The 57146-nt window shown below is 58.3% G+C and carries 39 protein-coding genes and 7 pseudogenes; 17 read left to right on the top strand and 29 right to left on the bottom strand.

Annotation, left to right across the window (positions count from 1 at the left end; translation table 11 throughout):
• Positions 1-1046: 1046 nt before the first annotated feature.
• A complete protein-coding gene (locus EOA33_RS00525; protein WP_256748481.1) occupies positions 1047-1502 on the bottom strand; it encodes a transposase in 456 nt (151 codons plus the stop codon).
• A 793-nt stretch (positions 1503-2295) separates the two neighbouring features.
• Between EOA33_RS00525 and EOA33_RS00520 the strand changes: the two genes are divergently transcribed.
• The gene (locus EOA33_RS00520) at positions 2296-2811 is read left to right on the top strand and encodes a DUF2285 domain-containing protein (protein WP_224570032.1); all 516 of its coding nucleotides are present in this window, start codon (positions 2296-2298) and stop codon (positions 2809-2811) included.
• A 786-nt stretch (positions 2812-3597) separates the two neighbouring features.
• On the opposite strand, the gene EOA33_RS00515 is transcribed toward EOA33_RS00520, so the two are convergent.
• From EOA33_RS00515 to EOA33_RS00485, 7 genes and pseudogenes are all read right to left on the bottom strand, one after another.
• On the bottom strand, positions 3598-5073 hold the full coding sequence (locus tag EOA33_RS00515; protein ID WP_095486045.1) for an NAD-dependent succinate-semialdehyde dehydrogenase: 1476 nt from the start codon (positions 5071-5073) through the stop codon (positions 3598-3600).
• Between the two features lie 412 nt (positions 5074-5485).
• A pseudogene (locus EOA33_RS41440) lies at positions 5486-6211 on the bottom strand (pitrilysin family protein); the annotation flags it as partial.
• A gap of 549 nt (positions 6212-6760) precedes the next feature.
• Positions 6761-8060 (bottom strand): annotated as a pseudogene (locus EOA33_RS00505) (pitrilysin family protein); the annotation flags it as partial.
• Positions 8061-9993: 1933 nt separating this feature from the next.
• Complete coding sequence (locus tag EOA33_RS00500) at positions 9994-11322, bottom strand: HAMP domain-containing sensor histidine kinase (protein ID WP_126063917.1); 1329 nt, start codon at positions 11320-11322, stop codon at positions 9994-9996.
• Entirely contained in the window at positions 11319-11978 is a 660-nt protein-coding gene (locus EOA33_RS00495) for a response regulator transcription factor (protein ID WP_024505389.1), read from the bottom strand. The genes EOA33_RS00500 and EOA33_RS00495 overlap by 4 nt, the downstream gene beginning before the upstream one ends.
• 619 nt (positions 11979-12597) lie before the next feature.
• Positions 12598-13030, bottom strand: a pseudogene (locus EOA33_RS00490) (helix-turn-helix domain-containing protein); the annotation flags it as partial.
• Positions 13031-13274: 244 nt separating this feature from the next.
• Positions 13275-13733 (bottom strand): response regulator transcription factor, encoded by a 459-nt coding sequence (locus EOA33_RS00485; protein WP_224570033.1) that lies wholly within the window; start codon positions 13731-13733, stop codon positions 13275-13277.
• 754 nt (positions 13734-14487) lie between these two features.
• Between EOA33_RS00485 and EOA33_RS00480 the strand changes: the two genes are divergently transcribed.
• Positions 14488-15609 carry a DUF418 domain-containing protein gene (locus tag EOA33_RS00480; protein WP_024505387.1) on the top strand — a complete coding sequence of 374 codons (1122 nt, stop codon included), beginning with the start codon at positions 14488-14490 and terminating at the stop codon, positions 15607-15609.
• 794 nt (positions 15610-16403) lie between these two features.
• On the opposite strand, the pseudogene EOA33_RS40125 reads toward EOA33_RS00480, so the two are convergent.
• Positions 16404-16620 (bottom strand): annotated as a pseudogene (locus EOA33_RS40125) (transposase); the annotation flags it as partial.
• A gap of 524 nt (positions 16621-17144) precedes the next feature.
• Between EOA33_RS40125 and EOA33_RS00475 the strand changes: the two are divergent.
• The gene (locus EOA33_RS00475) at positions 17145-17357 is read left to right on the top strand and encodes a cold-shock protein (RefSeq protein WP_008874821.1); all 213 of its coding nucleotides are present in this window, start codon (positions 17145-17147) and stop codon (positions 17355-17357) included.
• A gap of 228 nt (positions 17358-17585) precedes the next feature.
• Here the strand turns inward: EOA33_RS00475 and EOA33_RS00470 are convergent, their stop codons facing one another.
• The 6 genes from EOA33_RS00470 to EOA33_RS00445 form a co-directional block, all read right to left on the bottom strand.
• Entirely contained in the window at positions 17586-18056 is a 471-nt protein-coding gene (locus tag EOA33_RS00470; protein ID WP_024505385.1) for a MucR family transcriptional regulator, read from the bottom strand.
• A gap of 894 nt (positions 18057-18950) precedes the next feature.
• Positions 18951-19493 (bottom strand): tetratricopeptide repeat protein, encoded by a 543-nt coding sequence (locus EOA33_RS00465; protein ID WP_081714429.1) that lies wholly within the window; start codon positions 19491-19493, stop codon positions 18951-18953.
• 53 nt (positions 19494-19546) lie between these two features.
• Complete coding sequence (gene sctV / locus EOA33_RS00460) at positions 19547-21610, bottom strand: type III secretion system export apparatus subunit SctV (protein ID WP_024505383.1); 2064 nt, start codon at positions 21608-21610, stop codon at positions 19547-19549.
• A 232-nt stretch (positions 21611-21842) separates the two neighbouring features.
• Positions 21843-22733, bottom strand: a complete 891-nt coding sequence (locus EOA33_RS00455; RefSeq protein ID WP_024505382.1) for a hypothetical protein — start codon at positions 22731-22733, stop codon at positions 21843-21845.
• A 117-nt stretch (positions 22734-22850) separates the two neighbouring features.
• Positions 22851-23093 carry a nodulation protein NopA gene (locus EOA33_RS40120; protein WP_224570034.1) on the bottom strand — a complete coding sequence of 81 codons (243 nt, stop codon included), beginning with the start codon at positions 23091-23093 and terminating at the stop codon, positions 22851-22853.
• Positions 23094-23164: 71 nt separating this feature from the next.
• The gene (locus tag EOA33_RS00445) at positions 23165-23494 is read right to left on the bottom strand and encodes a hypothetical protein (protein ID WP_081714433.1); all 330 of its coding nucleotides are present in this window, start codon (positions 23492-23494) and stop codon (positions 23165-23167) included.
• A gap of 1348 nt (positions 23495-24842) precedes the next feature.
• Here EOA33_RS00445 and EOA33_RS00440 point away from each other — a divergent pair.
• Positions 24843-26957 carry a hypothetical protein gene (locus tag EOA33_RS00440; RefSeq protein ID WP_245454733.1) on the top strand — a complete coding sequence of 705 codons (2115 nt, stop codon included), beginning with the start codon at positions 24843-24845 and terminating at the stop codon, positions 26955-26957.
• A gap of 525 nt (positions 26958-27482) precedes the next feature.
• Here EOA33_RS00440 and EOA33_RS00435 read toward each other — a convergent pair.
• The 12 genes from EOA33_RS00435 to EOA33_RS00380 all read right to left on the bottom strand — a co-directional run bounded on the left by EOA33_RS00435 (position 27483) and on the right by EOA33_RS00380 (position 37034).
• Complete coding sequence (locus tag EOA33_RS00435; protein ID WP_024505378.1) at positions 27483-28286, bottom strand: hypothetical protein; 804 nt, start codon at positions 28284-28286, stop codon at positions 27483-27485.
• A 356-nt stretch (positions 28287-28642) separates the two neighbouring features.
• Complete coding sequence (locus EOA33_RS00430) at positions 28643-29680, bottom strand: EscU/YscU/HrcU family type III secretion system export apparatus switch protein (RefSeq protein WP_024505377.1); 1038 nt, start codon at positions 29678-29680, stop codon at positions 28643-28645.
• Positions 29677-30495, bottom strand: a complete 819-nt coding sequence (gene sctT, locus EOA33_RS00425; RefSeq protein ID WP_024505376.1) for a type III secretion system export apparatus subunit SctT — start codon at positions 30493-30495, stop codon at positions 29677-29679. The genes EOA33_RS00430 and sctT overlap by 4 nt, the downstream gene beginning before the upstream one ends.
• Positions 30496-30503: 8 nt before the next feature.
• Positions 30504-30779, bottom strand: coding sequence for an EscS/YscS/HrcS family type III secretion system export apparatus protein (locus EOA33_RS00420; protein ID WP_024505375.1), 276 nt, complete (start codon positions 30777-30779; stop codon positions 30504-30506).
• 2 nt (positions 30780-30781) lie between these two features.
• On the bottom strand, positions 30782-31447 hold the full coding sequence (gene sctR / locus EOA33_RS00415) for a type III secretion system export apparatus subunit SctR (RefSeq protein WP_029354851.1): 666 nt from the start codon (positions 31445-31447) through the stop codon (positions 30782-30784).
• Positions 31440-32468: a type III secretion system cytoplasmic ring protein SctQ gene (sctQ, locus tag EOA33_RS00410; protein ID WP_095769044.1), complete on the bottom strand. Its 1029-nt coding sequence runs from the start codon at positions 32466-32468 to the stop codon at positions 31440-31442. The genes sctR and sctQ overlap by 8 nt, the downstream gene beginning before the upstream one ends.
• Before the next feature lie 89 nt (positions 32469-32557).
• Positions 32558-33070, bottom strand: a complete 513-nt coding sequence (locus EOA33_RS00405; RefSeq protein ID WP_032899688.1) for a hypothetical protein — start codon at positions 33068-33070, stop codon at positions 32558-32560.
• A complete protein-coding gene (gene sctN, locus EOA33_RS00400) occupies positions 33046-34404 on the bottom strand; it encodes a type III secretion system ATPase SctN (protein ID WP_024505372.1) in 1359 nt (452 codons plus the stop codon). The genes EOA33_RS00405 and sctN overlap by 25 nt, the downstream gene beginning before the upstream one ends.
• Complete coding sequence (gene sctL / locus EOA33_RS00395) at positions 34401-35024, bottom strand: type III secretion system stator protein SctL (RefSeq protein ID WP_024505371.1); 624 nt, start codon at positions 35022-35024, stop codon at positions 34401-34403. The genes sctN and sctL overlap by 4 nt, the downstream gene beginning before the upstream one ends.
• Positions 35021-35659 carry a nodulation protein NolU gene (locus tag EOA33_RS00390; protein WP_306462680.1) on the bottom strand — a complete coding sequence of 213 codons (639 nt, stop codon included), beginning with the start codon at positions 35657-35659 and terminating at the stop codon, positions 35021-35023. The genes sctL and EOA33_RS00390 overlap by 4 nt, the downstream gene beginning before the upstream one ends.
• Positions 35652-36515 carry a type III secretion inner membrane ring lipoprotein SctJ gene (gene sctJ / locus EOA33_RS00385; protein WP_024505369.1) on the bottom strand — a complete coding sequence of 288 codons (864 nt, stop codon included), beginning with the start codon at positions 36513-36515 and terminating at the stop codon, positions 35652-35654. The genes EOA33_RS00390 and sctJ overlap by 8 nt, the downstream gene beginning before the upstream one ends.
• Positions 36516-36524: 9 nt before the next feature.
• A complete protein-coding gene (locus EOA33_RS00380; protein ID WP_024505368.1) occupies positions 36525-37034 on the bottom strand; it encodes a nodulation protein NolB in 510 nt (169 codons plus the stop codon).
• A gap of 187 nt (positions 37035-37221) precedes the next feature.
• On the opposite strand from EOA33_RS00380, the gene EOA33_RS00375 reads away from it, so the two are divergent.
• Together EOA33_RS00375 and EOA33_RS00370 are read left to right on the top strand one after the other, a co-directional pair.
• Complete coding sequence (locus EOA33_RS00375) at positions 37222-37920, top strand: secretin N-terminal domain-containing protein (protein WP_024505367.1); 699 nt, start codon at positions 37222-37224, stop codon at positions 37918-37920.
• 301 nt (positions 37921-38221) lie between these two features.
• Positions 38222-40156 carry an HrpF/NolX family T3SS translocon protein gene (locus tag EOA33_RS00370; protein WP_127404722.1) on the top strand — a complete coding sequence of 645 codons (1935 nt, stop codon included), beginning with the start codon at positions 38222-38224 and terminating at the stop codon, positions 40154-40156.
• A 1137-nt stretch (positions 40157-41293) separates the two neighbouring features.
• Here the strand turns inward: EOA33_RS00370 and EOA33_RS38785 are convergent.
• On the bottom strand, positions 41294-41494 hold the full coding sequence (locus EOA33_RS38785) for a hypothetical protein (protein WP_024505365.1): 201 nt from the start codon (positions 41492-41494) through the stop codon (positions 41294-41296).
• 100 nt (positions 41495-41594) lie between these two features.
• Here EOA33_RS38785 and glyA point away from each other — a divergent pair.
• From glyA to EOA33_RS00315, 9 genes and pseudogenes are all read left to right on the top strand, one after another.
• Positions 41595-42915: pseudogene (gene glyA, locus EOA33_RS00355) on the top strand (serine hydroxymethyltransferase).
• Between the two features lie 55 nt (positions 42916-42970).
• Positions 42971-44146, top strand: coding sequence for a methionine adenosyltransferase (gene metK, locus EOA33_RS00350; RefSeq protein ID WP_063169265.1), 1176 nt, complete (start codon positions 42971-42973; stop codon positions 44144-44146).
• Between the two features lie 100 nt (positions 44147-44246).
• Entirely contained in the window at positions 44247-45260 is a 1014-nt protein-coding gene (locus EOA33_RS00345; RefSeq protein ID WP_126063919.1) for an adenosine kinase, read from the top strand.
• Positions 45261-45325: 65 nt separating this feature from the next.
• A complete protein-coding gene (gene tdh / locus EOA33_RS00340) occupies positions 45326-46360 on the top strand; it encodes an L-threonine 3-dehydrogenase (RefSeq protein ID WP_126063920.1) in 1035 nt (344 codons plus the stop codon).
• Positions 46361-47074: 714 nt separating this feature from the next.
• A pseudogene (locus EOA33_RS40115) lies at positions 47075-47243 on the top strand (transposase); the annotation flags it as partial.
• 812 nt (positions 47244-48055) lie between these two features.
• Positions 48056-48742 carry a response regulator transcription factor gene (locus EOA33_RS00330; protein ID WP_024505585.1) on the top strand — a complete coding sequence of 229 codons (687 nt, stop codon included), beginning with the start codon at positions 48056-48058 and terminating at the stop codon, positions 48740-48742.
• Between the two features lie 71 nt (positions 48743-48813).
• Positions 48814-50235, top strand: coding sequence for a type II and III secretion system protein family protein (locus EOA33_RS00325; RefSeq protein ID WP_050580548.1), 1422 nt, complete (start codon positions 48814-48816; stop codon positions 50233-50235).
• A gap of 12 nt (positions 50236-50247) precedes the next feature.
• Positions 50248-50808: a CpaD family pilus assembly lipoprotein gene (locus EOA33_RS00320; protein WP_063169261.1), complete on the top strand. Its 561-nt coding sequence runs from the start codon at positions 50248-50250 to the stop codon at positions 50806-50808.
• Between the two features lie 83 nt (positions 50809-50891).
• Positions 50892-52763, top strand: a complete 1872-nt coding sequence (locus EOA33_RS00315; RefSeq protein WP_126080682.1) for an acyltransferase family protein — start codon at positions 50892-50894, stop codon at positions 52761-52763.
• Positions 52764-53245: 482 nt separating this feature from the next.
• On the opposite strand, the gene EOA33_RS00310 is transcribed toward EOA33_RS00315, so the two are convergent.
• Positions 53246-54385 carry a porin gene (locus tag EOA33_RS00310; RefSeq protein ID WP_126063922.1) on the bottom strand — a complete coding sequence of 380 codons (1140 nt, stop codon included), beginning with the start codon at positions 54383-54385 and terminating at the stop codon, positions 53246-53248.
• Between the two features lie 682 nt (positions 54386-55067).
• On the opposite strand from EOA33_RS00310, the gene EOA33_RS00305 reads away from it, so the two are divergent.
• Positions 55068-55424: a hypothetical protein gene (locus EOA33_RS00305; RefSeq protein WP_024505577.1), complete on the top strand. Its 357-nt coding sequence runs from the start codon at positions 55068-55070 to the stop codon at positions 55422-55424.
• Positions 55425-55894: 470 nt separating this feature from the next.
• A pseudogene (gene hemN / locus EOA33_RS00300) lies at positions 55895-57146 on the top strand (oxygen-independent coproporphyrinogen III oxidase); the annotation flags it as partial.

Raw genomic sequence — 57146 nt, 5'->3', positions numbered from 1 at the left:
ACGATTGTTGCGCCGCATCTTCCGCCCATGCCAGCAGCTACGCCGCCAGAGCGTCATCCGCAGCCTGCTTGATCAGCCATTCGATGTGATTTGACCACATCTGCAACACCTCGCGCTTCTCCTTGACTTTGCTATAGAGATTGTAGATTTCGCCAATGTCTGTCAAGGACGCCGCCTTGTGATTCAGTATGTGCTCGATGACGTGTGGCAATACCTGCCGCCTGCCGAGATTTGTCGCGAGCGTCCTGCGCAGATCGTGAAGGGTCCAGTTCTCCAAAGCCACCCCGTCAGTATTGACCTTGCCGTCTAGAGCCTTCTTGCCCTTCGCGTAGCCTGAGAAGTGGCTTCTTTCGTTGCCCCTCGCAGGGAAAAAAACGTGTCATTGGTCTTCGGTACCGTCTGGGGGACCGACACCGCCAGTGTGGGCAGCGGAATAAGCGTAGGCTCTTCGTTCTTCGTGCGGTCACCCGATAGTTCCATGTTCCGGCTTCAAGGTTGAGGACCAACGCATCGCGGCAACTTCCGTACGCCTCTGTCCGGTCAGAATGAGCAGCTTGACGATGGAGCCGAACGAATAGCCGATATCGCCCGGTTCGGGCTCACAGCCCGTTCATATAGCCGCCAGTTCGGCATCGTTCACCACTCGCTTGCGCTTGACGATCGGGGCCGGATCCGGATTTTCCAATCCCTCGCGGGGAAACCGCGGATGAGCCGTTGCGGCGGTTTGCGACACCAGTTGAAAAATGCCCGCATACACCAGAAGGCCGTGTTAGCCGCTTGCGGGTGACCCCCGGCGACGATCTTCTTGGTGACGTTAGCAATGTCGGTGTCGATCACATGGTGGATAGAGCGACTCCCGAGGGCAGGCACAAGATACCGGTTCAGGCTGGCCTCGACCAGTGCGGTGTTTTGAGGGTCGTTACTCGGCGGCCTGGAGGTGACCGCCATCGCCGTCCTCGGTATCGTCAGCGCTGATATGCGCCTGATCGGCAAGGAAGGCTGGCAGTTCCGATGGAGCTATGCTGGAATTTGGGTGACGAGGCTGATCAAGCGGCGCTCTGCGGCTTCGTTTCGATGACCTGGATTCCGTCCAGGAACCTGGCACCTGCGATGAGTTTCGGCAACTGATTTTGTCCTTTCAATCGTCGCCACTTCCTGGCCGCGGCCAACAGCTTGAAGACCATCAGCTGGGCGGTTTTCGAGGATAGCGAGCCCTTGGTACGCACCGTGCGATAGCGAACGGTTGCAAAGACGCTTTCGATGGGATTGGACGTTCGCAGATGATCCCAGTGTTGGGCGGGGAAATCGTAGAGCGCCAGCGACGCAATATGATCTTTCGTCAGGCAGTCGACCGCCTTGGCATACGCCTCGGCCTCCATCTCGATCGCATGCGCAAGCAATTTGCGCGCGCCGCTGCGAAGTACATCCGTCAGGGTATCATCGATTTCGTCGGGCTGACGAAGGCGAACAATGTGTTGATAGTCTCGTTCATGGCGTATCACTCTCCTTGAGAGGTACTGGCAGGCTTCATCACCCGCCTCGATACGCCGCTCTCCTCAAGCCGCCATCATCCAGTTTCCGCCATGGCTCCCCCTGATTGATCCGCTTCACCTGTGCAACTGCACAGGCTGCCCTAGCGGGGAGATTGGCCTCCAATGGCGAAAGCTTGCCGCAGGAGACCCTCCGATGACCGTGCCTATGGCGCCGCCGCTACGACAACTTGCCGACAAGCAGCGTGCGATCCACTGCCGCGCTACTGCGCCTTCAAGGGACGTCTGGATCGCGACGCAGGAGCCGATGACTGTTACGGGATCAATTCCAGGTCGCGCTGGCCGTCGCTGTGCCAGTTCGACGGTCTGGTGGCAATTTGGGCACATCTTCTGTCGCCGACAGTGGCGATGGCTGACGCTTCAACGAAACGGGGTCTTCGACGTCTGCTGCCTACGCCGATGCTTTGCGAAGTGGCATAATGTTTCGACGCACGCAGGCGCGGGCAGGGGATGTCAGTCATGAATCTCCTGACTGGCGCGGATCAGGCCGATTGGCGGGATGAAAGATCATACGACTACACCGCTGGCCTGACGCTGCGGGAGTGGGCTTGGGAGTTCTTACGCCGCAATCCAGCGTTCCAGCGCGATCTGACCGCTGCGCGCCAGCATTGCAAGACTTGGTCTCTCCAATCCTTTCTCGATATGGTCGCGTCGGCCGGCGACCTGTCACGCTGGGGTGTTCTGTTTCGCGGAGTCTTGTGGCCGCGCTTCGGTCGTATTCTGGTGTCCGCTCTGGTGCGTCCATGTGCTGCCGGTCATTGCGGAACGGTTGCCTGCCTCGTCGCCGACACCGCCGTTCGAACTCTCGGCATTGCCCTGTCGTGCAATCGTCCTGCTGGCGCCCGACAAGAGCCAGCATGTTCTTCTTCGCAATGCGGACCACGCGCTGCAGCTCGCCGTCTCGGGCGCGAATATCCTCCACCCTGTTTGCCTGCATACGCAAGCCATCTGGCCCGCGGTGCTTTTAAAGCATCGACTGAGGGGACTGGAGTGCCTCAATGCTCTCAGTCTAGGGCAACAGTTGCCCCCCCGCTTGTTTGCGCCGGAAAAGCGCGGCGTTCGTTTGTCCTTCGTTCTTCGTGCGCTCGACGGTTCGCTCGCCGGAGCACCTCATCGCGAGCTCGCCGAAGTTCTCATCGGTCAACGGCGCGTCCATGCCGACTGGGCGGATCCTCGCGATCATCTGCGCGACCGCATCCGTCGGGCCGTCTCGCGTGGCCGCGCGCTCATGAATGGTGGCTACAGAGATTTCCTAATTTGAAAAGCGACAGTCCGCGCTGTGCGTCGGTGGATGAACGTTCGCTCGCAGCTGTACCCGTCACCAACAGTTCGCCCGCCGACAGGACTGCATGGCGCCTTGCAAGTGCGCTCTGGTCTAGCTTGTCGATGCCGAAAATGAGATGGGCGAGGGTGCCAAGGCGGTGGTTCATTAGGGCCGGCCTCGACCTGGACGCACATCATTGGTCGGAAAGCGGCGTGCACCGCAATGTCGCCATAGCAGCCAAGATCCTTTGAGTCCGGACCTGCAGTCCTGTTGGACCGGCGGGTGCAACAATATGGAGGGATTTGAGGCCTCACACCGTTCCCTGGTCGACAGCTCGGTCAGACATAGCACCCACCGCTTGATTATGGAAATGGTGTGCCTGGAGTGCAGCGAGTAGCGGCTTGCTGCGCACTGTCCTAAGAATAGCAGTCATGACCCGTCTGGGGTTCTGCAACACGACGATTCAACCGCTTGGGCATTGTCGCATATCCCACAATGTAGAATGCGCAACAGGGCAAAAGCTGATCCATCGGCGGTTTATCAATGCTTTTTGGCTTGGCACGGCACATGCAACGCAATCGGCAAAAGGCGCACGAACTGAGTGGCCCATCGGCCCTAGGAGCGCTGATTTATGCCCTCCCAAGGCATGTCCGGCCCGGCAGCGAGCTCAGTCTCCTGCCGGGCATCCGTGTTTCAGGTCAACGGCGTTTGGAACTTCCAATTAGGTGGCGGCATTGACCGCAGGCCGCCCCCCGGTGGGGCGGAGAGACAGTGCAGCAGGTTTCAAATCCCGCCCATGCAAAGATATTTCATTTCCAGATAGTCCTCGAGGCCATGACGGGAACCCTCCCGCCCGATGCCGGATTGTTTGATCCCGCCAAACGGTGCCGCCTCCGAGGACATGCGTCCCGTGTTGATGCCAACCATGCCATATTCCAGAGCCTCTGCCACACGCCAGACCCGCTTCAGGTTTGAGGCATAGAAGTATGCGGCGAGGCCGTAGATCGTGTCATTGGCCTCGCGCACGACCTGATCCGCATCGTTGAAGCGAATGATCGGCGCGAGCGGCCCGAATGTCTCCTCTTGCGCGACTGCCATGACGCTGGAAATCTCGGTGAGGACCGTGGGTTCGAAAAACGTGCCATTCTTGCCGATACGCTGGCCCCCGCATCGTATTGTGCCGCCTTTCGCAATGGCATCTGCGATGTGAGACTCGATCTTGGCCAGAGCATGCTTGTCGATGAGCGGTCCGATGTCCACTCCGGCATCGAATCCGTCGCCAACCGACAAGTGCCGGATTCTTTCCACGAATTTCTTGACGAACTCATCGTGAACGCTCGATTGGACGTAAATGCGGTTCGCGGAAACGCAGGTCTGGCCGGCATTGCGGAACTTCGCCTGGACCGCACCGTCAACAGCACCGTCAATGTCGGCATCATCGAAGATGATGAAAGGTGCATTGCCGCCGAGTTCAAGGCTGACCTTCTTGATCTGGTCAGAGCACTGACGCATCAGCAGCCGTCCGACCTCCGTCGAACCGGTGAAGCTGATCTTTCGAATCTTGGAATTGGTGCAGAGTTCACGGCCCACGCGATCACCTTCGGACGCATAGATCAGGTTGACCACGCCATCGGGAAAGCCGGCCTGATGGGCGAGGGCGAACATTGCGCCAGCCACAAGCGGCGTCTGTTCAGCGGGCTTGAGCACGATTGTGCAGCCCGCAGCCAAGGCCGGCGAGATTTTGCGCGCCACCATGGAGGCCGGGAAATTCCATGGCGTGATCGTGCCAACAACGCCGATGGGCTGCTTGATCACTAGCATTCGGCGGTCTGTCGAGGGTGCCGAGATCGTCTCCCCATAGACGCGATTGGCCTCTTCGGCATACCATTGCAGATACGCCGCCGCATGCGATACCTCTGAAATGGCTTCGGCAAGCGGCTTGCCCATTTCCGCAGTCAGAATCGCGGCGAGATCGCCTGCATGGTCGATGATCAGCTGATGCCATCGCCAAAGAACGTCGCTACGTTCTCGGGCCGTCAACGCGGCCCATCCCGACTGCGCAACATAGGCCTTGTCTACCGCAGCACGTGTCTCCTCCACGCCCATATCGGGAAGCTCTGCCAAAACTTCGCCGGTCGACGGATTGACGACCTCGAACGTCTTATTGCCAACTGGTCTGCCGAGTGCCGGCAGGCGGTCGATGGCTCCAAACAGGTGCGGGGATTTCAGGCGACGGATCATCGGCAGGCACAGGGGCAATACCGGATTCCTCCTCAACGCAGCGAACATCCAGGTCGACGGGCCGTCAGTGTGTATTCTGCACCAGTGGGTTCGTCGTAGGGCCTCGGCAAAGCAGCTGGTAGACCACGCTAGCCCGATGAAAAGACAGCAGTTTCGTTAGTTTGAGTGCCCGCGGTTCATCAATTGATGGATTAAGCAGTCGGATGTTTGCTTCATCCACCATGCCTGCTGGTGGCGTGCGACTGAATTCTGCAAAAAGGCGGCATACATGCTGAGGAGCGCCATTTCGGCGAGAGGCCGCCGGACCGCCAATGCCGCGCAAGGTCGGCGAAAACGACTCCGCGCGTCTGCATGATCTGCTTGGCCCACGGGCCTCCAACGCTCTTCCCACGAGAAGCCCCGATGAAGAAGGAAGGTGTGATGAGTTTCTTTACTCATCCTTGCCGCCCAGCGGCGGGCCGACCACCAAAATGGCGGGCTCGGCCGAAAGCAGCTTTTTGGCCGCCGCCTTGACCTGTTTGAGCGTCACCCGACCGATGCTGCGGGCGCGACGCTGGTTGTAGTCGACGTCGGCCTTGTGAATCTGCAAATCCAGGAGCCGGTCTGCAATCGAGCGGGTCGAGCCCAGTTGGTCGATGGCATAGGCGCCGATCAGGTGCTTCTTCGCCGCCTTGAGCTCGGCCCCGGTCGGTCCTTGCTGCGCCATCTGCTTTACCACATCTCGCACGATGCTCAGTGTTTGGGCAGCGCAGTCCGAGCGTGTCTCTGTCGTAACCAGAAGCGAGTCAAGGGTTAGTTCAGAGCTGACGTGATAGGCAAGGCCGCGTTTTTGACGTACCTCCTCGTAAAGGCGGGAAGTCAAGTATGAGCCGCCAAGGATGTCGTTCAGCAGCACGGCCGCGTAGAAATCCGGCGCGCTAGGCTTCACGCCAGGCCAGGCCAACGTCAGCGAAGTCTGCGGCAGGTCGTAGTTCTCCTCCACCAGTTGACCGAGTTTCGGCGCGACATCGTAGACGGGGACGAGGGTTTGTTGCTCAGGCAAATCACCAAACAGCTGGTCAAGCCTTTCCCTCAACGTGTTCGCGTCAATGTCACCCACCACGGCAATATGGAGCCCGTCGCGAGCGAAAATGGCCTGGTGGAAGGCGCGGAGGTCGGACGGCGTGATGCCGGGGAGGCTCTCTTTTGTGCCTTCTCCCGGCCTTGAACAAGGATGCGCGCCATAGATCGCGCGCAGCCATTTGCGCTGAGCGATGGCGTTAGGGTCTCGCTCGCTGCCGACGATGCGGGAGACAATCTCGGCGCGGACGCGATCGATCGGCCCCTGCTCGAAGCGCGGCGCGTTCAGCGCGAGCCGAAGCAGGCCGAACGCCGCGTCCTGCTTTTTGGAAAGCATGCACATCGATCCGTAGATGTCGTCGCTTTGCGCGTCCAAACTCATTTCGGCGCCGGCATGGTCGAGCTTCACCTGGAAGGCACCGCTGTCGTAATGGCCAGCGCCTTCGATGAACAGGCCGGCCATCAGTTTGGCCATCCCCTCCTTCCCGACCGGGTCCTGCTTGGTGCCGCCCTTGAAGGCAAAGCCGATGTTGACGATTTCCACTGTGTGGTCCTCCACCAGCCAGGCGATGATGCCCTTTTCGGACTTCACCTCCTGGATGTTCATCGCAGCATGGGGCCGAGCGCCGAGCGTCATCTCTTGATTCTCCGTCTTGGGCAAGAGATAGCCCGTGGTCGAACGGTCGAACGCGAGATAGCGGGCGGCAACTGCTTTGATTTGCTCGGGGGTAACCTTGCGGATGCGATTCGGCCGTTCCTCGACATCCTTCACGGTACCGCCGGTGGCCAGCGTCGAGCCGTAGATGCTGGCGAGCCAGTCCAGGTTGTCTTCCGCAAAGATCATATTGAGCAAATAGTGGTCCTTGGCCTTGCCTAGTTCCTCGTTGCTGACACCATCCTCGGCAATGCGGGCAACTTCGGCAGCGGCCGCCGCTTCGAGATCAGCCAGCTTGGCATCGCCGCGCGGTGCGCCATAGATGGCGAACTTGGTGTCGTCGAGCACAGTGCCCTGGAAATAGACGCGGGCGCTGGAAGCGATACCTTGCTGGACAGCGAGCGCCTGGTAGAGCCGGCCGCGGTTACCGCCGCCGAGAATTTCGGCCAGCAGGTCGAGCGCTTCGGCCTCGCCCGGCTTGGCGGTGTGGTAGGACGGCACCACCCACTGCGTCGAAAAACTGGGCACGCTGACGCGGGCGTCTGAGAGCGTGACGGTGCGCCTGGTGTTCTGCTCGGGCTCAACCGGCCGGATGCGCGGCGGCAGGTCAGGTCCGCGCGCCACCTTGCCATAGGTCTTTTCGGCCAGCGCCCGCACCGTGTCCGGTTCGACATCGCCGGCCACGATCAGCACGGAGGGGCCAGTAGTACTTTTCATAGAAGACGGTGGCGTCGACGCGGTTCAGCTGCTCGATCTCCTGCATCCAGCCGATGATCGGGATGCGATAGGGGTGGTTCTGCCACAGCGTCGCGTCGATCTCCTCATGGAGAACGTCCTGCGGGTTGGTGTCGGTGCTTGAGCGGCGCTCCTCGATGACCACATCGCGCTCGGTCTTGACGACATCGTCGGTCAGGATGAGGTTTCGCATTCGGTCGGCCTCGAAGCTCATCATCAGCTCGAGCGCCGACGGCGCCACTGTCTGATAGAAGGCGGTGTAGTCGGAGGAGGTGAAGGCGTTGTTGGAGCCGCCGATCTCGAACACTGCGCGGTCGAATTCGCCGCCCGCATGGTTGGTCGTCGCCTTGAACATCAGATGCTCGAAGAAATGGGCGATGCCGGATTTGCCCGGCGGCTCGTCGGCGCTGCCGATCTTGTACCACACCATGTGGGTGACGATCGGCGCCCGGTGGTTGGGAATGACGACCACCTCCATGCCGTTGTCGAGCACGAAATCCCTCGCCTTGCCGTCCTCCCATGCGACGGGGATCGGAGCCGGCCCCGCGCCGACCAACTCGGACGCAACGGACGTCCTGCGAAGCCCATGAGTGCGGGGCTTGCTTGGTAGTTCTGGTAGGGAGAGTGGGGTTATGGGCTGCGTTCCTGGCAAAGTGATCTGTTCCTCATTTTGAAGGATCTATGTCTCCCGAACGCCTATTGGGAGAAAGTGGATCGGCACGCGACGCCGAGCCACATGAGCCGTCAGCGTGTTGCTGGGCCTGACGCGAGCCTCATCTTTGGATGCGTCCGGGAAACTTTCGGCATGGTGAGGCCATGGGAAGTCTGCTCGTTATCCATTGGGTGTTTGCGGATACCTGAGCATGCCCCGTGCCAAGTAAGAAAGCCCCGATTCGCAAGGTTTGATCCAACCTTGATACTTGCGATATCCGACATTGTCGGGCATCCGACAGAAAGCGCCTTTCGCCGGCGCGCCGGCTATGACGCTCGCCTCCTCCGGCGTGACGACGATCCTTTGGCGGGCGCCGCGCACACCGATCTGCCCGCCTATCAGCACCGCGACATCGAAGGACAGCGCGATCGTGACTGGATGGGTCTTACGCAAACATGCAGCAGTGCCACCGCGATCAGGACTTCATCCGCCCCACAAAGACCCGAGCGCGAGGGACGACGTGTAAGGCTAATGATGCCGCGCATAAAGAGGTAAGGTCCCTCGTCGTACCGGCGAGCCCCTTCGCTGGGTCTCGCGAGGGTCTGGTTTGCGAACGTCGACCGACAGCATCACGGCATGGGCGGCCCCATCGGTAGGCAAGCATTGACCGTGCCATCAGCGTTGAGGCAGCGCAGAGCCCAATTTCCCGGTGCCAGCCGGTACGTTGGAGCTTCAACTGTGGCCAGCCAAGCGGGCCGAGGCCGTGAAACTCCTGATACCCTGGACCGTCCGGATTGCAACGCACGACGCCTTGGTCTCGCGCCAACGTCCATTGACGCTCAGCGAAGCATCATGCGGACGAGCTGGGAAAGCTTGGCCGGGCCGGCGCCTTCCCAGGCGCATGGGACGCGCGACGACCCATGTGGACCTTGGATTTCACTACGCACTTACGCTGCTTTGGCCTTGTCAGCAGCCTGAGCATAAAGCGTGCTCAGCTTTCAGGGCGAGCCTCTTTCATGTTGATAGCATCTGTCGTCATTCAGGATCGCCCCATTTTCGCATGCCGCTTGCAGCTTTCAGACTGTTGTCAGCCAGGGCCGCCATAAAGGGTCTCGTTTAACGCATTCGGGAGGCTTCATCACTCGACCACATTAATTTCGGGCGGTTCGCCGGCGCTCCGAATGGCACTTAACACCAGATCCTCTCCAAACCCGTGATGATCCAAGAGGAAAACGAAAAATCCCTAAATCATAAAAAAGCACCGATACGGTCGGCTCCAGGCTGATGAAATTGCGGTCTCACTGGCCACGCACGATACTTGCGATGGCGATGGCCATTGCAAAGGCCGGTCAAGCACCCAAGACGCTGACAAGCACGCCTCCGACCAAAGCTCGATCGTTGGCAGCCTTTCTAGCCGTATACTTGGGGCATTTTGGGACGGCGATCCGGACGCCGATTAAAACCTGCCGGTCGTCTAAATGGAATGGTTGGTCCGGGTCCTTACTGGACCCCGCCAACCCGATCGGGCCGGCGCACAGGGGCACCCAGACAATTGGACACGTCGCCTTTGCGCGGCGGCTTGCACTTTCTCGGATGGCCTTTTTTCTCCCCGGGCGAAATCGAGCGAGCGGTGAGGCGGAGCCTTCGATTTTGCCGATCATGTCGTGTCGCTTCGATCGAACTGCTCAGACGATGATAGCGGCATTGATTGCCGCGGCCGAAATGCGTTGTGTGAAGTACGATTTCTACGCCGTATACATACTGCCGTACAGTTCGCCCTGTCAGCAGCCTTGCCAGCAATCCGCCCTGTGTCCAACTGTCGTCGAATTCACCGGTGTCATTGAGGAATTCGTATGATCGCCTCGAAACCATCATTGCGACCGCGGGCGGGCGACGCAAGCTCTAGACTGCCACCGATCCGCTGGATAACCATGTTAGCGATATGTAGACCAAGGCCTGAGCCCGCAGCAGGAGTAGCACCACGACTAAATCGCTTTGTAAGCCCTTCGAGGTCGGGGAGGGGCACCACCGGTCCGGCGTTTGCAATAGCGATGGTTCCATCAGTTTGGACGGAAACTGTTGTCGGAACAGTGGGCAGTCCATGTATCAGCGCATTCTCGATCAGGTTACGAAGGAGGATCCCAAACGCATCGACATCCACTTTGCGCATCAAAGTGGTGCAGCCGTCGACGTTAAGATGCAGGCGTCCGGCATATTGCGGCTTTTTCCTCAGGTCGTCGATTTCCAGCCGAACCGATCGGACAAGATCGATCGCGTGATCCGCCATGCCAACCCCCGATTCGGCTTGAGCGAGCTGAAGCACTTTTTCGACAAGGCGGCCAAGGCTCGACAGCGCTTGCTCGATGCCGCGCGCACGCATTTTGGCCGACCCATTGGGAAGCTCGGCCACTAATCTCTGCATCTGAGCGATTGAACCTGCGATCGGCGTGCGCAGTTCATGCGCACTGTTTGCGGCGAACTCGCGTTCGGCCTCGAGAGCCGCCCGCAGACGATCGAGAAGCCGATTGACGGATGCCGCGATTGGAGCCAACTCTGCCGGGAAATCGCCCAAGTCCATTGGTGACAGATTGCCGCCGTCGCGCGATCCGATCTGCTGTCGCAGTACCTCGATTGGCCGCAGCGAGCGCCGGATCACGATCCACCAAACAGCTAAGCTAAAGGGCAGGAGCACGAGTGTCGGAAGGAAGACAAAAAGTGCGCCCTTCGCGATTGTGGTACGGCGGCCATCAAGCGGTTCGGCCAACTGATGATACACGCCGTCTTGGATCTCCTCTGTGTAGACGCGGTAATCAGCGTTTCCCCAAAAGCCGTTACTCAGGGGAGCATCAGGGAAGGGCTGCTGACCCTCTTCCGGTTCGGAAATAAGCACTACCCCGTACTTATTAATAACCTGCTCACGATAGGTCCAGTACTTTTTATAAGTTGGCAAGTGGTTATTGTATTGATCAACGTGTTTTCCATTCAAGACCTTGATCAGCTCTGGTTCTCTGTACTCTGCGCTCGCCTGGAGCAAGTCATCCGAACTTTCGTTTACATTATTGCAAAAAATGAACGCAGCAATGGTTGGGGCGGCGATCCAAACCAGGAGCGTTGCCCCGCCTAACCACGATATCAGCTTTCTCGTCATGCTGTTCGAGTTCGTCATGTGACCACGAGCCTGTATCCGGAGCCACGCACGGTTGCTATTCTATCCCCGCCGATCTTCTTGCGGAGCCGGCTGACATAAACCTCCACTGTGTTGCTCTCGAACTCCGAATTGAATGAATAAAGCGCGTGCTCGATCCTCCCCTTTGAAACGACCGAACCGGGCCGGCGTAGAAGGCAGTCGAGCACCGCCCATTCGCGTCCAGACAGGTGGACCTCCTGCCCGTCGCGGAAGAGGCGTCGCTCGGCTGCCTGTATGGAAAGCGTCCCAACCGAAAATTGCGGCTCCGGAAAATGCCCTTGGCGACGTGCCACTGCACGGATGCGTGCCGAGAGTTCCCCCAGATCGAACGGCTTGACCAAATAGTCGTCGGCGCCAGCGTTGAGCCCCTCGATGCGGTGCGAAATCCGATCGCGGGCTGTCAGAATGATGACCGGCGTTGTATCAAGCCCCTTGATCAGCTCCCGCAGATAGTCGATGCCATTGCCGTCCGGCAGGTGAACGTCGAGCAAAATAACGTCGTAGCCGGCCACAGCTGCATGACCGCGCGCTCCGGACAGGCCCTCGGCCCAGTCGACCGCGTGGCCACCAGCCACCAAATGATCGTGCACAGCACTTCTAAGGTCGTCGTCGTCTTCAATGAGCAGTATTCGCATCAGGCTGCCGAGCTCCGGTATGAGGGCAAGGCTCCTGCCTTATTGATCGAAGCTGACAGTAGGCTGAACCGGCGCCAGCGAATATCTGGGGGCTTTCAGGCTGCTGTCAGCTACAATTGCAAGAAAGGGGTCGTTAACAAAGCCAAACGAAGAGGCCTTATGAAACCCCTCCTGATCTCGGCACTTTTGCTCAATGTGACCACCGGCGGCTGTACACTGGTTGGCGGGCAATTCGACGTGGCGGTCAACGAATGGCAGCCGCGCCACGCGTCAATGTCCAGGCTTGAAACTGACAGGTGTCTTAAATACGAGGGCACCGTAGCGGGTGCCTCCAGTTATCGAACAGTGCCTAGCAGGTCAGAAGTGCACTTTGACCATAGGGGTCGTCCGTATTTTCGGCGCTCGCGAACAGAGTCGACGGTCAATCGATGCGCCACTGCCAGAGTCTGGAACGGTCAAGTGTTTGTTATCCCCCGTCCGGGCCATATTCTCTGCCGAGGACCAAGAAGGCCCTATTTTCGGTGCCCACGAACAGAGCCAACGGTCAATCGATGCGCCACTGCCAGGGTCTGGAACGGTCAAGTGTTTGTGATCCCCTGTCCCGGCCGTGTTCTCTGCCGAACTCGCCCTTGTAGTCGGCACACCAAAGATCGTTAGGGCGACAGCCGTTTGAAAGTGGTGTCCCCGTCGCCCTGTTGCGCCTGCGCTTGCGGCGCTCGACCATGCCGGCGGTCGAGCACGGCATGCACGGTCGAGATCGCGGGCCGGTGCACATCCGGATACAGCCGGGCCAGCCGCTCGCGTATCTTCGGCGCACCCCATGTCGGCTTGTCTTGCTTGAGGCGCACAATCAGCTTCTCGATTTGAAACGGAAGCTGATTGGCGTGGCGATAGGGCCGCCGCGATCGGTCCGTCAGCCCCTCCAGGCCGCTGTCGTTGTAGCGCGTGAGGATCTTGTAGCCGGTCTTGCGCGAGATATCGAACTCCCGGCAAAGCACCGCCATCTTCTCGCCGTCCAGCAGCCGGGCGACGAACTTCAGCCGCTCTTCCATGACGTTACACTCCTTCCAAGGCACCTTGCTCTCCTTGCAAAGGGCCGAAAGTGTAACCCATCTATCCGGAATGAACTGTCACCCATCTTTCGGGAAGGGCAGTCATGGCCAAGGCAACTGGAAGCCGAATTTTCTTTTAGAGTATGAATCAGCGCCGTCTGCCGAAAAGCGCGTCCACGATCTTCCCTTTTGAAACGACCGTGCAGGGCTGGGGCAGACGGTAGTCGAGCACCGCCCATCCGCGTCAAGTCAGGTAGACCTCCTGCCCGTCGCGGAAGAGGCGTCGCTCGGCTGCCTGTATGGAAAGCGTCCCAACCGAAAATTGCGGCTCCGGAAAATGCCCATGGCGACGTGCCACTGCATGGATACGCGCTGAGAGTTCCCCCAGATCGAACGGCTTGACCAAATAGTCGTCGGCTCCAGCGTTGAAGCCCTCGATGCGATGCGAAATCCGATCGCAGGCTGTCAGAATGATGACCGGTGCCGATTCAAGTTCCTTGATCAGCTCCCGCAGATAGTCGATCCCATTGCCGTCCGGCAGGTGAACGTCGAGCAAAATAAGGTCGTAGCCGACCACAGCTGCATAATCGCGCGCTTCGGACAGGTTCTTGGCCCAGTCGACCGCGTGGCCACCAGCCACCAAATGATCGTGCATAGCACTTCCAAGGTCCTTATCGTCTTCAGTGAGCAGTATTCGCATCATGCTGCCGAGCTCCGGTATGAGGGCAAGGCTCCCATCTTATTGGTCGAAGCTGACAATAGGCTGAACCGGCGGCAGCGAATTATTTGGGGAGCTTTCAGGCTGCTGTCAGCTACAACTTGCAAGAAAGGGGTCGTTAACAAAGCCAAACGAAGAGCCCCTATGAAACCCGTCCTGACCTCGGCACTTTTGCTCAATGTGACCCCCGGCGGCTGCATCAGCAAATTGATTTGGGAAACAGGCGCGCCGGTTCTAATGACCGACGCAGGCCGAGGTCTGGAACAGCTGGACCAGCGAACGGCGTCTTCGGTTTTTCAGGCAACAGCCACATGGAAGAATATGATTGGCTCGACCATGCGCCGAGCTTTGTCGAACGGATTGGTCGCGGGCGCACTACCACAGATTATGGCAGGTTTACGCCCTGGCCTTGACACCCGGGGTGATCGTCACCGGCGGAGCCGCGGCGTACTGATCGGATATCTAACGTCGCTGAGTCTCTCGTCGGTGCAGTGGATCTCTCGGCTTAGCCATCATGCAAAAAACGACGGTTCCGCGACACCACTTTTCAGGTCCGTGACACAGGCTTTGTGAGCCGATCTGTTGTTCTTACCCCAGGCTAATGGCTGAACAGCTCTGTCGCCGGCTCGATGCGCCAGATGGCGCGATGTTTTGAACCCTTTCACGAGGCGACGGCAGCAGCCGACCGGCTCTCCTATCGCGGCTCCCGCGATCCACACACCCAGCAAGGGAATCTACCATGGTAATGAAGGCACCGGTTGCCGACGCTAGGAATGGGTCGGTAGTAGATCGGCTGGTCGGCATCGACCTCGCTCGGGGCCTGGCTGTCTTCGGGATGTATGCCGCCCATCTCGGTCCCGACCCCGGCGAAGGAGGACTAGTCGGGTTTCTGATGGAACTAACCCATGGGCGGCCGTCGGCCCTGTTTGCCGTATTGGCCGGTTTTTCAATCCTCCTGATTACAGGTCGCAAGGCGCCGAAGTCGGGGATAGCTGGTAGACAGGCCATCGCCAGAGTCGCAATTCGTGCCCTTGTTTTGCTCGCGCTTGGCTCAATCCTGGGCTGCCTCGGTACCCAGGTCGAAGTCATCCTAGAATACTACGGAATTTGCTTCTTGTTGGTATTGCCGCTCCATCGGCTCAGCGCATATCAGCTGGGCTTGATCGCTGCCGCTACGGCATTAGTTCTCCCGCAAGTCCGTTCCTCCCTTCTGTCGGTTGCCCCCAACCTCCTCGACCCGGTCTTCAACCTCATGGTCAACGGCTACTATCCCGCGGTGACCTGGGTTCCTTTCCTCATCGCTGGCATGGCCATCGCGCGCCTTAATCTTAATACGCTAGCAGCGCATTGGCGCCTTGGTCTGGCGGGGGTCGCGCTGGCCGTGTTGGGCCATGGGGGATCCTTGCTCGCGCTGAGTTCCCGCGCTTTGACTGAAACCTCCTTGTGGTGGTCTGACGTTGACGGCGCTTTTGAGCCTTCCAAGTCGTCATTTATAGTCAAGTCGTCATGGATAGCCGCACCTCATAGCGAAACGACGCTTTCGATCGTGGGCAGCACCGGTTGCGCAATGATCATCTTGGCGGCTTGCATGCTCGCTGTGGATGCGCTCCCGCGTCTGCGAAAGCTGGTCTGGCCAATAATCGCAGTCGGCTCGATGTCTTTGACGGCCTATGTGCTGCACATTGCGGGAATAGCCTATCTTATGAAGATAAACATTTTCAAAGACGAGAGCCTGTCCACGCTCTTTGGCTTCGTTGTGGTTATCAGCACTTTTGCGGTGCTTTGGCTGCGCGTCTTCCAGCGAGGACCGATGGAAGTGCTGATGGGTAGGGTCGCAGATCTCGCGCGTCACATCCGCTGAGCACCGCCGCGCCCCGGCCTCCCGATCACATTACGGACAAGGTGGGGCTTTGTCCAAAGCTTGTTCGCGGCAGGGGAGGGTACTTCCTCCCACCCTGCCGCCTTGTTGATGGAAGCTAAAACGGTCGCGCAGGCGCTAGAGTTGCATCGGCATAATCAGCTTAAACTCGCGAAGTTAAACCCGCGGTTGGTCTATCTCGGCCCGCCTCACCTGAAAGGCTAAGGTATCCGTTTCGGTCAAGGGTTTTAGGGGCCATTTTCGCTGCGCCTTGAGGAGAGCGTTTGCTAGGATGAGGAGCTTTCGCAACAAGATGATGACCTTTGCGGGTTTGCCTGCCGCCTTTAGCGCCTGGTATTTTGCCTTGAGGTCGGGGTTGAAGCGCAGGGCGAAGGGCCGGGCATGTAGAGGGCCTGGCGAACATTGGCCCGGCCGCCCAGGCGCGGCCGCTCCATTTTGCCGAGGCCGGCGAGGCTTGCGGCCTTTGGTTCCGAGTTCCGGCATGTCGATGGTGAGTGTGCAGGCGGTGGCATCCGATGCGCCATATGCTGGTCAGGATTTCGCGGCGCTGGACAGCGTCGGGATCGGCTTTCATGAGGGTAAGCATCGTCTGATCGATATCGCTGAGTTCACGTGGATCTGCTTCCAGCCACTCGTTGTTGTGGCGCCTGAGCAAGGCAAGCGGTCAAGGTCTGGCTCTGGTGCTGGCTGCGGTGCGATCCCCGCACGGGCCAGGTGCCGATCGTGTCGACGATCCACCTCGCCGCGACCAGAGAGCTGCTACTCTCTTCCGCTGTTCATTCTGGCCTCTTCGCAATGAATGTCATAAAATCACCTGTCGCAATTAATGGTTTTTGATTTGGCTCCAGCAGCTGGCAGATATCGCCGAGAGTTCCGCAGAGAGCGTCGAAAGTTTTGGCCGCCTTCTTCCGCAGCCGCGCCTTGAGTTTTGAGCAGACCTGTCTTGATCGGGTTGAGATCGGGCGAGCATGGCGGCAGGATCAGGAGCCAGTGCCCTTTGGCCAACCAGTGGGCGGCGCGTACCTTGCCGACAATCTGGGGTTCCGAACCCGACAGTTGGTTTTCAACCCGACAGTGGCCCGCCTCAGAGCAGGCTACCGCCCTTCGGAGCAGGCAGAAGCTAATCGAGGTTCGCGGGTTCCGGTTTGAATGTGCAGGTCGCTGCGCGCCTGATCTTTCGGTCTGGCGGCACATGACAAAAACCCTCATTTTGGCCGACGATACCCGGTCAGGAGCGGGTATCGCAGTCGAGAAGCGACCCGAGCACGTCCACAAGATGTGCCGAGTTTGCAAGGTGTGTCATTGTTTCTGTCAACGTTCGAGCGACAGCGCACGACGAAACGTCTGGCATACGCCTCGTCTGGCACGCGCCTCGCATATGTTGCAGTTGCTGCTGGAGATCAGGCGATCGAGTGGGCCTTGCAATTTTCCGATTTTGATGCGCCTAAAGTCTCGTGTACAAATCAGGCTGGCGTGAATGGCCTGCCTAAGTTGCGACTTATTACAAAGGAATGGATATGGCGACTGGAACGGTGAAGTGGTTCAACAGCACGAAGGGTTTTGGTTTTATTCAGCCTGACAACGGCGGTCAGGATGTCTTTGTCCACATTTCCGCTGTTGAACGAGCGGGCCTGTCGACCCTTAATGAGGGCCAGAAGATCAACTACGAGGTGGAACAGGATCGCCGCACGGGAAAGTCCTCTGCAGGCAGCCTCAGCAAGGCTGGCTAACGGTCCGGGAAAGCCTTGGCAAGGTTCGTCATCGCCGGAACGCATTGACGGCTCGAAACCCGGGCCGGAGCATGCAAGTTAATGCCGCGGCAGGGATTGCTGGAGCCATCATGAATTACTCTGGAAATGAGGCTCTTGGACGGGAAAGGCGGGGCTCATCCCCGCCCTTTGATTCCGCGCAGATTGGGCCAACGGCTGCTGCGCGTCCGAACGACTGTTGATACGGATTTAGGCTGCGACCTTCTTGCGGGTCCGTTTCGCCGGCGCCGTGGCTGGGGCTTCCGGCTCTTTCGGTTTGCGGCCGAGTCCCATGGTCTTGGCCAAGGCGGAGCGCGCAGCGGCGTAATTCGGCGCCACCATGGGATAATCCGACGGCAGACCCCATTTGGCGCGATATTCGTCTGGGGTCAGACCATAGTGCGTCGCCAGATGGCGCTTTAGCGATTTGAATTTCTTGCCGTCTTCAAGGCTAATGATGTAGTCCGGTTCGATCGACTTTTTGATCGGGACAGCAGGTTTTTTTACAGGCACAGGCTCTTCTGCCGGTATGAGTCCAGCCGTGCCGTTTAGAGCCCCGTGCACTTGGGCGATCAGGGCAGGAAGCTCCCCCGCCGGGACGGGGTTGTTGGAGACGTAGGCTGATACAACATCGGCAGTGAGCTCGATGAGGATGTCGGTCTTGTGGGGTTCTTCTGTCATAAACTTCTCCGGGCAGCTTGAAACACAGTTGGGCGAAGTGTCGCTTCATAGTGGCGGTTGCCGCTGAAAGCAAATGGATCGACGGGTGCGCTGCTCCTCCACCATTGAAGTCTCGGCGACGCATCCCGTCATCGTCCATCGCTAAAGGCAGCGTATTGAATTATGGGAGCGGTCGCGCCCGCCCCACCATAGCGATACAGCAAGACAATCAAAAAAGCCGGTCTTTGCTTGGCCCCAAATCTTTTCTCCTTTCGTGAACGCTGAGCTGCCAAGCTGCTACAGTTCACCTCGCGGGGCAACCGTGCACAACACAGGAGTCGCCCGAGCGATACATTCTTCACTTGCCGCTTATCAGCGCTGGTGATTGCACTTTGCAGCCTGCCTCCGGACCCGCAGCGCTCACGCTGTTGGTTTTGCGCCTGCAGGCGTCGGAAGTCGGATCGCCGCAGCTAATTTCCTCAGGCGGACGAATTCAACAAATCGATTGTTTGGATCGAAGGCATCCACACCATCGATGCCTCTAGAATAGGATCCAGCTACAATCACCGTGCTGTAATGGCAGGGACGGCCAGCACAAGCGCGACACGATCCGGCGGGTCCATCGCTGCGTTACGTATTCATGGCTACTGCATCGGGCGCTCGGTCGACCGCCTTAAGCCAGGTCGCCGCATTGCGAGACGGTGACCGGCGAGGGAGAGGGCGCTCTGGCAACGAAGCGAGGCGGGTGGCCTTGCGGGTGGCCGCGTGATGTCATCCGGCTCTCCTGCCGATCTCTGCCGGCCAGATCTGGAGCAACTGTTTTGCATAGATATGGCTCTCTTCAGGGGGCCATCTATGATGGGAGCCGAGCGCGTGTTCGAGCCGGGGAACAGGCTGCGCATGCACTGTGCCCACCTATTGCGATCGTGCTAACCTTGGTTGTTTGGACTTGCCGTTAAAGGCAAGCGACAGATTGAAGTTATGCTGCACCATCTGATTGCCTGGCTCGTTTTCGAGAGCTCGCCGATACAGGGCCTGTGCCGCGTCATGCCGCCCCTCAATGTCCAAAATCACGCCCTTCGCATTCAATGCACGTACGTTTCCTGGGGCTGCAACCAAGACGCTGTCGAGCACCTCAACCGCTTCGTGCGGGCGCTTCTGGCCCACCAAGGCATTTGTAAGTCGTATCGCCGCATCAACATTGTCCGGGTGCTGCTTCACCTCATCCCGCAAAGCCCGCTCTTGAACATCCTGACCAACTTCGCGCAAAATGCGTTCGCGCATAGCCGGATCGATTTGATCGGCGCTGAGCAACTCGGGGGAAGATGTCTCCTGCACGGAAAGAGCCGGCTTTTGCCAGCTGGCGCAACCGCCCAAAGGCAGAATGGCGAGTACGGCAAAAAGAAGTGAGTTCCGGCGCAGAAACATAGGCGATGGAGAAACTGTATTACTATTCATGTTATCTCTCAGTTATCGGGGAGGCGCGTGGCGTTCAGTTAGGAAAGGTGGGACTACTCTAACAATCCGCTGTTCGATCCGTGCGGGAGTGTGACGGATCCTGCGGGGCGAATTGTAAAGTCGGAGGCGAGGTCTTGATAAGACAGCACGGCGAGATCAACCCCGTTTCGCGTCAGAAAGCCGCGGACGAAACGTCGGACATCCATCGACGTCAACAGAATAGGGCGGGTTTGACCCGGTTCTGCGTTCGAAAGGACCTGACGTATCTGTGATAGCATCGCTTCGCTTTGCCGATCCTCCAGTGCGAGATAGGGGCCTGCATCCGAATCTCGAACCGCGCCACGCATCACATCCTCGCTCTCGCGCTCGACGACCAGGGCGGACACGATGCCCTCCGTGTTGGCATGGCGGTGGCAGATCTGTCGCTTCAAACCAGAACGGACATATTCCGTCAGCAGGGCAACGTTCTGCTCACGCTCGCTCCATTCGGCCAATGCCTCCAACACGAGACGGGTGTGGCGGATTGGGATACCTTCCTCCAGGAGGCGGCGCAGAACATCGGCAATCCGAGGAATCGGCGTCGTGCGTAGCACCTCTTTCACAAGCTCAGAATATTCCTGCTCCATTCGGCCCAGGAAATGTCGGGTCTCTTGGATGCCCACCAATCGCGGTGCGTAGCGGGTCAACGCTGCATGGACGCGCAAGGCGAGGAGTTCGCCGGGAGCCCTATGCTCCGTGCCGGCGCCCGTAAGGGCCTTTGCAGGGGTATGTTCAACCGGGAGTGTGTCCGTTTTCGGCTCACGTCTAAGGGGGACACCGCTCGAGTCGACGTGCGCTACATCGGCTCGGAGCGCCATCTGGTTTGGATCTAAGGCGTCCTGTTCGACTGGCACGCCCTCGACATCAATTCGGAATTGCGATTCAGGCAGCTGCTCGTCAACCAAGACAGGGATGCGAGGAACGATAATGCCCAGATCGGCTGTGACCAGGAGCGAAACGCGCCCAATATGTTTTTGCAATTCGGCTTGATCGACCGCCTGCATAAGATCTGGCGCTAGAAAAAATGCGATCGGGAATTCCTTCGCAGGCGCGGCTTGCTTAGGCTCCGCTGCAGTTCCACCTTTCGCATCGGCAGTGCCGGCGCCCAGCACATCAGCCTTGACAATGCTTACCGCAGCGAACACTGCGGCCAGCATCAGAAAGACGGGGAGGGGAAACCCAGGAACGAACCCCATTACAACCAGGACGCCGGCCGCCAGTCGCAAGGCTCGAGTGCTGGCCGTGAGCTGACTGACCATTTCTGTACCGAGGTTGATCCTCGCCGTCCCAGTCACACGGGTGACGATGGTCGCCGCAGTAATGGAGAGCAGAAGGGCCGGAATCTGCGATATCAATGCATCGCCTATCGTCAGCAGAGTGTAGTGATGCAGTACCTCGCCGAAGGACATGCCCTTGGAGAGCAGGCCGATCGAAATTCCACCCAGCATGTTGATGCAGATAACCACCAGCCCGGCGATGGAATCGCCCTTCACAAATTTCATCGCGCCGTCCATCGCGCCATAGAGTTGGCTTTCCTTCTCCAATTCGGCGCGCCGCCGGCGGGATTCGTTGGCATCGATGTGGCCGTTGCGTAGCTCTGCGTCGACCGCCATTTGCTTGCCCGGCAGAGCATCCAGCGTGAAACGCGCCGCCACTTCTGCCACCCGTTCGGCACCCTTCGCGAGGACCATGAATTGCACCATGGTGACGACCAGAAATATGACGAAACCCACCACGATATTGCCTGAAATGACGAAATCGCCAAAAGTATGAATAATGCTGCCGGCCTCCCCCTCGGCCAGGATCAGTCGCGTCGTTGCGACCGTGAGCGCGAGACGGAATACAGTGGAAATCAAAATAACGCCGGGCAAAGAGGAAAAATCAAGTGGAGTACTGACATACAGGGCAACCATCATCAGCAGTATGGCCAACCCCATATTGAATCCTATCAGGGCGTCGACCACCACGACCGGGATAGGCATGACCATCATCGCGACAGCCAGAAGCAGCATCAACGCAACCATTAAATCCGGGCTGGCCGGCGCACGCTTGATGAAGTCACGCAGGACGTTGGCCATCGAGACACCTTTGCAATCGGTTGAGACTTACTCTGCTGTTACGCCATGAAACGTGGCTTTCGAACTCCGAAGGCGCCTCAGCCTTGGCCAGCGCGTGACCCTGCATGAGAGCCACAAGCAGGCGCGAAATGGCTGGGCAGCAAATGTTTCCAACGCAGCCAGCTTGTCAGCACCGAGCGCGACAGGATGTTTGGCTGGCCATAGAGTGCTGCTTGATGGGGCCTGCGAGCTTTCAATATTGGAGAGCAGCAATGCGGCCATTCCTGCTCAGCAGCACACGGCTGTCCTCAATACGTTCGACCACCCATCCATCAGCCAAAATGGCGCCGACAAAATACTTCTCGCTGTCGATGACAATATATGGTTGGACCCCATGCCACACAGCTTCGACCGCGATTGCGGATGGCGCCTTCTCCTCTTTGATGAGCACTCCGTTCACCAGTGTTAGAGTACCCTTGGTGCGACGATCGAACGATTGCTGAAGCTTCTGCCAGCTGATGACCGATTCAGACGTGACGGTGCCTTCGGCGGTCACAACACCCTTTGCCGACCCAATCTTGACGTCGAGAAGACCCGCTCGATCGACTTCCTCCTGCAGCTCTTGGGCCGCTGCCTCCGTAAGTTCATTGTCAGCGCGGTGACTGATCGTTCTGGACGCGACTTCAGCCCGAAGTGAATTGGGGCTCGATCCACTTGCATTGCCAAGATAGGAGATCGTGCCTGAAAGCGCGCCGATCCCGAGTGAGCTGATTATGACCATGGCGAGCACACCGATCGGTAGGCGCGGTATGCCGGTCGAACCAGGCGGCTCTGCATCCTGCACGGACAAAGCAATGGACATCTCGCCTACGAGCAGGACGACAGGAAGGGGCACAACAACGGACTGGCCTGCGGCGATATTCCGGTTGCCCTCGATACTGAGTCCGGGTGCAAGCGCCTCCAGTTCGATCGACTTGCCAAGAAGAGTTACACGAAGGTGATGCGGTGCCAGTCCCTGCTCGACAAAGACCAAATCGGCATCGAAGCCGCTGCCGATTAAACACTTTTGAAGATCCGTCTTGCCGGTCAGACCGCAATAGTGCCCCGAACGCACTTCGAAACGGAGGGAAACGGCGTCATCCACAGAGCATCTCTCAAACAGGATAGAAGCCGCATGGCAATTGCCATGCGGCTCATTTCGGGACTACGTCGCGTCAATAAGGAGACGCGCTAGGGGGCAGTCTAAAACCCGCTTCCGACATTACGAAACGCGTTCGTCGGCGGCCTTCTTGATGGTCTGGAGATTGGTCGTTAGAGTGCGCAACTGGACACTCCTTTTCGTCGCCTCCAAGCTAACATTGGTTAGTTCCTGCACTTGCGCCTGAAAAGCAGTAGCATCAGCTCCGCTTGTATTGCCGGGAGTGCCACTGTTAGTTTTATCGGTATTGCCGGCGCTACTGGTATTGGTATTGCCTGATTTTTTATTATTATCAACTGCAGCCATGATCATTCCTTTTTCTGTTGGAGTTGTGCCGTCAATAACGGCCTGTATGACCTCACGCCGGATTTCCCGCGTCAGGCATCTTCTGTGTCATCCAAAGCTTCATCGGCCTCAGCCATCGCATCGTTCGCGAATTGGAACGCGAACGATCGCAGGATACTTTGGAAGGCTTCACTTTGTGCTGCAGACTGTGAGTTGTCTTGAAGTTGATCATTTGAAACGGTCCGGTTATCCGCCCGATCGTTCCCGCCAGCTGCCTTGCCATCATTCCCACCAGCTGGCTTGCCATCATTGCCATCAGCCGGCTTGCCATCACCAGAATGCTCGGATTTCGAATCCCCATGGCCCTTTCGGATCAAGGAAGTCCCGAGGTTGCCAACTCCACTCCCAATTGCTGCTATCATCAGGTACTCCGGCATTTGCCATTGGCGGCGACGTGTTAAAGGTTAGCCTCGATCAAGCTAAGGGCGGGAGCTTTCGAGAACCTGACGGCTTTTGACAAAAACCGGCCAGCGCAAAAACGTATGCTCTGCAGGATGTTGCTCTCGCATCGAACAGTCGACCACGATCTCGGCTGTTCGGCCAATCCCGCCGTCCACGCATGCCGCGACCGAATGGCAGCCGCAGCAGCTCGTTTGCATCCTCGATGCTGTGGTGTCGAACAGGAGACACGGTCCACGTGCTGCATGACCGCAATGACCGTATTCTTGCTGGCTCCACGGGCGCACGCAACGAGCAGGAACTCGGTCTTTGCATCACCATTCTCTCGCCTGCACATCACGGCCCGGCGCGGTGAGCTCATTGGCTTCGAGAAGGTCGGCGACCGTACGAACATGGGATGGTCTGCCGGCTTTGGGAGGCCGGTGCGGATCCTCTTCTCACCATATCGAAAGCTTGAAGCGGTCGGATTTTCTTGCCCTGTTCGTGAGAACTCCCATCGTCAGCTAATCGTCAGCCAAGCGGTCTATCTAGGCCGGCCGTGCCTGACCTTCGGATCCAAAGGTCCCGTCTCGACACTTTTTGTAACTATAGATCGAAATGGTCCGCGTGATACGCAACGCACACGCTTCTCTGAAGCAAATGTGTGACTTTGTCGGTGGCGAACGAGAGGAGTGACGCATCAATAAAATCGTCAGGCACGTGTCTAGGAAGGGGAGCTAGCCGAGTTGGTCTGATTTCATTCGCTGTTCCTGGAAATCGGCGGACTGAAGCGCTGATAATCTCAGGACATCGATGGCAACGTTGCGAAAGTCCTGTGAGCTCGGGCCAATCTTGGCCTGCTACTGAGAAGCACTTTGGCGGGAACATTACGCCGTCGCGGGTCTGGCTGACCGTGACGTTAACCGAAAGATGCCGCTGGTCTCGTCAGCCGCCAGCACAATAGCAGCACATTCTCGCCTACTACGGAGACGCAATATGAAGGGCATTGGCCGACCACGGAAATCGCAGGCTGAAACTGGAGCCAGCCGCGCGGGGCGGGCGAGCAGTTCCCTTTCGCAATCAAGTCTTGCTGCGGGAGAAGGTGGACAGTCATTCGATTCCGTTGTGGAGCAGATGCGCTCTGGGGACGCCGATAGGAGGCCCTCCTCCCTTCCAGTTGCGCGCGGTCCAGGCGATGCCCGCGAAAGTCTGCCAGGCGCCTCGATTGGCGAAGATCAAATCCTGAACACACCGCGACGTGGAGCCGCTGCGCCACCACGCGGAACCGTAGCGCCACGTGGCGCAGCCGCAAGGCGGCGCGGTTCTCCCTCCATGTCTGAGGGCGAAGCCATGGCGCCGGTCGGTAGCCAACTATCAACCGCGCAGGTGGAAGGCACCAGCTCATCGTCAAATGAAGATATCAGTCCGACACAGCTCAGAATGAACAGTCTTGTTCAACAACTGACTGATTGCGAGGCTGCGGCCAGGAAAACCGACGTCCCCGAGGAGGCGGTGGAGCTGATCAGTCGGGTCGTCGATGCAGCCTCAGCAATTCTGGAGTACCGCGCTAGCCTGCCTGCGGCTGAGGCGCAGACAATTATGCCAGACGACAAGGTGCGTAGATGTTGCCAGATCGTGTGCGACGCCGCGAATGAAGTAGACAAACTTGGCCTGTCGACGATCACGAAATTGGACAAAAAGACCAAGAAAGCGGCAGGTATGGTCGATAAACTCTACTCCTACTCCCAGGCGGACCGGCAGGAGCTGTTGATTTTAAATGTGGAGAACCACCATACGGCGGCAATTAAGTGGTGGGAAAAAAAGGCATGGCGCTCCGAACGGCAGCGATCCGCCTGCGCTGCCACCGCTAGCCTATCCAGTGGAACGCCCGTGATGCGGGAAGCCGAGCGGTGCGCACTGCGGCTGCGTGCCGGCTCGGTACTGAGTGTCAGGATCTGGCTGGTCCGTGAGCGGATCGGTCTTGCGCGGGCCAAGATTGAACTGCGGGCGAGCAGGTTCGAGCCAGATTTGAAGGAACTCCTCGTCGGTCGAAATGGAGTGGTGCAGCTGATGGCAAGCGCCGCTCAAGAAGCTCTTCGCGCCCTCTCTTTGGCGAAGGGCATAATGGATGATGGCAAAACACTCAACGCTCATGATTGCGCGGTTGTAGAAAAAATCATGGAGCGGCTTTCGGATTTTGGATTGGCGTTGCACGAGGTGCATACCAAGCTAAGCCATACCTACCCAGATGCCGGCCTCCCATTGAAACTGTTCGAACGGATCGTGGACGATGCATGGATCACTGCGCACGATGCCATGCACTTGTTGAACCTGCAGTCTCCGCCGTCAGCCATCATGGCGCCACAGGCCCAGGCGGGCGCTGCGATGCCGGCCAGGGCAGGCGCTGCGATACCGGCTGGCACTGCTGGTACGGCTGCAGTGTCAGAAGGCACTACAGCGCGAAGGAAAGGGAAGTCAAAGCATAAGTCGGCAGCTCGCGCCGGGACTTCTGCCGCCGGGCAGCCATCAACACCAGTCGCTGCGAACGCCGGCACAGTGCCAGCAGCCAAGGTTCTCGCGCGCTCGGATCAAGTTGCGAGTACACAGGTGAGAGCGCAAGAGGTGGCTGCGAGTTCGTCGGGGGCAGGCTCGACAATCGGGGGCGCCGCGTTGTCAATGGAGGTATTGACGGAGCGGCTCAAACGATTGGACGAACTTTTGCAGTTCGATCTGGCCGGTCAGCAAAGCGTCGTCTCCCAAGTGCGCCAGATGAAGCCTGAGGAGGCCGGTAAGGTCGTGGACGATGTGGCCCAGTACCTGCGAGCCCAGGCCATTGAGATGCAAACCTGTCTCGCCGGGTTGCAGGGGCGTAATGTACGCCTGCTACTCACCTCCACCCAGCTACCCAAAGTGCACGAACGCACAGACCAGCTCAAAGGGTTGCTGAACATGGTGCTGGGACAGGCCAACGCATTGAATGAAGGAAAAGCCGGCATTACGACTGATTGCATGAAGACCTACGCATTTCCGGCGCAAAAATACCTGGAACATTTGTGCAATGCCGACGAATTGATGCCGCCGGAGGCACCGGTCGCGCTGCGTGGCGAGCCAGGAAAGCTGTTTGAGATGAAGCTGCAGCCCAAGATGCTGGTCAATGGTGCGATGCCGAGCCCGATGTGGGTGCACATCCACACGAGTCGCCCCGTCATGGCCAGAAACTTGGAAGGGCTGGCTGATTCCGAATTCACCGCTTGCCACGTTAAATCCAACGAACAGCGCGGCTACAATCGAGAGCGAGAGGAAGCCGATGCTAGGTCCGGTCGCGAGAAGGTCATAATTCATCGCGGCAAACTCACCCCCGCTTTCTGTAAGTCCTTGTTGACCTCAGGGCTTGGCCGCCAACCACGCCATTCGCGTGCCGAGCTCCCGTCGGCGCAGGCTGCATGACAGGGCACTCAGAATGCGGCCGGCCACGCTGTGAGTCAGCGAGCATTTCTCCTGGCCAAACCGCGAATGCCGCTGCGCGAGTTGCGGTCCGGCGATTGGAGTCGATCGGCTACCGTCAGGGCCGATTTGCGATGTCGCGTTACCGGCTGTTGACGTGGCGGCGTATCTTGCCTCCCATCCAACTTATCGCCGAGATCGCGCCGCCAAGATCGAGGCGGAAGGTCTTCCTGCGAGCGCGGAGCAGGCATAGCCGATCCGATCGGGATCGGCGCATCGCAACGACCCAACGGTGTGGTGGAGAAAATTGGATTCGGGAGAGCTCGGTTCCAAGAGGCGGAGTTCCGGCCCGAATACAATCCGCTCGCAAGCACCCACGATGCGCATCCGCAGTTTATTGTCTGGGAGATGGGCTGGATTGCTCGGCGGCGCTGGCGCTAAGGCGGGGCTGTCGCCGGACAATTAGCATTCACTGCCAACAGCCTTGCAACCGTCACCAGTTGCAAGGCTCGGCGGCGGGTCGACAAATCACATGAAATCGTCGTCGGACCCGCTATCGCTGCTGTCGCTATCCTCGGTTTTGTGGAGATAGAGTGGAGGTTTGCCTGCACGCTGCCACTCACCGGCACTGTTCTTCGTCCATTTGTCGGGATGCTGCGTAGGGTCAAGCACCAGGTCGCCATGATCCACTTCAACAAACCCCATCGTCTGCGCGCGCGCTTGTGCTTCCGGATTAGCCGCACGCCAATTCAGCAACGGTCGGTCGCCGTCTATCCGAAGTTGATGCTCCAGCAGAATATCGCCCGCATTTTCGACGAGCGGATGGGCGACTTGAAGATCCACTATGGAAGTGACCTCAGTTCGACCAGGAAATTGTTCCCGCCAACTTTCCGATTCGAACTCGTTCATGCTGAATCCGCCTTCCATTCTCAGCAGTCCGGCACTCCGGTCTCCCAATTGGTAACTGAAATATCGCGCGTGCTCCGTATCTCGACGGATGCCATATTGCTGAGCAACGTCCGCGGTGCGCCTGGCTCGTGACGATACGAACTCCGAATACTCTTGAGGATTGTCGGCGATGTGCGTGATTTCATCACCATGAAATTGCCTCACCTGTCTCCTGAAGGAAGTCCTGTTGATCTCCACCACAGGAGGTCGGGAATTGAGGGAGTATGCTTGGGGAGCCGCCGATGATGAGGCGCCGCTACCTTCCGATCCGGATAAGTGCATTCGGGCAAATGTGTCCGCGAACCCTTCGCTTCCTGCATCCGATTGCTCGCCGGCATTATGCGCGCGGTAACTATCGGATGAGCCACCAATTCGACCATACATGACGATTCGTACTCCTATGTTTCGCAACCGAGCTCAAGTTAGCACGGCTGTTCAACATAGGGCGCTTAGTTGACGACTAGCTGACGAGGGCATTCCAACGGCTGCACCAATCAAATCCGCACTGCCGGCCTCAAAACCTCGGACTGCGCCACGCACCGGCCAGCAGAGGCTGCAAGGTCATGCCCGGAGGACTTGCCGTAGTTGCTGGGTGGCAGATCCGAGGGGAGTGATTGCCCCAGGCCCGCGGTTGCGCGGTTGGCCTGACAGAGACACTGGGGCACGGATGGCCAGCCGACATTTGCCACTAGCATGGAGCCAGGTCAGTTTTGAACTGGGCAGTCGTGGACTTCCAATGACTAGGCCAAGCCTGCGGCAAAGAATGCTTTCGCGACAGGCTGGAAATATTGCATAGGAACCGCGTGGCCGAGTTTTGTAGTGCCTATCAGCTGACGCGCTAAGACATGGTCATGGACGATCGTCAGGCGTAGTGCCCGCGCCTCGCTCAACACATGTGAAACGCGCTCACCTTCGGCACGGCAAACTAAGAACGGCACCCCGGTTTCACCGCGAACGTAACGCAGACCGATCAGGACCGCCCTTCCTGTTAAGACCAGCGTGGCGCGATGCACGCCAAGCGCAGGCTCGTCGGCCGCCTCCTCGCGGATGCGACGCTGTTCACCTTTCAACTCTGGCGCTCCTTGCTGATCCTTCGACTCGCGCGTCACTTCGGTATTGGTCATGCGCATTTCGCGCAGATACAACGCGCGCTGGAGCAGAAGATCGATCAGTCCGCCGACCAGCAGTGCGCCGGCGCCAATTCCCATCAGCAATTTTGTCTCCATAAAGATGAGGCCAACACAGCCCATGCCGCAGATCGGCAGAGGGACCATTGTCTTCCACATCCCGAGAAGGACAATGGAAAAGGTTGCGCTGAGAACCAATACCTTGAACATGGTCTTGCAGACTTCGACCATGGAACGAGCAGACCCCAAGCGCTTCAGCCCTTCAAAGGGGTCAATTTTCTTAAAGCTGAGCTTCATCGGCTCCAGAGAGAAGACAAATCCACCATTGGCTAGCAGGCTGGCCAAAATCACCGCGGCGACAAGGGTTCCAAGCAGCGGGCCAACAGCCGCGACTGTGAGTTGGACGAGCACAACCAATGCCTGCGGCACCGCGGTATCGAAAGGTAGGCTCTGCAACTTGGTGGCTAATAGGAGCGCTTCCCGGCATTTGTCCTCGATCACGCTGCCTCTTAGCCAAAGGTAGCCGAGCCCAGCGCAAGTCCCGACCGCGCGGACGAAATCGGAGCTACGTGGCAGCTGTCCTTTTTTGCGCGCTTCACTTAACTTCTTCGGGCTGGCGGCGTGTGTCTTCTCTTCACTTGTGTCGCTCATGGCAGCAATTTGTCGAACCACTCCAGCACGCCGTTGGCACGTGTGACCTCCAGTTTCATGCTCTCCACCAGATAGGCAGCGTAGGTGACCATGAGAACTGGAAAGACAATGTTCTTGATTGCCGGAGACAGTTGGCTCGCCTTAAATTGCGGGGCAAAGCGACGCAGCAGCATCATCGATATATCAATCAGTATCAGGAAGAACACGACAGGCCCCGATACCAATAATGCCGTGCGCATTATGCTGTCGAGAAGCCCCAACAACTCCATTGCTCCTGGCCCACTCAGTGTCGGGTGAAACTGATACACCGGCCAGATCAAGTAGCTGCGGTACAGGACACTGATCAAAGTTTCCAGGCCTCCTGATCCGACGAATATGGCAATCGCAGTGATCCCCAGAAAAACGCCCATCGCGGAAGCCTGACTGTTCGTCGCGGGATCGGCCGAAGCGGTCGGGCTGCTGATGCCGCGTTGGTTGTCGATAAGCTCCCCGGCAGCCTGAAGGCCCCAAAGCGGAATGCCAAGAAAAGTGCCAAGGAGTACACCGACAAAAACTTCCTTGAATCCGAGCAGGGTTAGCTGGATCAGGCGCGTATCAGGATCCAGCGCCGGCAATCCGCCGCTGACGTGTGCCAGGCATGGTAGTGCGAAGCCAACAGCCAAACAGCCCCGGATCAGCCCACTGATCTGCGAGCGTGTGAATACGGGAAAGATCAGCATGATGCCCATCGCGCGGGCTGCCCCAAGACCTGCCGCAACGACGAGTTCGAGAGCCGTCTGGATCAGAATTTGAATATCGGCCGATGGCGCGTCCATGGGGCGGACTAGTAGCTAAGTGTCATTGCGGGAAACTCGGTGAAGATCTGATCGGCTAGCTCTATGAGCGGGGCGCTTAGCACAGGAGCAAACAGCCCAATCACCGCGACAACGACCAGAAGCTTCACGGTGAGCGGCAAGCTTTCATCCTGGATCTGCGTCGCCGCCTGGAGGATGCCGATGACGAGGCCGACAACCACTGATGCAATGAGCGGCGGTAGAATCCAGATCATGAAAACCACCAGTGATTGGCTCATAAGAGTAATGATGCTGGATTCAGTGATGATCAGCCTCCCGGTAACGTATAACTCAGCACAAGCCCATGCATCAATTTTGACCAACCATCAATGGCAACAAACAAGAAGATCTTGAACGGGACAGATATAACAGTTGGTGAGACCATCGACATACCCATTGCCATCAAGATAGTTGTCACTATCAGATCTATAACAATAAAAGGCAGATAAAGTAGAAATCCTATCTCAAATCCGCGCTTCAATTCTGATAGCAAGAAAGATGGTACAAGTATTGCAAAGTCATCAGGCGTGGCTGCAGCGTGCATTTCCTCTGGCCAGACCTTTTCTGTCGAAGATAGGAAAAATCGCCGCTGCTCTTCATTTGTGAATTTCTTGAGATGCTCGCGCAAGGGCTCACTTCCGGCTTTAGCGGCGCTTACCCAGTCGTCGAATGTCTGATAGTGGAGCTTGGGATCCGACATGCGGTCATAGGTCTGCTCAGCAACGGGCGCACTAACGAACATAGTGAGGATCATCGCCGCGGCGTACAGCACCACATTGGGTGGTATGGTCTGGGTCCCGAGCGCATTGCGGACGAGGAAAAGAACAATTGATACCTTTACAAAGGCCGTTGTCGTGGCAACTGCTAAAACCAGCAGACCGAGTCCGGCGGTAACCGCAAGAAGCGCCAGGATTGTCGGCTGAGCTTCACTCATTGCATGCAAACCCGCCACGGAGCCTGATGCCCAGCTCTTCTCCGATGCGGACAATGTCGCCACGCCCGATACGCTGACCATTGGCCACTATGTCGACCGGGCCGTCGATCGGCCATCCAAGTTCAAAAATATGCCCTTCGCCGGCACTTCTTAATTCCCCAAGAGAAATAGGCCAGCGGCCGCATTCAAAGACAAGCACGATCTCGACATCGTCGAGATCCTTAGTAAGCTCCAGTTGCGATCCGGGTTGTGTCATATGCGCACTCTCCAAAGGACACGGTCGCGGGCGGAAAGGCCCCCGCAAGATTAATTCATCGCCGTCAAGATCCGCCTCGGCGCACAACTGGCCGACAGCTAGGGTGATCTGGCCGCGGCCGAACGGCGCAATATCGGGCAACAATGCATCACCGACACATGCGCTTCGAAGAAGCGCCGCAGGAAGGCGAAGCGTGCCGACCTCTCCTGCAACAATGAGCGGGAGCTCTGGAGGCAGCCCGCCCAGCTGCCGCGGCAACTGGGCAAGCAGTTCGCCTAGCGCGCGAAACGCAGGCGGTACTAAGCCGTCAAGTGGCGTGAACAGGAATAGACGGCCCTTGCCCTTGACCGCGCCGAAAATGATGTCGAGTTCAAGATGAGGAGCCAGCATCGTGGCTTCGCATACCCGCACGAGTTGCACGTTCAGACGCGTCGTCTCCTCCAGTCGAGTGACAAGCGGCTCCAGAGCGAGTTCGAGAATTAGCGAAGCAGTTGGCTCGGAAGGGAAGGCCAAGCCGTTCTGCACTGTCGTGATGAACTCCTCTACGAGCGGGCGCGACAGTGACAAGATGACCGTTTCGGCTCCCACTCTCCAGACGCAGTCAAGCATCGGAATGGCAGCAGGTTCCTGCTGCCAGACAAGCCCTGCCGTTCGCACCGATAGCGGCACCTCGTTGATCCGGCTTTGAAACGGCGTGCGCGGCGCTGCTGTATCATTGAGCCACGAGACAACCGTGTGGGACAGTTTCAGAACTGGTTCGAACATGGCGGGTGTGACCGCAGCGCCTATCAAAGACTGCACGGTCGTGTCATTCGGACGACCTCTTGCGACCGTCGGATCCGGTTGCGCGGCATTTAGGCAAGCGACCCCCTCGCATATTTCAGCAGTATCTCATCGTCGGCCTCGATCTCGGCTGCGGCCTCCGAATGAGTCTCGACGGCGCGCCGCACGTCGTCCTCGATTTGTTGCCATTTGTCCCTTGCCGCCGAACATATGACCCATAGCTCCCTCGTCCTGGACGCCGCCATCTCAGCCTCCTCTTGAGCGATTTGGGTATCATCAAGCATCTGCCGTCTGGAATTGATCTCAGCGGCAAGTTGTTCAGTGTGAAGGCGGTGACGGTCGAGCGCTGCGCTAGACAAGTTGTCGAGTGACATCAGATGCTGATAGAGCGCTGCTTCTTTTCTTGAACAATGTTGCTGTATCATTGCAAGCTCCCTAGAGGCATTTTGTACGGCTGAGGCGGCCACATCGCGCTGGGCTTCCTTCTTGGACAGCTCGCCAAGGGCACGACGCTCTTGCATTTCCTTCAGAAGCCGTAACCTCGAAGACTGAATCCAGTTTACGCGGTCAGACGCGACATCCATGCGACCGTCTCCTCGAAATCTGACGCGTCATCTTCGCTCTGGCGCAGAAACTCCCTCAGTTCGTCGATTGACGCGACAGCCCGGTCAGTCAGGGGATCTCCACCTGGCTTGTATTCGCCAACATTGATCAAGAACTCGGTCTCGGCATAGCGCGACAGGAGCTCGCGGAAAATGGATGCTGCCTTGCGATGTGTCCCCGAAACGACTGCATCCATGACGCGGCTGCGACTCTGCAGCACATCAATAGCGGGGAAATGCGATCGCGCCGCAATAGCGCGTGAGAGGATGACATGGCCATCGAGAATACCACGCGATTCCTCGGCGATTGGATCACCCGTGCCATCACCCTCTACAAGCACCGTATAGAAGGCCGTGATTGAGCCCCGCTCACCCATGCCGGCGCGCTCGAGCAGGCCTGGCAGCATGCCAAAAACGGAAGGAGGAAAGCCCCGTCGCGTCGGCGGCTCACCCGCAGCAAGGCCTATTTCGCGCATAGCGCGGCAGAAGCGCGTCAGCGAATCCAGCATGAGAGCAACGCGTAGGCCTTGATCGCGGAAATATTCCGCGAGCGCAGTCGCCATTGGAGCGCATTGCGCACGCTCTACCGCCGAGCGGTCGGATGTTTCAACCACGACGACCGTACGGAGAAGGCCCTCTTCACCAAGATTCCTTTCGATGAATTCACGAACTTCCCGTCCACGTTCGCCTATGAGCGCCACTATGACGACGTCAGCGGCGGCACCCTTTACGATCTGTGACAACAGCGTCGACTTGCCACCACCTGGCTCGCCATAAATCCCGATCCGCTGGCCCTCGCCGCACGTCAGCAGACCATCGAGGACACGGACCCCAAGCGGGAATGGCCGCTCAATCATGCGCCTCGTCATCGGATTGGGGGCTCTGCCATGCAGGGGCCGAGTTTCGACGGTCTTGATTTCGCCTTTGCCGTCCAATGGGCGGCAACGACTGTCGATCACGCGACCGAGCAAATCGCCGCCGACGGGCACCTCACGCATTCGGCCAGTGGCCACGACCTCTGCGCGGCTGGATAGGCCCACCAAGTCCCCGATCGGTGTCAGCAATACACCATCACCCGACAGGCCGATCACCTCGGCCTCGAGCGACAGCCCGGTTCGCGGGTCCTCTAGGAGGCAAAGTTCCCCAATACGAGTGTCTGGCAAGACGGCATGAACCAGTGTGCCGATAGCCCGCGTGATCCGACCGCGCACCGCACGCGTGTCAATTCGCTTGGCCGCAGCCCTCAAAGACGAGATTGCTGGAACGAGAGCTCGAGTGTCGGCGTCAGCGTTATGTTCTGGGACGGGCTTTCTCATAGCTCGCCTTTCTCACAGAGCGTCCCGAAACCAAGGCGCAGCGCGCGCATCTGGGCGTCAAGTCCAAGGTCAACATTGCCGTACTCGCTCCACAGCACGCAGCGTTGCGGCGACAATGTCGGGTCGGGCTCGATCCGCACCCTTGGTCGACCATCCTGGCCGTCGCATCGAGCAAACTCTCGTGCAAGCATGTCGACTTGCATGGGAGAAACATGAAGGCAAACGTCGGCGCCGCTGTATTGACACTCTATGGCGTGACGAACAGCCCTCACCAATAGCTCGCCCGGATCGAAAGCGCCGATAAGATCGCTCAATATTTCCATCACGAGCTGCGGCAATTCCTGCTCCAGAGCCGCCTTTCGTCGCGCGATTTCGGAGATTGTCTCCGCAATCAACCCTGCCATCTCCTCGGTGCCTGCATTCGAGCCCTCCATGTGGCCGCGCGCCCACGCCCGCTGGTAAACCGCGCGTGCCCAGTTTCGAACGCGCTGCCGATGCCGTTCTGCCGCGGCAAGGGCTTGCGCGGCGCTGTGCCAGGTTTCGAGCTCGCTCGCGGGTATCAGTGGTCCGACTGGACGCATCTGCGGCGCTATTGGCCCCTCGGAAAGTTCGACTGTCATTTCACCGGGGTCTCTGTCTCAAAATGAGCTACTACAAGTGAAAGCAATTGGCCGGCGGCGGTCCAATGCTCATGTGCTGGAGTCTCCGCGGCAGTCCCCTCGGGCAATCGAAGAAGCACGCGGTTACGCTCGGTCGCTGAACTGTCCTGGAGCCAAGCTCCAAGACATGCGTGTCCATCGTATTCGATTTGCTGAGCGAGTTTTTCTGGGTCCGAGATCAGTCTTTTGTCAACAGCATGCAGCAGGTGTCGGATTCCGAATGCGTGTGCATCCACGCCGATGCGTTTAACAAGGATGGCAAGCTCAGGCTGAGAGACAAACGCGACCAGCGAACGGGCATGCCAGATACTACCAGCAAGAAGGGCCGCTCGATATGGATCATGCCCGCGTAGAAGGTCCGGCCTGCAGCCGATGTGGTTCAGATCCACGTCATCGTTGCCCAGCAATTCTGCCAGCCTTGGATGCAGTCTGGAACACTTCTGCAACTTCACTAACGTTTCGGCCGATAACGCTGGATCAAGACGCGCCGCAAGACGGGTTGGATGGGCCGAAGCCGCAAGCTCGCTCGCGCCCGGAAAGTGCGGACCATCAGGTCGGGCGGTCTGTATAGGCATTGGCAATGAGATGTCACCCACGTCCAATTGCAGGCATTCTTTTGCGAATGGCCTCGACAGCAGAAGCATCCCGGCGCCCCTCGACCTTGGAAACGCCGGTTGATTGCTTGCGCCGACGCGTAACAACGCCGATCAAGAGATAACAGGCCACGGCGAATACGGCTGCGGCAAAACCTGTTACGGTCGCCAGAAGTGGCGCAGGAAGAGGTAGTGATGCTTGTGGCAAAACAGCAGTCGGATCGGGCCGTTGCTCGTGTGCGGACCGTTCTACCGGCACCAAAACCACTTCCACCTTATCGTAGGACAGGCCTTCGATGCTGTCGGCTACAAGCATCTTTATCTTTGGCAGCAGAGCCGCGACATTTGTTTTTGCGTCGTGCCTGATAAACACCGAGGCCGAGGATGGCGTGGCACCGGCTCGCACAAGGTCGTTATGCGGCAGCACGACGTGAACACGTACAGAAAAAACGCCATCGATATCGCTGATCGTCCGCGACAACTCTTCGCTCAGGGCATACACGTAACGGGCACGCTCTTCGGTCGGCGAGGCAATCAGGCCTGATCCTTGGAATATCTCACCGAGGTTCTTGAAGGATTGGCGCGGCAGCCCCTTGGCGTTCAGAAGGTTGATTGAGAAGGCGAGCAGCTTTTCGTCAACCTGGATCGTGCTGGTTCCATCCTTGGCGACCACCCGGATCGCGGCGACCCCGTTGTCTTCAAGAAGTGCGAGCATTTCATTTGCCTCACGCTCTTGCAATTGCGTGTAGAGGTCGGCTTTGCAAGCAGTGAGGGCGACGAGAACTGGCAGCATGACAAGTCTAACCGACCGCCACCCTGACAGGCCACGCATGATTTCGCCCTCGGCCAAGCCAATCATGCGCGCGGTTCAGCCTTCCTTCAAAAGTTTATTCACGGATGATGTGACGCCGCTGACGCCTTTGGAGATAAGCGCCACCTGGGTGACGCCGTTGTAAACATCCCGAAGACCAGCCATCATCGTTTCGAAGTCTTGCCCTTGTTGGGGAATGCCCGAGATTCCGGTTCCCGCCTCACCTGGAACGGGAAGCTTCTGCGCCGGTCCCGGTAGAGCGCCCTTCGAAAGGGCTATGTCATGGTCGAGCGCGGGGAAGGAAACAGTGTTGTGTGGATATAGGGAGGAAATCGTCTGCAACACGCGATCGCCCATGCCGCTCGTCGGCGCAGCCGCGCGCTGAACATCCATCGCCGCAGCAACTGGCGCCGCACTCGCTGGCCCCGCGGCGGCATCGTTTTTCAGCGAGTCGGCTGCATGCCCTAAGGCGCGCTCAAACTGGGCCTGCTCGACAATCGACGGTGATCCGACCCTGGGGAGGCCAGCCGTTAGAGTGGCAGAGATCGACGTGACAGGCATCATCATGTAAGGACTCGGTTGCTCTCTCTGACCGGGCGAGCCCCGCCCATTCATCACCCGGTGTCGGCGCAACACTCCTAGGGGGGCAAGCTGACAACAAGCTGACTAACGGCGGCGTCATTTCGACAATCTAAAATCTCTTCGGCAATTTAGTCACTTGTGATGATTTCAGCGTTTGGTTTATCAGTGCGACATGCCGAGAACGCTTATCCAACCCGTCACCCTGCATGTTTTGAGACTTCTTTGTGCCGGGTTTTTTCTGTCCACCGGGATTCACCCGGCGCATGCAGTCCCGCTGTCCCTTCCGGCGACACCCTATAGATACACGGTTCTGGATCAGGAGCTCGCTGCAGCGTTGCAGGAATTCGGCAACAACCTGAATATCAGGGTCAACATCAGTCCTGCGGTGAAGGGGCGAATTCGCGGACGTATGCCTGATTTGCCACCGCGCGCGTTCCTCGACCGCTTGACGAACCTTTACGGTCTACAATGGTACTATGACGGCCTTGTGCTCTATGTGTCTGCTGCACAAGAATCGCAAACTCGAATGCTTTTGATGACGTCGATTCGCTTCGATGCGTTCAAGGGGGCTCTCGACAAGCTTGATATCTCCGACGAGCGCTATGTGGTCAAACCCGTGCCAGGCAATGGCCTCGTCTTCGTTTCCGGTCCACCGCGCTTCGTCGCACTCGTGGAGCAGACCTTTAACGGCTTGGTGGCGCAGGCGCAGGCGCAGACTCACATAGCGGCAACGCCAAAGGAATCAGTGCTGATCTTGTTTCGCGGCTCCTCCACTACGGTCGTTCGCGACGGACGACCGGATGCTTCTTATTCTTCTGACATCCCACAACAGGATAGCGTTGGCGGGAAGCCTGAGCTGGGCAAGAAATGAACATTGAGGATTTCCCGCAGCTCTGAAGAACATGACTGCGGCTACCCCTTTGTGAACTCTTCGCAAACTCGTCAGTTTCTCGAAAGCTAATCCGCTCATGATGAGTCCCGGCAGCTCTCGCGGTGACTCCGGCCATTGTGTTGGACCGAACCTTGGAGCCGGCCCGGAACACAGCAATTGAAGGCAGGGCAGGCGCATTCGTGACCTGCCGACGCTTGGAATTGTCGAATTTTGTGAAACGCAAGGGATCTTCTGTCGGGGTCTCTTGTGGGGATTTCAACGTCACGTCTGAGGATGCATAATGTCGGCCAGTAATCTTTCAACTTTCTACCGCTCAAATTCGCTACAGTCCGCAAGGGGTTGGCCGGGCCTGAAAGTTTCCCATTTTGCGACCCAGCATCAGCAAAGTGCATCGTGCTTCGAAGCGATGCTGTCCACTTGTGTGCTGGCAGACAAGCCCGGCTCTTTCGCGCAAGGGGATCTGCCAGCGTCGAATCTTGATTCGACAATGGATAAATTGCGGCAGGACCCTTTGGGCCATCTGGCACCGGATGTCTTGACATTGAATGGCTTGGAGCAACACCCACTGGATCTGCTGCCGCCAAATATGAGGGCGGCTCTCAAGGAGGACCAATCGCAACGCTCCAAGGCGACTGAAGCCCAACATCTGCTCGGCGTCACTCCGAAGATCGAGCCGGCTCCCAGGCCGAGCCCCGGAATCACGTGGAACGGTGGGTCGCTGACCACGGCTGAGTTGCAGATTGTTGCGGTACTCAACCGTCACAAGGACAAATGCCCGCTTACTTGGAAGTCGTTGACCGACAAAGCCAATGATCCCTCTACGCCACCGGATCTGAAAGCGGCGATCCAGGGACTGCAGCAGGATTCGGGACTTTTTTATGCGATTGGCTCGCAGGGCGACGGCCGCTGTGGAGGCAAGATCAACGCCAAGGACTTGGCCGGATTTTCAAACCACCACCCACAAGTTGCTGCATTTCAGGAAGCCCAAGCGCGAAGCTACGAGCAGAACTACATACCATCCGACGGCAGCGGAGGTTTGCAGCCTTCGGTCATGACCTTGAGCGATGCCTTGCGGGAGTTTTACCGGTACTCCGAAAATCTGTCCAAGGACCTGAGTCTGGATGAGTTCAAGAAAATGGTCGGCGGCGAATCGAAAAACGGCAAATTTCCGCCCCAGGTCATTGCGGCGGCGCAATATTTCCTCGATCACCCCGATGCTTGGAACCAGTTGTGCGGTGGCTCGAAAGGGAAGATGCACAAAGAGGATTTCCTGCAAGTCGCCTCATCGTCGATGAGCCTCACGCAAACTGAGCTGAATACGGTCGAGATGATCAAGGACCATCAGGACACGTTCTTTGGAAGCGGTGTTCTGACTCGCGACAAACTGGCGAAAATGAAAGACGACAAGAGCCTTGATCCGAAAGTGCGGGAAGCAGCCTCTCAGCTCCTTTCAGATCCTCTTCTGTTTGGCCTCCTGAACAATTCGATCACGGGCTATAAGACCCATCATAAATTCTTCGACTTTGGCGGCGGGCATACGGTTGATTCCGGCAATATCAGCAAAAAAGACTTTGCCCATTTTTGCACAAACATGTCGTCTGCGAACCGCAACGTTCAGCAGCCAATCACCCACGGCGCCCAAACCGCAGAAGAGCAGAATGCCGTCGCGGACATGAAGATGGGCCTGATGGACCAGCCTGACATTAAGTCAGCCAAAAAGAACGGCGGGGCCGTCATGCACGTCGTCGACTCCGTGCTCAAAATCGAGACGAAAGTGCTCGACTTGGCGGCAACGGCGGTGGGACTGCTCAGCTTCATTCCGGGCCTCGGACAAGTAGCCGATCTTGCCTCGATGGTTCTCGAGGCTGAGTCGCAAGCAGCCAATCTCCTGCGTACGGCCATTAACGGAGGCGATATGAAGCGAGCGCTGGAGGAAGCTGGCCTCAATATGGCCGCGCAGGCGATCGGCCTTATCGCAGGCCCCGAGGTCAAGCTGGCCATTCGAAATGGGCTCGTAAAGCACCTGATGGAAGAGGCCTTGGCGGCAGGCATTGATCTTTCGGTCTCGACGGCGCAGGACTACGCAGAAGGCTATGTGAATAACCTCAAAGCGCGCCTTGCAGGCGGCCCTGAGCAAAGCCTAGGCCTTCCGAGCATGCCATCATTCCAGAGTGTGGCAAGCAATGTGCCCTTCGTCGGCATTGCCTTATCCTAGCCGTCGCCTTGCGCGGAAGCTTTGGCTCGCGCGCTGACATAAGGGTCATTGTGGCACAAGCAGGGGTTCATCCGCATCAACGCAGCGGTGTTCCTGACGCCATCTGGATCGGACTGTGAGGGGGATGTCCGAAGTCTGTGAAGGCTTCGGTATATGACGACTTCAGAGTTACGCTGAGCCCAGCCATCTCGAGCCGGTGCGCCGGGTCGAGGTTTTCACGGGCGCCGGCCGGCAGCGGGAATGGTCTCCGGAAGGCACGGCGCGGATGGTGGCGGAGCGGCGCAGCCGAAGGAACGGCTGTCGCGCGCCCAGGGCGGCCTCCCGAACAGCAGACGATGATCTCCTGCCTTGGGCCTATATCCTTGTGCCCACGCTCAAGGCAGTCGGCTGAAAACAGCGCTGATTTAAAACAGCATTATCCTGCACTGCACCCTCGATCCTTGCGCTCACCGATCGCTCGTCGACACGCACGCGGTCAAGTCGTTATCGGCGCTATGCCGATGGGCTTCGAGAGCAAGGTGGACGCTGAGCGGTGCGTCAGCCTCAGGGCGCGGCTGGCCAGCTTTGGGTCTCACGCTCTATGACGGCAACACCCGGCTGATCAACTTGGCCTGTTCGCGGGCTCCCGGCAGCGGCGCGGAAGCCACGGTCCGCCTTCCTCGGCTTCAGGCCAAAGATACCGCAGCATGCTCCAGAGCTATGTCTGCCGCCTCCGCCCCATCGTCGCTGGTCATGTGGAAAGGACAAGCAGGCTACGCACCCCATAATCCCGTCGGGCAGGATTCGACAGTCGACGGCGAGACATTCGCCAAACCTCACCCTTGATTCTCAGCAACGTTAAAAAAAATTCACATAATGTTCGTGAGTGTAGTCTCCTGTCAGGTGGTACATTAGCCCCAATATCTGGCGTCTTAGTCGTAGAAAGGACTGTGATCCATCTTCCATTAGCATCCATACCAGCGGATTTACAGCAAATGACGAGAGAGGTCTCATGCGGATTGATGGGGATAGAAGGGCTAGCGGCTTGCTGCATCCCGTCCGGGTTGATGCCAACCAATGTTGACACTGGTAAATCGCCTAAGGACGGCAGCGCATCTTGATCGCCTTCGAATCCTGGGCCTTTGCGCGCATGCGGATCTAACCGTCGGCGAGCTGGCCGATATTACCAGTCTGCCTCGCGAGCAGGTTCGACGCCACGTTCGGCGGCTGGGCAGAGCCAACTTTCTTTGCTGCAACGAACAACGTCCGCAGTCTTCGTACCATATGCAAGCAGGAGGCAAGGATGGCGGGCTGGCTCAATTGGTGGTCGATCTCCTGCCCCACGATGATGGCCATCATAAAAGAGACCTACAACGCCTGGAAGCAATACAAGACGCGCGGTTGAAGGGACCGCCTGCTTGATCGTGAAATAGATCAGTCCAAATGGAGCGCGACTACCATGGATAACTCCGCCGGCGGCGCCATCGCGCAGCCCGACACTTACGGGCGGCCTCACTTAGCCGCCGTCGACTCCCGCGTTCACGAACTGCTTCTAAGACAGGAGCGTCAGGAGCGGACAACTCTCAAACTGATCGCCTCCGAGAACTTTGCCTCCTCGGCGGTGTTGGAAGCGACCGGGTCGATTTTCACCAACAAGTATGCCGAGGGATACCCCGGTGCGCGCTACTACGCCGGAAACGAGATCGTCGATGAGCTTGAGACCCTCGCGATCGAGCGCCTGAAAGCGCTATTTGGCAGTGAACACGCCAACGTCCAGCCTTATTCAGGCTCGCCAGCCAACCAGGCTGTCTATCGCGCGCTTTTGAGCCCCCGTGACAAAGTCATGGGCTTGCCTTTACCCGAAGGCGGCCATCTGACTCACGGTTGGTCCGTCAATTTTTCCGGCAGCGATTATCAGCGCGTCCCGTACAGGCTGCACGAAAAGACACAGCAAATTGACTATGACCACTTGCGCGAGACCGCCAAGCGGGAACGCCCGAAGCTAATTTGGGTCGGCGGAACTGCTTATCCGCGTATTTTTGACTACGCGGCAATGGCCGAAATTGCTTCGGAGGTGAACTCGTATCTGGTGGCTGACATCGCCCACATCTGCGGCCTGGTTGTCGCAGGAGTGCATCCGAACCCCGTGTCCCATTGCGATGTGGTCACCAGCACCTCTCACAAGTCGATCCGCGGTCCCCGGGGTGGCTTCATTTTATCAAGGAATGAAGACCGTTATCAGCCCCTCCATCATCCGAAGAGCAAACACAATCTGCGCCGTGTTCCCTCTTCTGCAGGGCGGACCGCATATGAATACTATCGCCGCGCTTGCCGTCGCTTTGCAGGAAGCAGCGAAGCCGACCTTTCGTGTCTACGGTCAGCAGATCGTGGACAACGCCAAGGCTCTGGCCCAGGCGCTTCTGGAGCGAGGTTATGAACTCGTCACTGGGGGCACTGACAATCACATGCTGATCCTTGATCTTCGGAACCGGCCGCTGTCAGGCAAAGCCTATGCGGAGCGCTTATCGCGTGCAGGCATCATTGCGAATTTCAATATGGTCCCGGGCGACCGGCGGCATCCGGCGCTGACAAGCGGCATCCGCTTAGGGACACCAGCGGTGACGTCCATGGGCATGCGCGAAACGGAGATGGTGCAGATCGCCGCTTTCATCGACTCGGTCTGCCGCCAGCCCGATGACCAGGAAGTTCATGCGAGCGTACGAAGAGACGTTGCCGACTTCTGCACTGCGTTCGATGTTCCCGGCATCCGCGACCGATAAGCCACCCCAATCCAGAAACTCCTCACTAACTCCAACACTTGAAGCGAGGGCATCTATGACCAGGCAGTTCGTGTTCTCTTCCGAATCCGTCGGCGCGGGACACCCCGATAAGATGGCAGACAACATCTCAGATGCCATCCTCGATGCGGTCCTGCGCACCGATCCGAAGGCGCGCGTCGCCTGTGAAGTGTTGGTGAAGACGGGGATGGTCGTTGTGGCTGGCGAGATCACCAGCCATGCCCACATCGATTACAGCCAAGTCGCCCGCGATACGATACTCGATATTGGCTACGACGATGATGCGATTGGCTTTGATGGTCGACGTTGCGCCGTCGTTCTGGCCCTCACCGAGCAGTCGCCCGACATAAGCCAGGGCGTTGATGAAGGACGAGGGCAGGATCTCGGGCAAGGGGCAGGGGATCAGGGCATCATGTTTGGATTCGCATGCAACGAGACGGATACATTGATGCCCCTGCCGATCCAACTCGCTCACCATTTGACGAAAAGACAGGCCGAGGTCCGGAAAGCGGGACAGCTTGGCTGGCTGCGTCCGGACGTGAAATCTCAAGTGTCGGTACGCTACGAAGGGCTCCGCCCGGTGGCGCTGGATACCATAGTCCTGTCAACGCAGCATGACGAAGCGGTCTCACAAGCCACGGTCCGCGAAGGCGTCATTGAGGAGATCATAAAACCGGTCCTGCCGGCCCACCTGGATACTTCGGGGATCAGATTTCTGGTCAACCCAACAGGGCGGTTCGTGGTCGGTGGGCCTGCCGGCGACTGCGGCCTCACAGGACGGAAGATCATCGTCGATTCCTACGGTGGGACCGGGCGTCACGGCGGCGGTGCCTTTTCGGGCAAGGACCCATCCAAGGTTGACCGCTCGGCGGCCTATGCCGCCCGGTATGTCGCGAAGAACATCGTTGCCAGCGGCCTTGCAGAGGTCTGCGAGGTTCAGCTTGCCTACGCGATCGGCGTGGCCAGTCCGGTTTCTGTCATGGTCAATACCTTCGGAACCGCAAGGATCGAGGAAAAAAGGATCGAGCGCCTTGTTCTCGAGGTTTTCAATCTCCGACCGAAAGGCATCATCAAGATGCTTGATCTCTTACGGCCGATATACCGCAAGACGGCGACATACGGACACTTCGGGCGTGAAGAGCCTGAGTTCACTTGGGAGAAGACGGACAAAGCTGACGATTTGCTGCGTGAAGCCGGACCGGCAGCTGCGTGAGGGCGGCTGGATCAAGCGCATGCGGCAACCCATTTCAACTCGCGAGACCACGCCCGGCCGGCGTGGCAAGAAGCCGGCTCGGGTTTTGGCGGAGATTTTGATGCCGGATTATGACGTGCTTTGCATCGGCAATGCCATTGTCGACATCATCGCCCAGTGCGACGAGGAATTCCTCGAGACCAACGGCATCATCAAGGGCGCGATGAACCTCATCGACACACAACGCGCCGAACTGCTCTACAGCCGCATGGGTCCGGCGATCGAAGCGTCCGGCGGCAGCGCCGGCAACACGGCGGCCGGCGTCGCCAGCTTTGGCGGCCGCGCGGCCTTCTTCGGCAAGGTCTCCAACGATGCGCTGGGCGAAATCTACGCCCACGACATCCATGCGCAGGGCGTCGCCTTCGGCACCACGCCGCTCAAGGGTGAGCCGCCGACGGCGCGCTCGATGATCTTCGTCACGCCCGACGGCGAGCGCTCGATGAACACCTATCTCGGCGCCTGCGTCGAGCTTGGCCCTGAGGATGTCGAAGCCGACAAGGCGTCCGGCGCCAAGGTCACCTATTTCGAAGGCTATCTGTGGGACCCGCCGCGCGCCAAGGAGGCAATCCGCCAGACGGCGAAGCTGGCGCACGCGGCAGGCCGAGAAGTGTCGATGACGCTATCGGATTCGTTCTGCGTCGACCGCTACCGCGACGAATTCCTCGACCTGATGCGCTCGGGCACGGTCGACATCGTCTTTGCCAACAGCCACGAGATCAAGTCGCTCTACCAGACATCGTCGTTCGACGAGGCGCTGGCCCAGATCCGCAAGGATTGCCGGATCGCCGCCGTCACCCGCTCGGAAAAAGGCTCGGTGATCGTGCGCGGCGACGAGACCGTGGTGATCAAGGCGACCGCCATCAAGGAACTGGTCGACACGACGGGCGCCGGCGATCTCTATGCCGCCGGCTTCCTGCATGGCTACACGCAAGGCCGCGACCTGCAGACTTGCGGCGACCTTGGCTCACTGGCAGCCGGATTGGTGATCCAGCAGATCGGCCCCAGGCCCCGTCAGAATTTGCGCCGCGAGGCCGAGCAGGCGGGGCTGACCATTCCGGACGTTCAAACGAGTTAGTGGCCTACCTTCCCGTTGTGCAGGCTATCTCGCCAGAAGCGCAATCACGGAATAGGGAAATCCTGATGTCGAACATGATGAAGGCGCTTGTGAAGGCCAAGGCCGAACCGGGCATCTGGATGGAAGAGGTGCCGGTGCCGGAAATCGGCCCCAACGACGTGCTGATCAAGATCAAGAAGACGGCGATCTGCGGCACCGACGTGCACATCTACAATTGGGACCAGTGGGCGCAGAAGACGGTGCCGGTGCCGATGGTGACGGGCCATGAATTCGTCGGCACCGTTGCCGATTTCGGCGCAGCGGTCACCGAATACAAGGTCGGCCAGCGTGTATTGGGCGAAGGCCACATCGTCTGCGGCCATTGCCGCAACTGTCGCGCCGGGCGAGGGCATCTGTGCCGCAACACACTCGGCGTCGGCGTCAACCGTCCAGGCGCCTTCGGCGAGTATCTGGCGATCCCGCAGCACAATGTCGTGCCGATCCCCGACGATGTGCCCGATGAGATTGCCGCGATCTTCGATCCCTTGGGCAATGCCGTCCACACCGCATTGTCCTTCGATCTGGTCGGCGAGGACGTGCTGGTGACTGGCGCCGGGCCGATCGGCATCATGGGCGCGCTCGTCGCCCAATGCGTCGGCGCGCGCAAAGTGGTCATCACTGACATCAACCCGGTGCGGCTGGCGCTAGCCAAGAAACTCGGCGTCCAGCATGTCGTCGACGCCTCGAAGGAGAAGCTGCGCGACGTCATGCCGGTGCTCGGCATGACCGAGGGGTTCGACGTCGGGCTCGAAATGTCAGGCGCCGCCCCCGCTTTCCGCGACATGATCGACACCATGAACAATGGCGGCAAGATCGCCATTCTGGGCATCGCGCCGACCGGCTTCGAGATCGACTGGAACAAGGTCATCTTCAAGATGCTGCATCTCAAAGGCATCTACGGCCGCGAGATGTTCGAAACCTGGTACAAGATGATCGCGCTTGTGCAGGGTCCGCTGGATGTCTCCGGCCTGATCACCCACCGCATCGGCATCGACGATTTTCAGATCGGTTTCGATGCGATGAAGAGCGGCAGTTCCGGCAAGGTGGTGATGGACTGGTAGGGATTGCCTTGGCCGCTATTCAGGAAAAGCTGACGACAGCACCTCTGGTCCGCCGGACATTTTCCAACTAGGGGAACATGGCTGGGTGGAGAGCTATGGCTCCGCTACGTGCGCTCGCTAATCATACACGGCGACGTATCGCGGCCCACCCGGTGACGGTCGATGGGGCAATTCGCTTCAGTCGATGACGGAAACCCGGTGAACCGATGCTGAGGCCCCGACGCGATCGTCTATTTCCTATGATCTGCGATTGAGGTCGAGGTGTTGCCGCTTTCAGCGGGTAAAATGCGATAGACGACTTCCGGTACCCTTCCGGTCAGCGAAAAGGAAGGCAACGAGCCGCATTGCCTCAAGCAAAATGTTACCAATAGTGTCCTGTTCCAAAGGGGATGGACAGGTCGTGCCATTCCGGTTCGGGGGAAGGATGGCGCGGCTCAGCATGGCGACACGGTGAAGCGGCGATCGTGGAGCTTTATTGCGGCGTTGACAAGCGGCGCATTCTGGATGAGTTCGAGGCGGTAACCGGCTATTATTCGCAAGCGCGCGATCCGTCTTATGAACCGTCGTGAGCAGAGGCCGTCTGCGGGCAAGAGCCGCAGCCGCTGTTACGGCAGCGATGTCCGCGACGCGCTCATCGTGTTGTGGGAGGATTCGGAGCGGCTGGGTCCGCATCGACGCTCGCGGCGGCCAGCGCCGCCGGGCAGGAATGAGTTCGCAGTTCGCCGCTCGGTGCCAGCCCGCACCTTCGGCGATTGGAAAGATCCGCCGCCCGGCTTTGTTGAGCGCATTCGGGCACGTCTTCGTCAGGGAGCTTCGTGCAGACGATGGTGCTGACCGGATTGCCGCCGGCTGGACCGATTGCATTCCGCTCCGCACGCGCGACAGCGGCAATGTGATCATGGCGATCAAGCAGGCCCGCTCCCGGTTTCGCTGACCCTGTGCTGCTGTTTGCCGGCATCCGCCCGCACAGGAAGAGCTTGTAAAAGCGGTCGGTGCGGAAATCGAGGAGCCGTTGGTCGTCGATCTTCAGCCTGAACGCGGTCGTTTGCTGGTGCCGCAAATCGGCTGTTGCATGTACATCCCTGTCAGACGTCAGTTTTCCTCGCCTATTTTGGTGTCGAGCGCGAAGTGCTCCAACCAGATTGCAAGGCTTTTTGGAAATGAGAGCGGCTTTGCGCAGGGCGCTCCGTTGTTGAGCATTCAAGCTACCAAGCCAATGACGCGCAGGTTCCACCAGGCTCGCCAGCCTTGAAGGACAGCGAAAAAAGCAGAGCACGACAGACACAACAGTGCATCAGGACGCCGCAGTCGTTGAAGATGGTGCGCTGCATCCATACCGTGGATGCATTCGATCCAAATAATCGATTTGTTCAATCAGTTTCTCGAAAGCTAACCCTACCCTCTGTGGGAATCGGGCTCTGAGCCGCGACGCTGCCTTGCGAGCGCAGGGGCTGCACGTAGGAGAGATGATGCAACGAGAAATCGCACGCGGGTTGCTGGCCTCGTGGGTTCGCCGACCGGCGTATTTGAGCCCGTCAGTTGGTCCTCACCCGCGCCTATTGCCACCGAGCGACTTGCATGTCCCTCCGACTCGGACCAGTTCCGAGAGCTGCGACGAGTTGCGCGCCGTGTGCTCCGATCAGATGGCCGCCGGTGACGCGTTCGATGGGCCGTCCCTCTTCGAGAGGAGATGAAATGCGAACGCTGCTCGTGGATCATCATGCGGATCTTGCGCGCGCCATGCGACTTGCGCTCGGGGATGGCGGCTTCGTCGTTGATGTCGTTGGTACTCTGGAACTGGCTTCGAGTGCATTTTCTTGCGCCAGCTATGAAATTCTCCTGCTGGAATTGGCTCTGCCAGATGGCGATGGCTTGGGTTGGCTGAGGCAGTTGAGGACCCACGGGCATTCAGTTCCTGCCGTCATTATGAGCAGCCTTAACGATCTCGATAAGCGAATTGCGATCTTCAACGGTGGTGCGGACGACTTTCTGCTCAAACCCATCTCTACCGATGAGCTTATTGCCAGAATGAGAGCCATTCTGCGCCGGGCGACACAGATGACCGACCTGAGGCTCGTATTTGGCAATCTCGACTTTGATCCGGTCGCCCGCCAGGTTTTCGTTGATGGGCACCCAATGATGATCGCACGTCGCGAACTCTGTATTCTAGAGCACCTGCTTAACCGGGCAGGCCGCATCGTGCCCCGTGCGCAATTGGAAGATCACCTCTATTCATTCAACGACGACGTGTCTGCCAACGCGCTTGAAGTCGGAATTTATCGTTTACGGGGACATCTGACCAGATCAGGTGCAACGCCACGGATCAAGACCATCCGAGGCATTGGTTACATCCTAGAATTGACTGACGCCTCGTCCGCATAGTTTGTCGAATCGAAAGAAGATCTATTTTGCTGATCCTTCAACATCCTTGCCATGCGCTCAATTGGCGGGCGATCGCCAACAAGGTTACAAGACCTGCAGTTCCCCGTTACCTGGGCCATCTCCTCTGCGCGCTTATTGTGACTTTCCCACTTGGTGTCGCGGCGCAAAACAAGCAGGACAAAGGCCCGCCGCATGCGGCTTCGAATAGCATCAACGCCACGCTGACCCTTTCCTCTTCGCTCGGGGAGACCGTTCATCTGCCCGCGCCAGCCACGACCATCTTTGTTGCTGACCCCACGATCGCGGATTTTCAGGCGCCATCGAGCAAAACAATCTTCGTCTTTGGCAAGAAATCGGGGCGGACCAGCCTATTCGCCTTGGATGGCAATGGCGAGCCTCTCGCCGAATTGCGTATCGTTGTCACGCAACCGATCGGGGATTTACGCGCCATGTTGCGGGAGCAGGTCGGCGACTATCCCATCCGCGTCAACTATACGCCGCGCGGCGCAATCCTTAGCGGGACGGCGCCCGACGCAGAGGTCGCCGACACCGCAAAAAGAGTCACTGAGCAATATCTGGGCGACGGAGCGCAAGTCGTCAACAACATCAAGGTCGCTGGATCCCTGCAAGTTAACCTCAGCGTGCGCGTAGCCGAAGTCTCACGCAGCGCCATGAAGTCACTCGGCGTCAACTTGTCCGCCTTCGGTCAAATCGGCAATTTCAAAGTGGGCGTTCTAAGCGGAAGCGCTGCAAGCGCTGGGTCTGGTTCAACCCAGGGTGGCGGTACAGCAGAAATCGGATTCGACAACGGTGCCGTCAACGTCAGCGCGGTTCTCGACGCGCTCGCCAAGGAGCATATAGCTTCCGTCCTGGCTGAGCCGAACCTCACCGCTATGTCGGGTGAAAAGGCCAGCTTTCTCGCGGGCGGCGAATTTCCCATTCCTGTCCTGCAGGAAAACAGGCAGGTATCGGTTGAATTCCGTCACTTCGGCGTCAGTCTGGAATTTGTGCCGACAGTTCTCAGCAACAATCAAATCAACATTCACGTAACGCCCGAAGTCAGTGAACTGTCGACGCAAGGTGCCGTGCAAATCAACGGAATTTCCGTGCCGGCAGTTTCCACGCGCCGAGCCGATACGGTCGTCGAACTCGCCAGCGGCCAGAGCTTCGCAATCGGCGGTCTAATCAGGCGGAACGTCAACAATGATGTCAGGGCCTTTCCCTGGCTCGGAGAACTGCCGATCCTGGGACCGCTTTTTCGCTCGACCTCGTTTCAAAAAGAGGAGTCAGAACTGGTCATTCTAGTTACGCCTTACATTGTAAGACCAGGCTCCAACCCAAACCAGATGAGCGCACCGACCGAGCGGGCGGCACCGGCTTTGAACGGAGGGGGCGCTCCGACGAATTCCGTGACAAGTCCCCCGCGAGACCGCGCTGCTATCCGTGCGGGCGCGCCAAGCGCCCAGGGCGGTCTCGGCTTCATCATCGAATAGTGTCATCCAAAGATGTTGCGTTTTATAATCCTCTTTGTCGCTCTGGCACCAAGCGTAAGTGGCTGCACAAGCACTACGCCAGTTGATGTCGAACCATCGGCACCAATGCTTGTCCGAGAGGAGACCACCGTCCTGACGTTGCAAAGCCTGCGCGCTTCCGAACGGCAGCGTTTGCGTGTTTTCCTAGACAAGGCCAGTCGCGGCCGGTTCGATGCCATCCACCTCCTCATCAGCGGTTCGCCCCAGCTCAGCGCAGGGGTAGCCCATCAGGCCAGGCAGTTGGCAATCGAAGAAGACAACATTCAATTGCGCGATCAACACGACGCCGGCTCAGTGCGAATTGAGGCGATTGTCTATCACGCCCGTCCGCCGGTCTGTCCCTCATATGGTGCCTTACCCAATGAAGAATCCTTCAAACAGCCGCTTGGTTGTTCGACAGGACATAACCTGGCCGTGATGGTCAACGATCCGCGCGATCTGCTCGACAATCAGGCCGTCAAGGCCGGCGATGGCGATCGTGCTTCTGTACCAGTTGCAACTTACAGAACATTCGGGACGGATAAAGGTGGCTGATACCGCCCTTATCTCGGCAGCACTCCTACCGGAGATTGAAAGCTTCCAATCGCGTCCTGATCTAAAATAAAAGGAACCGCTGGATGCAATATAGGCGCTATATCGAGGGCCTTAGGGCCGTTGCTGTACTTCCGGTCGTACTCTTTCATTTCGGAATTTCGGCGATCCCGGGTGGCTTTAGCGGGGTCGATATCTTCTTCGTCATCTCCGGCTACCTAACCAGCGGAAGCCTCCTGGATGACCTTGAACGCGGCCAATTTTCCATCGTCAACTTCTACTGGCGCCGTGCCCGGCGCATTCTGCCGGCGCTCGTCTTTGTGATGCTTCTCACCTGCATTGCAGCATTGTTCATTCTTCTGCCACCGGATCTGCGCGGATTCAGTCTTAGCATCATAGCTACCTCGACCTTCTGGTCGAACGTTTTCTTCTGGAAAACGTCAAGTTACTTCTCTATCGATGCCGCGCTTCTACCACTGTTGCACACTTGGCCGCTTTCCGTAGCGGAGCAGTACTACATCTTCGCACCAATCCTGATGTTCCTAATCTATCGCTACATCGGGAAGCGCTGGCTGACGACACTTCTTCCGATAATTCTCTGCAGCTTCGTAGTGGCGGTGATGGCGACATCGCTGGCACCCACCGCCGGATTCTATCTGCTGCCGACCCGAATCTGGGAACTCATGTTGGGCGCCCTGCTCATGCTCAAATGCCCCTCGCCGCTGGGCAACCGATTCCTGATGGAGTCGGTGGGGGTGGCCGGATTTGGCCTTCTCGCCATCGGGTTCTTCGCGATTTCGGCGAGTGATCCGTTCCCAGGCTACAACGCCTTGTATCCATGCATCGGAACGGCCCTTCTGATCTATGTTGGCCAAAATACCCCCTCGACGGTCGCCACCCGCATGCTCGAAGTCCGGCCGCTGGTCTGGATTGGGCTCATCTCGTATTCGTTGTATCTTGTTCACTGGCCTCTCAATGCGTTCGCGCACTATCTTTCGTTCCAAAAACTCGATCCGTTGATGACCGGTGCGATGTTGGTGGCAAGCCTCGCATTGGCTGCATTCTCCTGGAAGTTTGTAGAGCAGCCGTTTCGACAGAAGAGGGCCTTCACCTCCCCGGGGCCTATCTTCGCCTTTTCAGCGCTCGCGATCGTTGTCCTTTGTGCCGGCGGAGCGGCGGGGGCGCTCGGCAATGGCTTTCCGCAACGGTTTCCGGACTATGTCCAGCGGCGCATTTCCGTCGGGGACTGGAGGAATGGCATCTGTTTCAACGAGGGCACCAGCCGGATCGAAAGCTGGAATATGGAGGATTGCACGCGCACCAGCGGTTTTCCAACAACGGTTTTTTTGTGGGGCGACTCCTTCGCCGCGCACTATGTTTCCGGCTTGGGTGCTAACATAAATCGATTGCAGGCGAACATCGTTGAATATACGTACGCCAGCTGCGCGCCGATACTCTATTACTACCCTTACGATCGTCTTGATTGTGTCCGGTTCAATCGCAAGGCCTTGGACGTCATCTTGGAAGCGGACATCAAGACGGTTATCCTCAGCGGTAGATGGAGTGACTATGAGGTCAGAGGTTTCGACGGTCTTCAGCAAACAATCGCTACGCTTCGTGCCCTGGGCGTGCGCGTGTTTGTCATCGGCCAGTCTCCGCAGTTCCCAACTGACGTCCGGAAAATTGCGTTCTTCGCCAAGCGCCAAAATCTGGACGATACGTCCTGGCCGATCGCGATGGACCCCGACATCAACGAACGTGTGCGCTCATTTACCAAAGGCGCCACATTCATCGATCCGCTGAAATTCCTGTGCAGCGCAGGACGCTGCGCCTATTCCGATAGAGGAGAGTTTTTATATTTCGACTATGGTCATTTCTCTTCAGCCGGCGCCACACTGGCAATCTCGAAATACTGGCCGGCTTTTGGCAAGGACAATGCTCTTCCTAAGACGAAGTAGCGGCTCAGCGGCTGACAAGCACCAGTACGGGTCCCAGTGATAGCTCCTGCTTCCGCAGCAGCCGCGACGATGGAGCTGTTCAGGTTTAAGGCCCCCCGATAGTGACCTAGGATGGGTGCTGCCACGCGGCTCGGACTCAGCGTGCATTATCACGTAAATGTTGAGAGAATGAATGGCGCCGCGAAGGGCAATTCCAGCCGTCCAAAGCGACAGGCGTGTCGCGGCCTCGACATTGCAGTGGCGCTTACCTAACACGGCCTCACACTGCCCTCTAAGCGGCCCCGAATTTGAACTGACGGCCCCTGGCCGGTTCATCGGGCAGGTCAAGGGCTAGGTGTAGTACACAGGGCTCATAACTTTCAGTTTCTAGTTGGTACGATGGGCCGTGGACGGTCGATGCAGACTTCAAGATGGCGAACGAAGCTCTCCATGCGTGCGTTGTCGAGGCAAGTGCCTTTGCCATGCTCGCGACTGGAGAGATTTCAAAATGAGCCTTGTAAGCGGAGAATGCCGCCGACGCTGTTCGGCTTGCTCGTGCCCTTGACGGCGGTAGGCTCGGCAGGGCCGAGGCCAGAGTTGCCGTAGTGGTCGTAATCGACCTCGGCTGTGACCGTGAAGCCGGGAACGACCATGTAGGCGACGTTTGCAGCCACACCAGCATCCTTGAGCTGATCACCCGAGACCTGAAGGTTGAACGAAGTTTTCTCGTCAAACTCGTAGGTGGCGCCCGCCCAGAAAGCCCACTGGCCGTTCCAGATTTTGTACGAGCCGCGCCCATGATTGGCAATTGCGCCGTTTGAGTCCTCGTTGAGACTGGCATTGGAACCGTAGCCGAAGAGTCCAAACAGCGACAGCTGGTTTGTGACAGCGACGTCGACGCGGATCTTGCCGGCAAAAGCTTCGTAATTGCTGTCATAAGCCGCGACGCCGGTGATCGAGCCCCAGCCTTGCGTGTATTTCAAGCCGGCGACAACGTGCGGAATATAGCTGTCGATAGTACCGGCTGAGCCCGATCCTTGTTCGAGCGAAATCACAGTCGAAATGCCGTTGCCGGCGTCGAAGTGGTACTGAGCCACGTTGGTGTCGAAGCCGGCCGACGGAACGAGCATACTATCGAGAACGTCGCCAGCGTAGCTTACAAACGTATCGAAGGCCGACCCCTCCTTGCCAACTCGCAGGCCTCCCAGCTCGACCCAGGCAGAAGCCAGTGCGAGGCCGCTGTTGAAATCATAGTTCTGAGGACTGTCATGCGAGTTAGCGCTGTTGCCAAAATTCACGTGGGTTTCGGTATAGGTCGTCAACGCGCCGAGCTCGGTCTGCTGGCCGGTCCAAGTTTTGAACGTGAAGCGTGTGCTGTTTCGCCAAGTGCCTTGGTCCTCGCCAGTTCTCACGTCCGAGGTTCTTGCGCTGTCATACGATCGGACGTCACCCAGGCCGATATCGTAACGGACATAGCCGCCGATGCGCAGGCAGGTCTCGGTGTTGGGAATATAGGAATATCCCGAGCCGAGGACGTCGCAGATCTTGATGTACTCGGCCGGTTCCCGCTCGGCGCCAGCTGCTCGACCGACGGAAACGGTCATCAGAGCAGTTAAGCCGAGAAGAGGACTCTTGATGTACATGTCTAGATCTCCATGAAGGAATAAAAAGGATAGAGGCGAAAGAGCAAGCTTTTCCTCTAAATTTTGTGCGTGTTGTCTCCAATATGTGGACGCCAAAGCGCTTGACACGAGAGGTGAGCCAGCGTAAAAGCCACATGTACTTATAATAGTGTTTTCTGTTAGGAGATTCATTATCGTTTACATGTGAAACACTCCGGTCGGACCGCTGCAGCTCTCCGAAATAGAGCAGCAAGCGACATGCCAACCTGAAGCGTAAATGCGGCCGACACCAAAATCGGGCCGACGCGCCTTCGTCTCGCTGGAATCACTTTTTTTGAGGGTCACTGCGAAAAGCAATGTGCGACACGGTTCGCCATGTTCGATATGTGACAGTCTCGTTTAACAGCGACGGCTTCCCGTCTGACCGCAACGGAGGCCGCGCCATGCGCTACCGAGAAGGATCACTGCGCGTACGCTCCGCAAGGGCTGCGCCAGGAACAGAGGGCGTGCGCGTCCGAGGCGTCGCATGGTGGCCGCAGCACCTTTTCGCCGCTGTAAGTTCGCCGTGCAGGTACATTGCGCGGCCGGAAGCGAGAGGGAGCGCACCCTGAAACGGCTGCCTACGGCTCGCCTCGAGTAATTGGCGATGAACAGCATTCTCGAGAACTTAGTCTCGACGGAAAGAGCAACGAAAGGAAGCCGCTTGGACGAGCACGATCCGAAGGAAGAACCGATCGAGACCATTTTCCGCAACGGCACAATCACTGCCGTGGGTATCCTGCTTGCCTTTTCGCTCGGCTTCCTCACTCATTGGGCCGCGAACCCCTTGCCATGGCAACTCTACGATCTGTTCGCCGTAGTGCCGATCCTGCTCGGCATCGCACTGCAGATGAGAGCGCTGTCCATGCTGCTCGACATGAGTTCCTTGCGGCGCCCCATCTACGAACGCGCCAATCGCATTTTCATGGTCGGCCTCATCCAGACCGCGTGTGGCGTCGGCATGGCCATCTTGGTCGATCTTTTCGGGATATCGGTAGGGGGCACGCTGCCCGGCGCTTGACGACAAGCCACACCGCCGCTCTTCGCTCGAAGCGACGTCAAGCCGGGGAACCTTGTGCACCCCCTAGCGGCGTCCTCCTTTCATCAAATGAGCCGACGTCAGCTTTAGAGCGTCTCGGTGGCTAAAGCCGGTATGGTTTTTCGGCCGGCAGGGAAGGCCGCTGGCTGGACCTGGATGGCGTCTGAACGAGGCTTGACAGGTCCGTTGCGTCGGACATGAATTTCGCATTGCAAAGTTCTTCCGCAGACGCCTCAAGCACACTGCACTGGCGTCACGTACTACTCAGACGTTGAATGCGGCACCGCACCATCACCTCAGGCGCAACCATGGCACGCGCGCTCCCCGGCGTGGTTGACCCCATCCTGTCCAAACGAGACTGCGACATAAGCGGGACGCACTGACTTAGGTCAGAGACCAGGACGAGCGCGCAACGAAAGAATGATGGATCAGCGACGTGGGATGACAGCTCCTTGCACACCTCAATCCTGACAAAGTACCGGGACCCCCGGCCGCCTTGGTATACCATCTATCCGACTGTGCCAGACTTCTCTGCGGCAGTTGGTGCTGACGATTATGAGGAATGGCTGGGGGGCCTCCCGGCCGACGAATCGGTGTCGCTCTATTTCCACATTCCGTTTTGCCGATCCATGTGCTGGTATTGCGGCTTCCCTACCGCGGTCATCCGTCGCAACGGCCCGATCCTTAATTATTTAGCGGTGCTGCGTCAGGAGATCAGTTTGGTGTCGGAGCAAGTGCGGCAAGGGCTGCCGGTGAGCGATGTGCATTTCGGCGCGGAACGCCTCACCTTATCGGGCCAGCCGAGCACTTGGCGCTGATGGAATTTCTACGCCGCCACTTCGCTTTCAGCAAAACTGCTGCGATCACCGTGGAGATCGATCCCCGAACGTTCACACCGGAAATGGCCGAAGCCTTGGCAGCTAACGGTGTCAACCGCGCGAGCATCGGCGTGCAGAGCTTTGATCCCGATGTGCAAAGGCGATCAATCGGATCCAGAGTAAGGTGCAGACGGCCGCTGCAGTCCAAAATCTCCGCCGGCATGGCGTTGGCCATATCAACTTCGACCTCATCTTCGGTCTACCGAAACAGACTGTGCAGTCCTGCATCCAGACCGCGATGGCTGCGGTCGCCATGCGCCCCAACCGGCTTGCGGTGTTCGGATACGCGCATATTCCTTCCGTGATAAAGAACCAGCGCCTATCGAGCAGGCAGGTCTACCGGACGGCGATCTTCGCGCCGAACAGGCTGCAGCTGTCGCCGAGACACTGGTTGGCGCTGGCTACCGGGAGATCGGGCTCGATCATTTCGCTCCGCCGGACGACGAACTCGCGCTAGCGCAGAAGACCGGGCGCGCCTACGGCGTAATTCGCTGGGATACTCGGCCGATACTTGCAAAACGTGATCGGCTTAGGCGCGTCGGCTATTGGCCGAGTCCGCGAGGGGTATGTTCAGAACGAAGTAACACGGGATTCTTACGCCCGGCACATCGCAAGTGGACGTCTGGCGACATCAAAGGGTCACCGTCTGACCGACGATGACCGGGTGCGCGCAGCGATCATCGAGCGACTGATGTGCGATTTGGAGGCCGACGTGCCGACCATCTGTGCCGCCCACGAAATCGAACCAGCTCGTTTTCTCGATTCAGTTGAGAGTTTGGTGACGCTGGCTGAGGAGGGGATCCTGGACGTCGAAAACGGCTTCATC

It is taken from the genome of Mesorhizobium sp. M4A.F.Ca.ET.050.02.1.1, assembly GCF_003997725.1.
GTDB lineage: Bacteria > Pseudomonadota > Alphaproteobacteria > Rhizobiales > Rhizobiaceae > Mesorhizobium.
This window is presented reverse-complemented; position numbering and strand designations above follow the sequence as displayed.

Bases quoted from the DNA above. Each gene is read 5' to 3' on its own strand.
- EOA33_RS00470 (WP_024505385.1), bottom strand. From the start codon at position 18,056: ATGACAGAAGAACCCCACAAGACCGACATCCTCATCGAGCTCACTGCC.
- sctN (WP_024505372.1), bottom strand. From the start codon at position 34,404: ATGAGAAAGCCCGTCCCAGAACATAACGCTGACGCCGACACTCGAGCT.
- EOA33_RS00475 (WP_008874821.1), top strand. From the start codon at position 17,145: ATGGCGACTGGAACGGTGAAGTGGTTCAACAGCACGAAGGGTTTTGGT.
- EOA33_RS00375 (WP_024505367.1), top strand. From the start codon at position 37,222: ATGCCGAGAACGCTTATCCAACCCGTCACCCTGCATGTTTTGAGACTT.
- EOA33_RS00320 (WP_063169261.1), top strand. From the start codon at position 50,248: ATGTTGCGTTTTATAATCCTCTTTGTCGCTCTGGCACCAAGCGTAAGT.
- EOA33_RS00465 (WP_081714429.1), bottom strand. From the start codon at position 19,493: ATGAATAGTAATACAGTTTCTCCATCGCCTATGTTTCTGCGCCGGAAC.
- EOA33_RS00315 (WP_126080682.1), top strand. From the start codon at position 50,892: ATGCAATATAGGCGCTATATCGAGGGCCTTAGGGCCGTTGCTGTACTT.
- EOA33_RS00500 (WP_126063917.1), bottom strand. From the start codon at position 11,322: ATGACGAACTCGAACAGCATGACGAGAAAGCTGATATCGTGGTTAGGC.
- metK (WP_063169265.1), top strand. From the start codon at position 42,971: ATGACCAGGCAGTTCGTGTTCTCTTCCGAATCCGTCGGCGCGGGACAC.
- EOA33_RS00440 (WP_245454733.1), top strand. From the start codon at position 24,843: ATGTCTGAGGGCGAAGCCATGGCGCCGGTCGGTAGCCAACTATCAACC.
- sctJ (WP_024505369.1), bottom strand. From the start codon at position 36,515: ATGATTGGCTTGGCCGAGGGCGAAATCATGCGTGGCCTGTCAGGGTGG.
- EOA33_RS00330 (WP_024505585.1), top strand. From the start codon at position 48,056: ATGCGAACGCTGCTCGTGGATCATCATGCGGATCTTGCGCGCGCCATG.
- sctV (WP_024505383.1), bottom strand. From the start codon at position 21,610: ATGGCCAACGTCCTGCGTGACTTCATCAAGCGTGCGCCGGCCAGCCCG.
- sctL (WP_024505371.1), bottom strand. From the start codon at position 35,024: ATGACAGTCGAACTTTCCGAGGGGCCAATAGCGCCGCAGATGCGTCCA.
- EOA33_RS00370 (WP_127404722.1), top strand. From the start codon at position 38,222: ATGTCGGCCAGTAATCTTTCAACTTTCTACCGCTCAAATTCGCTACAG.
- EOA33_RS00430 (WP_024505377.1), bottom strand. From the start codon at position 29,680: ATGAGCGACACAAGTGAAGAGAAGACACACGCCGCCAGCCCGAAGAAG.
- EOA33_RS00445 (WP_081714433.1), bottom strand. From the start codon at position 23,494: ATGATAGCAGCAATTGGGAGTGGAGTTGGCAACCTCGGGACTTCCTTG.
- sctQ (WP_095769044.1), bottom strand. From the start codon at position 32,468: ATGTTCGAACCAGTTCTGAAACTGTCCCACACGGTTGTCTCGTGGCTC.
- EOA33_RS40120 (WP_224570034.1), bottom strand. From the start codon at position 23,093: ATGGCTGCAGTTGATAATAATAAAAAATCAGGCAATACCAATACCAGT.
- EOA33_RS00405 (WP_032899688.1), bottom strand. From the start codon at position 33,070: ATGGATGTCGCGTCTGACCGCGTAAACTGGATTCAGTCTTCGAGGTTA.
- EOA33_RS38785 (WP_024505365.1), bottom strand. From the start codon at position 41,494: ATGATGGCCATCATCGTGGGGCAGGAGATCGACCACCAATTGAGCCAG.
- tdh (WP_126063920.1), top strand. From the start codon at position 45,326: ATGTCGAACATGATGAAGGCGCTTGTGAAGGCCAAGGCCGAACCGGGC.
- sctT (WP_024505376.1), bottom strand. From the start codon at position 30,495: ATGGACGCGCCATCGGCCGATATTCAAATTCTGATCCAGACGGCTCTC.
- EOA33_RS00310 (WP_126063922.1), bottom strand. From the start codon at position 54,385: ATGTACATCAAGAGTCCTCTTCTCGGCTTAACTGCTCTGATGACCGTT.
- EOA33_RS00485 (WP_224570033.1), bottom strand. From the start codon at position 13,733: ATGATGCGAATACTGCTCACTGAAGACGATAAGGACCTTGGAAGTGCT.
- EOA33_RS00495 (WP_024505389.1), bottom strand. From the start codon at position 11,978: ATGCGAATACTGCTCATTGAAGACGACGACGACCTTAGAAGTGCTGTG.
- EOA33_RS00380 (WP_024505368.1), bottom strand. From the start codon at position 37,034: ATGATGATGCCTGTCACGTCGATCTCTGCCACTCTAACGGCTGGCCTC.
- EOA33_RS00480 (WP_024505387.1), top strand. From the start codon at position 14,488: ATGGTAATGAAGGCACCGGTTGCCGACGCTAGGAATGGGTCGGTAGTA.
- EOA33_RS00435 (WP_024505378.1), bottom strand. From the start codon at position 28,286: ATGTATGGTCGAATTGGTGGCTCATCCGATAGTTACCGCGCGCATAAT.
- EOA33_RS00345 (WP_126063919.1), top strand. From the start codon at position 44,247: ATGCCGGATTATGACGTGCTTTGCATCGGCAATGCCATTGTCGACATC.
- sctR (WP_029354851.1), bottom strand. From the start codon at position 31,447: ATGAGTGAAGCTCAGCCGACAATCCTGGCGCTTCTTGCGGTTACCGCC.